The 57671-nt window shown below is 39.7% G+C and carries 53 protein-coding genes and 1 pseudogene (1 of these 54 running past the window's edge); 28 read left to right on the forward strand and 26 right to left on the reverse strand.

The window, feature by feature from the left end:
* The first annotated feature begins 360 nt into the window (after positions 1-360).
* Both BP549_RS15935 and BP549_RS05565 read left to right on the forward strand, forming a co-directional pair.
* Positions 361-855: a rolling circle replication-associated protein gene (locus BP549_RS15935; RefSeq protein WP_422655874.1), complete on the forward strand. Its 495-nt coding sequence runs from the start codon at positions 361-363 to the stop codon at positions 853-855.
* 196 nt (positions 856-1051) lie between these two features.
* Positions 1052-1999: a formylglycine-generating enzyme family protein gene (locus tag BP549_RS05565; protein ID WP_292378857.1), complete on the forward strand. Its 948-nt coding sequence runs from the start codon at positions 1052-1054 to the stop codon at positions 1997-1999.
* Between the two features lie 613 nt (positions 2000-2612).
* Here the strand turns inward: BP549_RS05565 and BP549_RS05570 are convergent.
* Entirely contained in the window at positions 2613-3572 is a 960-nt protein-coding gene (locus BP549_RS05570) for an MBL fold metallo-hydrolase (RefSeq protein WP_292378859.1), read from the reverse strand.
* Between the two features lie 386 nt (positions 3573-3958).
* Between BP549_RS05570 and BP549_RS05575 the strand changes: the two genes are divergently transcribed.
* Together BP549_RS05575 and mprF are read left to right on the forward strand one after the other, a co-directional pair.
* Positions 3959-5134, forward strand: a complete 1176-nt coding sequence (locus BP549_RS05575; RefSeq protein WP_292378861.1) for a tetratricopeptide repeat protein — start codon at positions 3959-3961, stop codon at positions 5132-5134.
* Between the two features lie 410 nt (positions 5135-5544).
* Positions 5545-8199 carry a bifunctional lysylphosphatidylglycerol flippase/synthetase MprF gene (gene mprF, locus BP549_RS05580; protein ID WP_292378863.1) on the forward strand — a complete coding sequence of 885 codons (2655 nt, stop codon included), beginning with the start codon at positions 5545-5547 and terminating at the stop codon, positions 8197-8199.
* Positions 8200-8239: 40 nt separating this feature from the next.
* On the opposite strand, the gene BP549_RS05585 is transcribed toward mprF, so the two are convergent.
* Positions 8240-8935: a type 1 glutamine amidotransferase gene (locus BP549_RS05585; RefSeq protein WP_292378866.1), complete on the reverse strand. Its 696-nt coding sequence runs from the start codon at positions 8933-8935 to the stop codon at positions 8240-8242.
* Positions 8936-9385: 450 nt separating this feature from the next.
* Between BP549_RS05585 and BP549_RS05590 the strand changes: the two genes are divergently transcribed.
* On the forward strand, positions 9386-9595 hold the full coding sequence (locus BP549_RS05590) for a hypothetical protein (RefSeq protein ID WP_292378869.1): 210 nt from the start codon (positions 9386-9388) through the stop codon (positions 9593-9595).
* 159 nt (positions 9596-9754) lie between these two features.
* Here the strand turns inward: BP549_RS05590 and BP549_RS05595 are convergent, their stop codons facing one another.
* From BP549_RS05595 to BP549_RS05610, 4 genes are all read right to left on the reverse strand, one after another.
* A complete protein-coding gene (locus tag BP549_RS05595) occupies positions 9755-10180 on the reverse strand; it encodes a hypothetical protein (RefSeq protein WP_292378870.1) in 426 nt (141 codons plus the stop codon).
* Positions 10167-10379 carry a helix-turn-helix transcriptional regulator gene (locus tag BP549_RS05600; RefSeq protein ID WP_048106925.1) on the reverse strand — a complete coding sequence of 71 codons (213 nt, stop codon included), beginning with the start codon at positions 10377-10379 and terminating at the stop codon, positions 10167-10169. Before BP549_RS05600 ends, BP549_RS05595 begins: the two co-directional genes overlap by 14 nt.
* 590 nt (positions 10380-10969) lie before the next feature.
* Positions 10970-12541, reverse strand: a complete 1572-nt coding sequence (gene metX / locus BP549_RS05605) for a homoserine O-acetyltransferase MetX (RefSeq protein WP_292378875.1) — start codon at positions 12539-12541, stop codon at positions 10970-10972.
* Positions 12542-12543: 2 nt separating this feature from the next.
* Positions 12544-13887, reverse strand: coding sequence for an O-acetylhomoserine aminocarboxypropyltransferase/cysteine synthase family protein (locus BP549_RS05610; protein WP_292378877.1), 1344 nt, complete (start codon positions 13885-13887; stop codon positions 12544-12546).
* 910 nt (positions 13888-14797) lie between these two features.
* Here BP549_RS05610 and BP549_RS05615 point away from each other — a divergent pair.
* Entirely contained in the window at positions 14798-15529 is a 732-nt protein-coding gene (locus tag BP549_RS05615; RefSeq protein WP_292378880.1) for a hypothetical protein, read from the forward strand.
* 442 nt (positions 15530-15971) lie between these two features.
* On the opposite strand, the gene nadA is transcribed toward BP549_RS05615, so the two are convergent.
* The 3 genes from nadA to nifS form a co-directional block, all read right to left on the reverse strand.
* A complete protein-coding gene (nadA, locus tag BP549_RS05620; RefSeq protein ID WP_292372534.1) occupies positions 15972-16292 on the reverse strand; it encodes a quinolinate synthase NadA in 321 nt (106 codons plus the stop codon).
* Positions 16273-16662, reverse strand: a complete 390-nt coding sequence (nifU, locus tag BP549_RS05625) for a Fe-S cluster assembly scaffold protein NifU (protein WP_292378883.1) — start codon at positions 16660-16662, stop codon at positions 16273-16275. The genes nadA and nifU overlap by 20 nt, the downstream gene beginning before the upstream one ends.
* Positions 16663-16798: 136 nt before the next feature.
* Positions 16799-17956, reverse strand: coding sequence for a cysteine desulfurase NifS (gene nifS / locus BP549_RS05630; protein WP_349682344.1), 1158 nt, complete (start codon positions 17954-17956; stop codon positions 16799-16801).
* A gap of 302 nt (positions 17957-18258) precedes the next feature.
* On the opposite strand from nifS, the gene BP549_RS05635 reads away from it, so the two are divergent.
* Positions 18259-18639, forward strand: coding sequence for a transcriptional regulator (locus BP549_RS05635; protein ID WP_292378886.1), 381 nt, complete (start codon positions 18259-18261; stop codon positions 18637-18639).
* A gap of 84 nt (positions 18640-18723) precedes the next feature.
* Here the strand turns inward: BP549_RS05635 and BP549_RS05640 are convergent, their stop codons facing one another.
* Positions 18724-19377, reverse strand: a complete 654-nt coding sequence (locus BP549_RS05640) for a PKD domain-containing protein (RefSeq protein ID WP_292378888.1) — start codon at positions 19375-19377, stop codon at positions 18724-18726.
* A 774-nt stretch (positions 19378-20151) separates the two neighbouring features.
* On the opposite strand from BP549_RS05640, the gene cysK reads away from it, so the two are divergent.
* The 3 genes and pseudogenes from cysK (at position 20152) to BP549_RS15855 (ending at position 22105) form a co-directional block, all read left to right on the forward strand.
* Positions 20152-21078, forward strand: a complete 927-nt coding sequence (gene cysK / locus BP549_RS05645) for a cysteine synthase A (protein ID WP_292372530.1) — start codon at positions 20152-20154, stop codon at positions 21076-21078.
* Between the two features lie 79 nt (positions 21079-21157).
* Positions 21158-21784 (forward strand): annotated as a pseudogene (gene cysE / locus BP549_RS05650) (serine O-acetyltransferase); the annotation flags it as partial.
* Positions 21785-21802: 18 nt separating this feature from the next.
* Positions 21803-22105, forward strand: a complete 303-nt coding sequence (locus BP549_RS15855) for a metal-sulfur cluster assembly factor (RefSeq protein ID WP_394339065.1) — start codon at positions 21803-21805, stop codon at positions 22103-22105.
* Positions 22106-22223: 118 nt separating this feature from the next.
* Here the strand turns inward: BP549_RS15855 and thiE are convergent, their stop codons facing one another.
* The 4 genes from thiE to BP549_RS05670 all read right to left on the reverse strand — a co-directional run bounded on the left by thiE (position 22224) and on the right by BP549_RS05670 (position 26084).
* A complete protein-coding gene (gene thiE, locus BP549_RS05655) occupies positions 22224-22895 on the reverse strand; it encodes a thiamine phosphate synthase (RefSeq protein ID WP_292378893.1) in 672 nt (223 codons plus the stop codon).
* 160 nt (positions 22896-23055) lie between these two features.
* On the reverse strand, positions 23056-23841 hold the full coding sequence (gene thiM, locus BP549_RS05660; protein WP_292378896.1) for a hydroxyethylthiazole kinase: 786 nt from the start codon (positions 23839-23841) through the stop codon (positions 23056-23058).
* A 238-nt stretch (positions 23842-24079) separates the two neighbouring features.
* Positions 24080-24886 (reverse strand): formate dehydrogenase accessory sulfurtransferase FdhD, encoded by an 807-nt coding sequence (gene fdhD / locus BP549_RS05665; RefSeq protein ID WP_292378898.1) that lies wholly within the window; start codon positions 24884-24886, stop codon positions 24080-24082.
* A gap of 16 nt (positions 24887-24902) precedes the next feature.
* Positions 24903-26084, reverse strand: coding sequence for an aminotransferase class V-fold PLP-dependent enzyme (locus BP549_RS05670; protein ID WP_292378900.1), 1182 nt, complete (start codon positions 26082-26084; stop codon positions 24903-24905).
* Positions 26085-26979: 895 nt separating this feature from the next.
* Here BP549_RS05670 and BP549_RS05675 point away from each other — a divergent pair.
* Positions 26980-27357 carry a response regulator gene (locus BP549_RS05675; protein WP_292378902.1) on the forward strand — a complete coding sequence of 126 codons (378 nt, stop codon included), beginning with the start codon at positions 26980-26982 and terminating at the stop codon, positions 27355-27357.
* 254 nt (positions 27358-27611) lie between these two features.
* Here BP549_RS05675 and BP549_RS05680 read toward each other — a convergent pair whose 3' ends face one another.
* On the reverse strand, positions 27612-27821 hold the full coding sequence (locus BP549_RS05680) for a hypothetical protein (protein ID WP_292372516.1): 210 nt from the start codon (positions 27819-27821) through the stop codon (positions 27612-27614).
* 180 nt (positions 27822-28001) lie between these two features.
* Here BP549_RS05680 and BP549_RS05685 point away from each other — a divergent pair, with 180 nt between their 5' ends.
* The 5 genes from BP549_RS05685 (at position 28002) to BP549_RS05705 (ending at position 33932) form a co-directional block, all read left to right on the forward strand.
* Positions 28002-28979 (forward strand): NADH:flavin oxidoreductase, encoded by a 978-nt coding sequence (locus BP549_RS05685; RefSeq protein ID WP_292378904.1) that lies wholly within the window; start codon positions 28002-28004, stop codon positions 28977-28979.
* Between the two features lie 266 nt (positions 28980-29245).
* Positions 29246-29644 (forward strand): NHLP leader peptide family RiPP precursor, encoded by a 399-nt coding sequence (locus BP549_RS05690; protein ID WP_292378906.1) that lies wholly within the window; start codon positions 29246-29248, stop codon positions 29642-29644.
* 35 nt (positions 29645-29679) lie between these two features.
* Complete coding sequence (locus BP549_RS05695; RefSeq protein WP_292378909.1) at positions 29680-31053, forward strand: radical SAM/SPASM domain-containing protein; 1374 nt, start codon at positions 29680-29682, stop codon at positions 31051-31053.
* A 509-nt stretch (positions 31054-31562) separates the two neighbouring features.
* The gene (locus BP549_RS05700; RefSeq protein WP_292379116.1) at positions 31563-31778 is read left to right on the forward strand and encodes a tautomerase family protein; all 216 of its coding nucleotides are present in this window, start codon (positions 31563-31565) and stop codon (positions 31776-31778) included.
* 795 nt (positions 31779-32573) lie between these two features.
* A complete protein-coding gene (locus tag BP549_RS05705; protein WP_292378912.1) occupies positions 32574-33932 on the forward strand; it encodes a DUF4236 domain-containing protein in 1359 nt (452 codons plus the stop codon).
* A gap of 698 nt (positions 33933-34630) precedes the next feature.
* On the opposite strand, the gene BP549_RS05710 is transcribed toward BP549_RS05705, so the two are convergent.
* Positions 34631-35614, reverse strand: a complete 984-nt coding sequence (locus BP549_RS05710; protein WP_292378914.1) for a hypothetical protein — start codon at positions 35612-35614, stop codon at positions 34631-34633.
* Positions 35615-35983: 369 nt separating this feature from the next.
* Here BP549_RS05710 and BP549_RS05715 point away from each other — a divergent pair, with 369 nt between their 5' ends.
* The 3 genes from BP549_RS05715 (at position 35984) to BP549_RS05725 (ending at position 39752) form a co-directional block, all read left to right on the forward strand.
* Positions 35984-38584, forward strand: a complete 2601-nt coding sequence (locus BP549_RS05715; RefSeq protein ID WP_292378917.1) for a PGF-pre-PGF domain-containing protein — start codon at positions 35984-35986, stop codon at positions 38582-38584.
* A 95-nt stretch (positions 38585-38679) separates the two neighbouring features.
* The gene (locus BP549_RS05720) at positions 38680-38811 is read left to right on the forward strand and encodes a hypothetical protein (RefSeq protein WP_292378919.1); all 132 of its coding nucleotides are present in this window, start codon (positions 38680-38682) and stop codon (positions 38809-38811) included.
* Between the two features lie 341 nt (positions 38812-39152).
* Positions 39153-39752, forward strand: coding sequence for a thiamine-phosphate synthase family protein (locus tag BP549_RS05725; protein ID WP_292378921.1), 600 nt, complete (start codon positions 39153-39155; stop codon positions 39750-39752).
* A 301-nt stretch (positions 39753-40053) separates the two neighbouring features.
* Here the strand turns inward: BP549_RS05725 and BP549_RS05730 are convergent, their stop codons facing one another.
* Positions 40054-40596 (reverse strand): hypothetical protein, encoded by a 543-nt coding sequence (locus tag BP549_RS05730; RefSeq protein WP_292378924.1) that lies wholly within the window; start codon positions 40594-40596, stop codon positions 40054-40056.
* Between the two features lie 377 nt (positions 40597-40973).
* On the opposite strand from BP549_RS05730, the gene BP549_RS05735 reads away from it, so the two are divergent.
* A complete protein-coding gene (locus BP549_RS05735; RefSeq protein ID WP_292378929.1) occupies positions 40974-41423 on the forward strand; it encodes a universal stress protein in 450 nt (149 codons plus the stop codon).
* Positions 41424-41534: 111 nt separating this feature from the next.
* Here BP549_RS05735 and pspAA read toward each other — a convergent pair whose 3' ends face one another.
* On the reverse strand, positions 41535-41813 hold the full coding sequence (pspAA, locus tag BP549_RS05740) for a PspA-associated protein PspAA (RefSeq protein ID WP_292372469.1): 279 nt from the start codon (positions 41811-41813) through the stop codon (positions 41535-41537).
* 3 nt (positions 41814-41816) lie between these two features.
* A complete protein-coding gene (locus BP549_RS05745) occupies positions 41817-42569 on the reverse strand; it encodes a PspA/IM30 family protein (RefSeq protein WP_292378932.1) in 753 nt (250 codons plus the stop codon).
* Between the two features lie 436 nt (positions 42570-43005).
* Here BP549_RS05745 and BP549_RS05750 point away from each other — a divergent pair, with 436 nt between their 5' ends.
* Positions 43006-43743, forward strand: a complete 738-nt coding sequence (locus tag BP549_RS05750; protein WP_292378935.1) for a V4R domain-containing protein — start codon at positions 43006-43008, stop codon at positions 43741-43743.
* Between the two features lie 152 nt (positions 43744-43895).
* On the opposite strand, the gene BP549_RS05755 is transcribed toward BP549_RS05750, so the two are convergent.
* The 7 genes from BP549_RS05755 to BP549_RS05785 form a co-directional block, all read right to left on the reverse strand.
* Positions 43896-44591, reverse strand: a complete 696-nt coding sequence (locus tag BP549_RS05755; RefSeq protein WP_292378937.1) for a DUF2110 family protein — start codon at positions 44589-44591, stop codon at positions 43896-43898.
* Positions 44592-44647: 56 nt separating this feature from the next.
* Positions 44648-45256: a MarR family winged helix-turn-helix transcriptional regulator gene (locus BP549_RS05760; RefSeq protein WP_292378939.1), complete on the reverse strand. Its 609-nt coding sequence runs from the start codon at positions 45254-45256 to the stop codon at positions 44648-44650.
* 134 nt (positions 45257-45390) lie between these two features.
* On the reverse strand, positions 45391-46557 hold the full coding sequence (locus BP549_RS05765) for a tRNA (guanine(10)-N(2))-dimethyltransferase (RefSeq protein WP_292378942.1): 1167 nt from the start codon (positions 46555-46557) through the stop codon (positions 45391-45393).
* A gap of 24 nt (positions 46558-46581) precedes the next feature.
* Positions 46582-47247, reverse strand: coding sequence for a cell surface lipoprotein (locus BP549_RS05770; protein ID WP_292372459.1), 666 nt, complete (start codon positions 47245-47247; stop codon positions 46582-46584).
* Positions 47248-47695: 448 nt separating this feature from the next.
* Entirely contained in the window at positions 47696-48256 is a 561-nt protein-coding gene (locus BP549_RS05775) for a hypothetical protein (RefSeq protein WP_292378945.1), read from the reverse strand.
* Between the two features lie 555 nt (positions 48257-48811).
* Positions 48812-50044: an MgtC/SapB family protein gene (locus tag BP549_RS05780; protein WP_292378947.1), complete on the reverse strand. Its 1233-nt coding sequence runs from the start codon at positions 50042-50044 to the stop codon at positions 48812-48814.
* Between the two features lie 525 nt (positions 50045-50569).
* Positions 50570-51229: a metallophosphoesterase gene (locus BP549_RS05785; RefSeq protein WP_292378951.1), complete on the reverse strand. Its 660-nt coding sequence runs from the start codon at positions 51227-51229 to the stop codon at positions 50570-50572.
* Between the two features lie 233 nt (positions 51230-51462).
* Between BP549_RS05785 and trmY the strand changes: the two genes are divergently transcribed.
* From trmY to BP549_RS05820, 7 genes are all read left to right on the forward strand, one after another.
* Entirely contained in the window at positions 51463-52083 is a 621-nt protein-coding gene (gene trmY, locus BP549_RS05790; RefSeq protein WP_292378953.1) for a tRNA (pseudouridine(54)-N(1))-methyltransferase TrmY, read from the forward strand.
* Between the two features lie 339 nt (positions 52084-52422).
* Positions 52423-53718: a tRNA pseudouridine(54/55) synthase Pus10 gene (locus tag BP549_RS05795; protein ID WP_292378955.1), complete on the forward strand. Its 1296-nt coding sequence runs from the start codon at positions 52423-52425 to the stop codon at positions 53716-53718.
* A 148-nt stretch (positions 53719-53866) separates the two neighbouring features.
* Positions 53867-54160, forward strand: coding sequence for a 50S ribosomal protein L21e (locus BP549_RS05800; protein WP_292372453.1), 294 nt, complete (start codon positions 53867-53869; stop codon positions 54158-54160).
* 520 nt (positions 54161-54680) lie between these two features.
* Positions 54681-55034: an RNA polymerase Rpb4 family protein gene (locus BP549_RS05805; RefSeq protein ID WP_292372451.1), complete on the forward strand. Its 354-nt coding sequence runs from the start codon at positions 54681-54683 to the stop codon at positions 55032-55034.
* Between the two features lie 349 nt (positions 55035-55383).
* Entirely contained in the window at positions 55384-56109 is a 726-nt protein-coding gene (locus BP549_RS05810) for a DUF655 domain-containing protein (protein WP_292372448.1), read from the forward strand.
* Positions 56110-56349: 240 nt separating this feature from the next.
* Positions 56350-57099, forward strand: a complete 750-nt coding sequence (gene rsmA / locus BP549_RS05815; RefSeq protein WP_349682341.1) for a 16S rRNA (adenine(1518)-N(6)/adenine(1519)-N(6))-dimethyltransferase RsmA — start codon at positions 56350-56352, stop codon at positions 57097-57099.
* 119 nt (positions 57100-57218) lie between these two features.
* Positions 57219-57671 carry the 5' portion of a HemK2/MTQ2 family protein methyltransferase gene (locus tag BP549_RS05820; RefSeq protein ID WP_292378958.1) on the forward strand. Its footprint extends 156 nt past the window's final position, so 453 of the gene's 609 nt are visible here — the first part of the coding sequence; the start codon lies at positions 57219-57221; its stop codon lies off the right edge, out of view.

Consider the following 57671-nt stretch of genomic DNA (forward strand, 5'->3'; position numbering starts at 1 on the left):
AAAAAGTGTAATTTGTTGAGTCAAGAACTATATTTCTTCGTTTCTCAAAAACGAAACGGTCAAAGAGTTCATCTTGAATAAGCAAAGCTCACCGAAGATCAAAAACGCAAGCAGTAAACACTACGAAAAACTTGACGGTCTAAAAAGATCCGGTCCCGAAAGACTTGAAGTCAGTCTAAAATTAAACAGAATAAATAAATCCGGATATTATAACAAAGAAACTAAAGAATTCCTATACTAACACCATCAAACAAGAAATAGACGAACTCTTCCAAAACTATTGTAACCGGGTCCGCAAAGAAAAAAATAGTTCTCTCCCGCGCTCCCGATAAAAACCCAGTCTTCGCTCGGGATATAGTAATCAACTATCAAACCCGCTTTACCTCTTCAGCCAGGCAGAAACAAAACCTAGACGGATTCAGAGCAGTCTATAAAAAAGCAAGCAGAAGGCACGTAAAAGGAGTCTTCTTAACTCTCACCTCAAACCCTAAAGGCGGTTCCCTCTGGCAAATAAACAAAAAAACCCAAACAGCTTGGGGAAAATTCTCGAAGTTTCTTGGCCGATGCCTGCCGAAGCGTGCCGAATGGATCAAAGTAGCAGAATTTCAAAAAAACGGAATGCTACACTATCACGTCTTAATTGTCGGTACAAACTGGCTCCTCCACAAATCCGTAATACAGTATGCTTGGGTCCACTACGGAGGCGGGCCGGTCCTGGACATACACACAGTAAAGAAAGAAGTCGCAAAAGATGATGTCCTTGATGCACTCGCGGCGGCAGTCACCGCAAAATGGGTCAAATGTATGGGTTTCAGTACGTACCCAGCGAATCCGAAAAAGACTCTGAAGGGCTGATTATCCAGATGGTTTTTATATTCCATAAGTGAATGCTATATAAATCTCACAAGCTTGAATTTCAGTGTAAAGCTTCCTTTGAGTATATCCGTCGTCTGTTATGATTAAACAATTTTGGGTTTCAAATTCAAGGAAGCAGTCAACAGCAAAGGAAAAGGATAAAATCTTAGAGAATATCTTTGTTTATCAAACCAAAGTGGTGAGAACACTGATTCCTGAAAAAACTATCTCTGCAAATTGTAAAGGTTCAGAAGAAATTAAACTTCCTATATCTGACGATTTAATTGATAGTTCAATCAGTAATTCAACCCACAGTTCTCTTGGTATTCCAGTGAATAGCTTAAAGGATTACGAATTCTGTAACTCAACAAATGACTTAATTAATACTTCAATGGAGAATTCAATCGAGAATTTATCCAGCAATTCACTAATTAATTCTATCGGAATGGAGTTTATCCTGATCCCTGCCGGAGAGTTTGATATGGGCTCTCCTATACGCGAAAAACGGAGAAAGCTTTGGGAAAGCCCTGTGCATAGAGTAAAAATCGAAAAACCATTCTACCTGGGTAGGTATCCTGTGACACAGGAACAATGGCGGAAAGTCATGGTAAATAACTCTTCATATTTTAAGGGCGAAAAGTGCCCGGTTGAAAACGTTTCTTGGACTGAGACTCAGGTCTTTTTCCGGAAACTCAATGCTCTGGAAGATGCCGAAGGAATTAACCAAGCTTACCGCCTTCCTACGGAGGCGGAATGGGAATATGCAGCCAGGGCAGGGACTGAAACCTCTTATTTTTTTGGAGATGACGAATCGAAACTTATAGAATACTCCTGGTTTCTGGAAAATTCCGGGCTTGAAACCCATATGGTAGGCCTGAAAAAACCAAATCCCTGGGGACTTTATGATATATATGGAAATGTAGGGGAATGGGTACAGGATGAGTACCATATCAGTTACAAAGGAGCCCCGGTAAATGGAAGGGCATGGGAAAATCCTTTCCCAAGCGTATCCACTCCAGTTAGAGTAAGGAGAGGCGGAGGATGGAACGGAAATGCAGGCTGCTGTAGGTCGGCTGAAAGACTTTTTGCTGCTCAGGATAAAAGGTTAAACAGTCTTGGGTTCAGAGCTGTCATGGAAGTATAAATTACGAAATGACAATGGAACTCGAATAGTATCAGGTTTCGGATAAATACCTGATATAAAACAAATAATACAGCATTTAACCCTATTTTTTGAGTTTAAACAATTATTCGAATTGACTAATTTAAGTGGCTAATTTTAACTGACTTATTTAGATTGACTCATTTGAAAAACTGGTTTTTTTCTTCTTGTTTATTTCTTCTTGCTCCGAAAAAGTCAGTTATAAATTATAATTCAAAACTTCATCTTCAGAACTCTTGCCCCTGTCTATTTTACTTTGCAGGCAGGGGCAAAGGAGTCTCAGACAATTTCGACAATCTAGGAGGCAACTTAGATTCCGTGTCTGTTTGGTAGAGACACTTACCTATACTACTAGCTGATATTTAACACTTTTGTATATTTTCTTATTACTTCATATTAAAAATAAGTAATAAATACATACACAATTTAAAGAATCTATTTTAAAGACATACTGATGATTGATTGACACTTTAATTACCTATGCTGTCTGAGCAATTGCTAGCCTAACAGTTACTGTAAAACAGTTATTGACTGTACAACGATCTGACATTTACTGTCGACGCTAAGGCTTTGATCTTATACACTCGACCTCAGGTTAAGGCTCCCCTTCAAGCACATAAGTTGTACCTACCGTATTGAGCAGGAATTTTTCTGGCATCACTTCTGCAAACCGGTTTATAGCTTTCCAGCCCGTGCAGTGCATGGGTATAATATAATCAGGATTTATCCTTCTCATTTCGTCAATTGTGGGCTGAATTAGCGGGTCAAAAATCCCACCTGTCAGATGGAAACCTCCGAGTACTGCATGGATCTTATCCATTCCTGTAAGTTTCTTGGCATACTGAACTGTATTGATAATTCCAGCATGGGCACAGCCGGTAATTACCACTAGTCCCTTGCCTTTCAATTTAATTACAAGTCCCTGATCATCCCGAAATGGGTCAGCAACCCAATTTCCATCAATTTTTGCTTCAGCCCATGGGAATCCTTTTTCAAACGCTGTTGTGCGTTCCACTTCTCCTGTTGTATAAATCAGGCCATCCGCAACAGGAACAGGTTTTTTGGACTTTATAGGAATGGCTCCTGAAGCTTTCAGGACAGCTTCTTCGAGTGCAGGCATTGTGGAAGGAACTCCAACTGCTGGAATATTAATACGCCTTTCAAGAAAAGCCTCGGGATGAAGAAAAAGCGGGATTTCTTTTCCTTCCTTTTCATGTATAAACTTCAAGAGATCAACAAGTCCGAGAAAATGATCTGGATGCCCATGACTAAGGATAATGGCTTCAAGCTTGCTCAGGTCAACCTTCAAAAGCTTTGCATTATTAAAGAAGCAGGCTGGAGTTACTGCTGCATCCATCAGTATTGTATGTTCCTCAACCCCGGAAAAGACTTTGATTAAGCACGAAAGCCCATGTTCGGCAAGAAATACATGAGGGAGAGATAAATGTGGCCTTTTGCAGATGTCATTACTCTCTGTTACCAGCATGTCCGTGTAATTATCCACCAGGACTGTTACCTCCAGCCGATCGGCTTCCCGAATGTTCAGTTTACTCATATAAGCCACCATATATTTTCATAATATGAATTAATGACCTTAATGTATTTTCAATATTTTCAGCTAATTCATATGACCTTCAGGATGGGAAACTTTAGATCTTTTTTCAAAAGAGGGCTATGAAATATCTGAAAACTTCTATGAAGCCTGAAAAATCTATGACATAGGACACTTTTAATTATAATATAAACTGTCATTCGGCAGTACTTTCCATAAATCTCATGCTTATCCGGTTATTTAAAATAGGTTAGCAGGATCAGTTTAAAATAAGAGAAGGGAGTCTGAAATAAGATTTCTCCTGGAATTTGCCTCCCAGAGGGGAAAGGGTGGAGGGCAATCAACTTTGAAAAACGCATCACCCCTACAAATGATACCGGATAGATAATATGGAAAAAAATCCCAAAAGAAAGACAGACAGCACAGTAAAGGCAGGCAAGCCAGAAAAAGCAGATAAGGAAGGTAGGAAAGGCAGAACACCCGGGAAAGCTGCAGTTAAAACTCGTGATACTGCATATGACCGCCTGAATAAGACCCTTGCATCCCACGAAAAAGCCCTTAAGAAAAACCCAGAGGATGCAGCAGCCTGGGCAGGCAAGGCGGCAGTGTTTCTAAAACACAGGATGTACAAGGACTCCCTTAAATCTATTAAGAAAGCTCTTGAAATCGAGCCTGGAAACCCTCGTTACCTTTACGAAGAAGGTTTTGTACTTCTGCAGCTCGACAGGGAAGGAGATGCGCTACAGATTTTTGACAGATTGCTCGAAATAAAACCTGATAGTGACAAAGCCTGGAATCTCAAGACTTCAGTACTTTGCAGGCTCAAACAGCACAAAAAAGCCCTTGCAGCCTCTGAAAAAGCCCTTTCTGACAATCCGAAGCTTACAGGTGCCTGGCACGCAAAAGGTTCAGTGCTTGCGGATCTGGACCGATATGAAGAAGCTATAGAAGCCTATGATGCCGCGCTTAAGCTTAACCCGAACCTTGCAAGAGCCCTTGTGGGCAAAGGATTTGCTCTCTACAGCTTGAACAGGCCCGTAGAAGCCATGATAGCTTATGACGCTGCCCTCAAAATAAATCCTGACAATGCAAAGACCTGGATAGGAAAAGGTCTTGTCCACCTCAAACTCGGCAAATCCAAAAGAGCCCTTGCAGCCTGCAACAAAGCAATTTCAATAAAACCTGATTCTGCTGACGCCTGGTATTGCAAAGGCATGGCCCTTTCCGGCCTAAATAAAAATGAAGAAGCTCTTGGAGCCCTTGAAAGAGCCCTCAGGCTCAATCCAGATCATGTCGATGCTAGAAAAGCCAGAGCCTCCGTAAATTCCAAACTGGGAATCTATCTGGATGAAGACGAAGAGGAAAGAATGGAAGACGAGAAGGCAAAAATGAAACGGAGTGTGTGGACAATAAAAAAGCCAACAAGCGAGATAATAAAGAAAATTCGGGATCAGGAACGAGAGAACAGAGGGAAAGGAAGCGAGAAGAGCGTAAGAGCAGGAAAAGAGCACAAGACAGGTGAACTTAAGAAAATTTCGGCCAGAGGAAGAGAGAATAAGAAATGATTCTCCTTCTCCCTCTTGAGTATTTTAGGGGTTGTTAGTCAGGATGTTGGTATCATTATAAGGGACAGTACTCTTATTTTCCTGTTCTTAACTTTCCCGTGCGATTAGTGACTTACCTCTTCATTTGTCTTTTCTTCGACCTCTTCTTTTACCACTATTTATCTCTTCTGCATCAGGCGACTTAGAAATCATATAACTCAAAAATTTGCTTTTAAAATTTTCCTGGAATAGAGCCAACATGTATATATCATAAGGGAATAACTTTGACTGTTGGAATTGAACTTAAAAAAATTGAAAGAGATGTCCAACAAAGTTAGGTGAGAAATTAAAAGAATTAGATGAAAAAATGAAAAGAATTGAATGAAAAAATAAAATATTAACTGAAGAAATAGAATTTAAATGAAAAAGCTTTGATCTCGATAACAGACAGAGGAAGTATGCGGGAAAAAACCCTTAAAATAGAGAGGCTTGCAGGCTACCTTCTGCCAGTGGTTATATTTTCCCTGGCTTTGTGGACCCTGGATAAACAAATACATCATTTACACTCGATGTATATCGTCAAAGGTATTACCAGCATTCCACTGAGCCATATAGAGCTTGCATTCTTTTTAACTTTCTTGAGCTATCTTACTTTAACAGGTTACGATTACCTGGCAATTCGTCATATTAACCACCCTATGCCTTATAAGCAGACTGCCAGAGCCTCTTTTATCAGTACATCCATAAGTTATAGTGTTGGTTTTAATGTTCTGACAGGAAGTTCCCTGAGATACAGGCTGTATTCAAGAAACGGGCTGAATTTACGTCAGATATGGGATATTATAATTTTTTGTATTCTTACCTTCTGGATTGGCTTTTGCTTTGTAGGAGGATTGCTCTTCACATTTTATCCTGTGAAACTATCGGATTACGCACCTGAAATTCCTGTCCCGTTAAATCTTGTTGGAATTCTATTACTGCTAGTTGTTGCAGTTTATTTCTTTTTCTCATTCAGAAAGTTGAATTTCAAGGCAAAAGGGTACCAGATCAGCGTTCCTGAACCGAAAATAGCTTTCTTGCAGCTTGGCTTATCTTCAGTAGATTACCTGCTTTCGGGAAGCATTGTCTATTTTCTTTTACCTTCAAACCCACAGCTTACCCTGCTTCACGTCCTTGTGTTCTTTGCACTGGCGCAAATTATAGGGCTGATAAGTACTGTACCTGGCGGGCTTGGTGTTTTTGAGACCCTGATGCTGTTTATGCTGGAACCGTATTTCGGTACGATCGATATAATCAGACCTCTTCTCCTCTTCAGGACAATTTACTATTTCGTGCCTTTCCTGTTTGGGCTGCTGGCCCTCATATACTATGAATATAAAGAAAGAGACGAATTTCTAAGGAAAATTGAGAAAGCTACATGTTCAAGCTTATCCGAGTTAGCTCCTCAGATTTTTTCGATTCTTGTTTTCCTTGGAGGCGCCTCCCTCCTTTTTTCCGGAGCTCTGCCTTCAAACCCCAAATACCTTTATGACCTGACTTACATTGTTCCTCTGCCATTAATCGAAGTTTCCAGGCTTTTTGGAAGCATTATGGGGGTATTACTCCTGCTTCTGGCAAACGGGCTCTGGAAAAGAATCGATGGAGCTTATGTTCTCTCGCTTGCCGTACTTTTGATGGGAGGGGTTTTTGCCCTACTGAAAGATTTTGATTATCATGAAGCTGCAGTGCTTTTTACCTTATTTTTCTTTTTGCTTCCCTGCAGGAAATATTTTTACAGAAAATCCTCGCTTATGCATCAGTCTTTTAGTAGCAGGAATATGATTGCAATAACTCTGGTACTTGTTAGCTTCGTCTGGCTTGGCCTCTTTTCATATCAGAATGTAGAGTATTCAAACGAGCTCTGGTGGCAGTTTGGGATTAACTCCCAGGCCTCCAGTTTTTTAAGGGCTACAGTCGGAGCTTTCGTCCTGCTTCTTGTTTTTGGGGTAGCAAAAATGCTGAGCCCTTTTTCCAGGGACATTCACATGCCAGGAACAGAAGAAATAGAGCTTGCAAAAACAATCATTAACCAGAGTCAGGAAACGGCTGGAAACCTGATGTTTACCGGGGACAAGTATCTGCTTTTCGATGACGAAAAAAAGGCATTTTTGATGTATGGAGTTTCCGGAAAGACCTGGGTCACAATGGGAGATATTGTTGGAACTAGCAATCAGGCAAAAGAGCTGATCTGGGACTTTTATGAAATGAGTAAATTTCATCAAGGAAGGGCTTCTTTTTATGAGGTGAGCGAAAAACATATTCCTATTTATCTTGACCTCGGCCTTACCCTGATAAAAATCGGGGAGGAAGCAAAAGTCTCTCTTGAGAATTTTACCCTGGAAGGAAGTGCAAGCAAAGACTTCCGCTATACCGTAAGGAATGTGGAGAAAAAAGGCTACTGGTTTGAAATTGTCTCTAAGGAAGCGGTTCCAGGCCTTATGCCTGAACTCAGAAAGATCTCGGATGCCTGGCTGCAAATGAAGGCAGGAAAGGAAAAGCGATTTTCAATTGGCTTTTTTGACGAGAAATACCTGAGCAACTTCCCGCTTGCCCTTGTGAGGAACGAATCAGAGATCGTTGCTTTTGCAAACATATGGTCAGGTGCGAGTAATGAAGAAATCAGTGTTGACCTTATGCGCCATAGTCCCGATGCTCCCGACAGGACAATGGAATACCTTTTTGTCAAACTAATGCTCTGGGGAAAAGAAAAAGGATACAGGCGTTTTTCTCTTGGAATGGCTCCCCTTTCAGGGCTTGAAACGAGGCAATTTGCGCCCGTCTGGCATAAAGTCGGGTCTTTAATTTTTACACATGGAGAACATTTTTATAATTATAAAGGACTGCGAGATTTTAAAGAAAAATTCAATCCTGTCTGGAGCCCGAAATATATCGCTCTCCCAAAAGGGCTCAAACAGGGCCTGGTCTTGAAAGATATTGCGGCCCTGATCTCAGGGGGAGTGAAAGGAATTTTCTCAAAAGAGAATAAACGAACAGCAAGCCGTATAGGGCGTCATGCGCCGGAAAAGCTGTCAGAAGAACTCATTTAAAATCGTCACTCAGTTAAATGGCTGAATAGCTGGATATTCTTTAAATCATCTTCTCAAACTTATCCAGCACTAAAAACATAAATTCCTTTGTGCCGGCAAGATATTCTCTCTGCCCGAGCATTTTCTCTTTTTTCTGGACAAACGGCCCATTTTCCATTCCATTCCCAAACCGCTTGATCAAATTCTTAATTCTGTCTTCATTCACTTCAGGGTGAAATTGAAGCGCTACAACCCTGCCCCTATAAACGAATCCCTGATTCTTGCAGCCCTCGCTTTCAAAAAGCTGAACAGCTCCTGAAGGTAGGTCAAAAGTCCTAGAATGCCAGTGAAAAACCGAGATTTCGTCCGGCAGCCCTTTGAGAAATTCCGGCTTATTCTCGCTCCTGGATGCCCTTACGGGAAACCATCCCATTTCCATGTGCAGGTTTTCATAAACGCGAGCCTCGAGGATGTCGGCAAGCAATTGAGCGCCAAGGCAAATTCCAAGTATCGGTTTTCCTGCTTCGATTGCCTGCTTGATAAACGCTTTTTCGTCTTTCAGCCAGGGATTTTCTTCATAGTCATAAACTCCAATAGGGCCGCCCATGATAATAAGAAGGTCAAATGAATCAAGTTTGGGAGGGTTTTTCTTTTTGTAAAAATGAGTTGACTCAAGCATGTGATTTTTGATTTTTGCGTATTCTTCAATGGTGCCGAGAGTATTTATTGAAGAGTGCTGAATAACTTGGATTTTCATGAGAGATCAGTTATAACTTAGGACTTAAGTATTTGTATTTGATTTAACAATGATTTACTCAAAATAATGTGTAAATCTCAAAATAATGTGTTAAATACTGCTATATGAAGAAACTTTGCCCGAGTCTCCTTTTTAATGTTTTCAATATTTCTATGGCCATCTTCTCTTTCAAAGTTGATGAAGGAATAAAATAGTTGGCTATAAAGGAATGATTTCTGCTACTAGACCGTTACAAAGTCTTATTTTTACTAGTTTTTTAATAGAAAACGATCGGTTCCAGCCTCGCCGGATGCAAGATCAAAATAAGTTTAATTTCTGCAGTTCGTGGAAAGTTTCACTCTTCTTAAATAAACCCATAGAATACTCGACTGAAAATAAACTTATTTATATTCCAGAGTGCAGTTATAAAGCTGATCAAGAATGAAGTTTGACACTATAATACGTAGTTTTTTGATAGCCATTTTAGTATCACTTATAGCATTAATTATAGAAGGAGCTTACTACGGACTACTTCTTGGGAATACTTATGCTCTCACTGCTGGTTTTGTCAATAACTATTCAGATTTAAGCAGCCCTGCAAATATGATATTCCTTGCTATAATATTCGTCGCAACGCTTATAATAGCCTTAAGTAAAATCTCTAAAAGAGAAAGAATATAAAAAGATAGGAGAAATCCGACAATGGATGAAATGGATTAATACAGAAAATCTGACAATTATATTTTTACAGGGCGTTGGATATTTTCTTTTTTATTTTGTTTAAGGTAACCGGTTACAACCTCGCATTTGCACTGGGCTGGAATGATAAATTTGCAGATATCAATATCGGTTATTATAATAATTATATAATGATATGGATAAAATACCCTGTGCCATAATTAAAAAACCGAAAAGACAAAGAACCCAAAATTCTGCGCCCATGAAACCTAAAATAAATATGATAACAGTATTTAGGTATAGCATATATTCATTCGTTTTGAAACCGGCTTTTTCCCTGATGAGAGTATTTCTTTCGTCTTTCATTTCAATTTCGAGTTGTTTCTTCTCCTCTGTGGATTCCTTAATTACAAAAAGCTTCAAAATATTGTCAACTGAATGTCCGAATATCAGTAATGCTATTACAAGTGGAATAATAACCCGAATATCCCTGCCATATAATTTTATAGTAAATAAACACCCTATAATAATTCCTGCACTTATCCCAACTAATATATAATTTTTAATTTGACTATTAATTTTTATCATTTTTTTCCTCCTCATAAATGAAGATTTCTTCAATTGTAGTGTTAAAATATCTGGCAAGTTTAAAGGCTAAAATGATAGACGGGTTATATCGTCCGTTTTCTAGAGAACCTATTGTTTGCCTGGAAACTTCCAGCGCTTCAGCGAGTTCTTCCTGCTTGATTCCTTTTTGTTTTCGTAATATTTCCAGCCTATTTTTCAAACTGGGATCTCCCCTAATGGAAAGTAAGCTTTCCATTTGTGGAAAGTAAGCTTTCCATATACTTAATCTTATCGCTCTCAAACAATTTATGCATACTTTCCACAATCCGGTAAAAATAAAAAAAGTTTCAAATTTCAATGATTGTTCAGCCAACCATAAATTTTGATTACTCACAAAAATTAAACTTGAAATTGAGGCTTTGTAGAAAACCTATCTAAATCAGTTTCAAGAGGCTAAAACTAAATAAGCAAAAATACACTCAGCTAATTTAGTTCAAATTGATTGAGATCTTTTATTTCAGAGGATTTCTACAGAGCCGAAATTGAGGACTTTATCTTCTGCCCCCAAAGTTACTTGGTAAAACTAATTTACGAAGACTAATATACAAAACATCAACCTGCAAAAAATAATATATAAAATTAGCTTGCAAAGTATAATTTACAAAAACGAACTTACAAAGCTAACTCACAAAAACTAATTTACTAGAGCTGGAAACATAATTTTTTCCTTTCAAAATTTGCGTTGTGCTGGGAAAAAGAATTCGGATTTTAAATCCTCCGATTATTCAAAATTAATTGAACTTTCCTGAGTTAACTGAACCTTCCGATAAGCGCACTTATGCTTTCACTCGTAACCATACCTATAATTCGGTTTTCGGAATCAATTACAGGAAGCGCGGAAATCGAATAATCTTCCATTATTGAAGAGGCGGTCTCGATTTTTTCACCTGAAAATACGTATTTCACATCGCGAGTAATTATTTCATCCAGTTCGGTGATTTTGCAGGCGACGGCTTTTGTAATATCCCAGGAGGTAACGATGCCTTCAAGCTTTCCGTCTTCGGACACGACAGGCAGGTGGTTCACTTTCTTTTTTACCATAAGGACTGAGGCGTTTTCTATCGTTTCATCTCTAGAAACCGAATAGAAATTCTGGTTCATGATGTCACTTACAAGAATCCGAGAGAGAAAGCCCCGTATAAGATAGTTAAGCTGTCCTTCCTCAAGCAGGAAAGCATCATGCCCGTACTGAGACCTGATTTCCTCGTATTTGGCATCAACCCCGTTTGCGGTAAGTGCAGATACTATCTCCTGGGATTGATAAGGAGGGTAGAGCCAGTCTGAGGTTATGGAAATCACAAGGAATTTTGCAGTAACTTCAGAAAAACCTTCTATAAGGGACCCGCTCTTTGAAAGGTCAAAAAAATCTACGGCTTTTGTAATATAAAGATAGGAATTGGCATCAAAACGTTTCGTAAAGGTATCTCCCTGGTGATTCAGGTAACTTTCGACCTGAAAATACGAAGAACGGTCCGGGAAGGTTTCTGAAGAAGTTTCTGATGATGTTCGCGAAATATTCGGGCCTGCCTCAGTCTGCTGAGCTCTCCCAAACTTCTTTTGCATCGAAGCATCGCTTAAATAAGTAATATGACCTATCATGCGGGCAAGTGCCAGACCCTGTGCAGGTATCTTCTTTCCGTAGTAGTTTCCCCCGTTCCATTTCGGATCATCGGTTATAGCTTTCCTTCCGATAGCCCCAAATGCAATTTGCTGCGGGGTCGTGGACGCAGTTGTTGCGATTGCAATTGCCTTTTTTACCATTTCAGGATAGCTGACCGTCCATTGAAGTACCTGCATACCACCCATCGAACCGCCTGCAACAGCAAAAAGCTGTTTTACTCCCAGGTGCTCAATAAGTTTTTTCTGAGCATTTATCATATCCGCAATAGTAATTACAGGAAATGAGATGCCGTAGGGCTTTCCGGTTTCAGGGTCAATAGAAGAAGGGCCTGTAGAACCTTTACAGCCCCCCAGTATGTTTGAACAGATAACACAGTATTTTTCCGTATCAAAGGCCTTATTCGGGCCAATTACGATGTTCCACCAGCCTGGCTTTTTGTCTCCTGCATGAAACCCGGCAGCATGGGCATCGCCTGTAAGAGCATGACAGATCAGGATAACATTACTCTTATCGGCGTTCATTTTCCCATACATCTCGTACTCTATCCTGACATTTGAGAGGGTCTTTCCGCTCTCAAGCCTGAAAATTCCAGGAATTTCATAGTTTATAGAACGTACAATTCCCAGATTCTGGCCCTTTTTTGTCGAAAGAATGTTTTTATAAGAAGAAATCTGGGAAGGAAGCTGGTTTGAGACTTCCATAATCAGACCTCGGAGAGTGCCTGATCGATATCGAAAATCAGGTCTTTTGCATCCTCAATTCCTATGGAAAGCCGGATAAAGTCCTCAGTTACGCCGCAGGCAAGCTGTTCTTCCTTTGAAAGCTGTTCGTGGGTGGTTGAAGCCGGATGGATTACAAGGCTTTTTGCGTCCCCAATATTTGCGAGGTGAGAAAAGATTTCAAGCCCCTCGATAAACTTTTTGCATTCTCTGGCTCCGCCTTTGATCCCAAAGCCTATTAATGCACCGTAACCTGATTTAAGATATTTCTTTGCAAGCTCATGGCTGCCATGGGATTCAAGTCCAGGATATGAAACCCAGGAAACCTTAGGATGCTTTTCCAGGTATTTTGCAATCTCTAGAGCATTGTCACAGTGTTTTTTCATCCTGAGAGGCAGGGTTTCAAGTCCTAGGCTTAACAGAAATGAGTTAAAGGGAGAAATACACGCTCCGGTGTCCCTAATGAACTGCACTCTAGCTTTTACAATAAAGGCTGCCTTTCCAAAGGCTTCTTTATATTTCAAGCCATGATACCCGGGATCAGGCTCGCAGATTTCAGGGAACTTTTCAGGGCTCCAGTCAAAATTTCCGGAATCAACAATTACTCCTCCTATGGAAGTCCCGTGGCCGCCTATGAATTTTGTCGCTGAAAGTACGACTATATCTGCCCCGTGCTCAATTGGCCTTAAGATCAGGGGAGAAACCGTATTGTCCACGACAAGCGGAATTCCTGCAGCATGGGCGATTTCTGCGAGTTTCTCAAAATCAGGAATATCAAGCCCGGGATTTCCTATTGATTCTACGTAAAAGGCTTTTGTTTTTTCGGAGATTGCATTTTCGAATTCTTCAGGTTTACCGGCATCTACGAATTTTACGGTTCTCCCGAGCTTGGGGAAAGTATAATTGAAAAGCTCGTAGGTTCCTCCGTAAAGCTTGTCTCCTGAAACAATCTCGTCTCCGGGCTTTGTAAATGTGAGAAGTGTGGTTGTAATTGCAGCCATTCCTGAGGAGGTTGCAAGAGCGCCTATACCTCCTTCAAGGGCAGCGACTCTTTTTTCAAAGACATCGGTTGTAGGGTTCATCAGGCGGGTATAAATATTGCCTTCTTTCCTAAGCCCAAAAAGGTCGGCTGCATGATCAGTATCGTTAAAAACATATGCTGCGGTCTGATAAATCGGAATTGATCTTGCTCCTGTAGCCGGGTCGGGTTTTGCGCCTGCATGTACAGCAAGGGTAGAAACTCCCAAGCCGTTGGACTTCTTTTTTGTCCGACTTTCCTTACTTCCCTTGCTTTCTTCTTCATTCGGGTTTCTATTCTTGTCAGTCATTTTGTCTTATCTCCAGGCTAATTCTCTATCCTGCCAGGCTGTTTATCAATATATTTCAATTCTAATTACTTATTTTAAAAGTCAGGAGTGAGAATCGAACTCACATAATTCCGGGTTGCAGCCGGAAGCATAGCCACTCTGCCATCCTGACACTCATCCTCTTCTCATACATTCACAATTGTGAACAATCATCACAATTGTGATCTCGGTATATATAGTTATCCATATATAATTAAATGCCAAGTGGTTAATTACTTCTAATAATAAGTATTTGTATAAATAATTATCCATGGTAATGGCCAAGGCGCGAATTTAAGAATTCCAGGAATCTCTCGTGAAAAACTCGAGGAAAGGGTCAGAAACCCTTTCCTGTGCTTCAATTTTATAGCAATAGCTGGTGAGAAACGCAAAAAGCTCCATTTGAGATGCTAATAATGTTGCTTCGGCTCAACAAATCTCAATTTCCTGAAGGATACTGCTGATAGAAGAAACTTATGGAAGCAGTTGTCGGGGATTTGTTAGAAGGTGCCGCCGCCGAAATATAGAAAAGAAGTCATAAAACACCCCGAGAACCATATTCGCTATATTGAACCTGTCTTTTCACCGAGCGCTAGCTCGGGCCAGTCCGAAAAAGCACAAAAGAAGACAGGTTTTTAGCACATAGAATCCCATACTTACTTTTTTATCTATGCTGAATTCGGGGTTTGTTTGATATAATTGTTCTCTAGCAACCAGAAAATACATATTTGCTCTACTTTTGATGCTTACTCCTATGAATATATATCAGCATTTAGCTATATAGATTTCAAGTTAATAAATATTTTTCAACAAAAAGATTATCTTGTTTTGAGATATATCTAGATATAATCTGGGAAAAAAGCTAAATGATTGAAAATTGGTCATTGATACTTTGAGCATCCATAAATATGTAGAATTTCCAGTAGGTGTAAACAAAAGATGCCTTGATAATTACTGCTATGAGCTGGATAGGAGTACTGACACGTTAACAATCACATCAGAAGGAGATTTTTATCATTTTCCAAAAGAACGGGCTCCTTACCTCGTTAATAGTTTAGGTCTGGAAAGAATTAATACCGTAAAAAAGATATCAGTCCTATTGTCATTGTCTTCACTTCTTATATTACCCTTTCTTCAATTTTTTAGACAAATATTGGGAGAGGCTTACTGGCCTTTATCCATTATATTGTTTCTTGGAGGCATAATGTTTTTCTTTATTTCTTCAGATCTACTTGAAATCGAAGATTATTACAAAATATCAAAATGTAAAAAATGCAATCGAGATTTTGCCTACGAAGAAATTAAAAAGCCTCTTGTCAAAAAGGTAAGCACTTACGACGATTATGAAGAAACAGAGACAAGGTACTTTAAATGTAAGTACTGCAATGATGAGGATCTCAAGATAAAAAGCATAATTAAAAATTCTAAATCCAGAAAAAGAAGGGATCCTAAAAAAGGAAAAGCCTGTAAAGGATGCGGAAGACGATTTTCGTTAATAGAATACAGATACCCTGATACGCATTTGGAATCTATGAATACCTCAAGAACAATCAGACACTATAAATGCAGATATTGTAGATATATGGAAATCAGCATAAAAGATGAAGTCGTCTCCACAGACTAAGTAAAAATAATGCAGTAAAAGCTTCAAAAAAACATTTACCGTCAATTTACCTATTTTTTACCGAGCGCTAGCTTGGGCCAGTCCTAAAAATCATGAAAATTAAATAAAAGGTTTTAGAGGCACAATTCAGTGAATTTTCCTTTTTTATAAAAAGAGGACAAGAAACTATCCTTTTTCTTTATTTTATATTATGGTAAAGCCGCACTGCGTGCGGGACAATCTCCGTTTAAGATGCTAATAATGTTGTTTTGGCTCAATATAGCTCACTAATCTAGGCGGACTGCTGCCGAAAAATAGAAATTTATTTCTGAATCTCCGCCAAAAATTAGTCCTCTTGAGCGAAGCGCAGCGGAGCGAAAAGGACAGCACACTGTAGAGCCGCAACTCTGCTGAAACGGACGCCGTGCTCCCGAAGCGAAACTCGGGGCGTAATTCGGGTGCTTCACTTTCGGCTAATCTCAAGCATCCTGTCCAGGGCTTTTCTGGCTTTTACCCTTATATGCTCCGGGACATGAATCTCATATTCCAGATTCTGCAAGCTGTTCAGAATAGCCTCCAGAGTGATTTTTTTCATATTGTAGCAAAAAGCCTTCTCTGAGACAGGATAAAATTTCTTATCCGGGTATTTCGCTTTCAGGTTTCGAACAATTTCTCTCTCAGTTCCAATTATAAATTCCGTGGAATCTGAACTTCCCGCTTCTTTCACAATTCCTGAGGTACTGAGAATCCTGTCTGCATTATTCTTATTCTGTCCACGGCTCAAGCCCTTTTTTCTTTAGATAATTATTAATTGCCTCGTGGATTGCTTCTTCTGCAAGCATTGAACAGTGCATTTTTATTGGAGGAAGCCCATCAAGGGCCTCTGCAACGGCTTTGTTTGAAAGTTTCCATGCCTCTTCCAGGGTTTTTCCTTTAATCATTTCAGTTGCCATGCTGCTTGATGCGATTGCAGCTCCACATCCAAAGGTCTGGAATTTTACATCCGCAATCCGATTATCCTCAACCTTGAGGTAAATTTTCATTATATCTCCGCATTTTGCGTTTCCAACCTCTCCTACACCGTCACTGTCCTCAATACTTCCCATATTTCTCGGGTTTGAAAAATGATCCATTACTTTAAGGCTGTAATCCATGAACTGTCCTCCAGTGTTACCTTTTGATTATATTTTTTCAGTTTTCGAGTTATTCAAAAAATATTTAAAATTTTTAAAAATCTTTGAAAGACCTTTAAATGACTTTAGTTCTTTCAATATCATGAACGGTTACCCCTCAAATAGTCCTGTATTCTTTAGGGGTCAGTGGGGACATATTTCTGAGCTTTTGCACGATTTCAGGCAAAACCTCAAGTACCCTGTCCACATCTTTTTTGGAGTTTATCCTTCCGAGGCTAAGTCTGAGTGAACCGTGAACGATTTCGTGCGGGACTCCACAGGCTGTGAGCACGTGTGAGGGTTCGAGAGAAGATGAATTACATGCGCTTCCGGTAGATGCGAATATCCTCTTCGCATTCAATAGCAGTAGAAGCGATTCGCCCTCTATGTATTCAAACGTGACATTTACATTATTTGCAAGCCTCTGTGTTGGATGTCCGTTGAGGTGAGTTTTCGGGATTATCAGAAGATTTTTGATAAGGCGCTCTCTCAGCTCCAGCAGAGTTTTGTTTGATTCTTCAATTTCGGCTGTTGCAAGCTCTATAGCTTTTCCAAGACCCACAATGGCAGGGACATTCTCAGTTCCGGCCCTGCGTTTTCTTTCCTGGGCTCCGCCGTGCAGAAGAGGGTCGATTTTTGTCCCTTTTCGGATGTAGAGCGCTCCGCAGCTCTTGGGACCCTCAAACTTGTGCCCTGAAAGGGAGAGAAGGTCAATATTCATTTTTTTGACATCAATTGGGACATGGCCTATTGCCTGCACGGCATCCGTATGGAAGTATATCCGGTTCTCTTTCGCGATTTTCCCGATTTCGTCTACAGGCTGGATTGTCCCTATTTCATTGTTCGCAAGCATTATGGAAATAAGGATAGTATCGTCTCGAATTGCCTTCTTCAACTCCTCAGAGGATACCATTCCATATTTGTCCACAGGCAGGTATGTTACCTCAAAGCCCTGCCCTTCCAGCCAGGCGCAGGTATGCAGGACTGCGTGGTGTTCAATAGAAGAGGTGATTATGTGTTTTCCTTTACTCCGGTTTGCAAAGGCTATCCCCTTAATTGCCCAGTTATCGGATTCTGTTCCTCCTGATGTGAAATAGATCTCGCTTTCTTCAGCCCCGAGAACATTAGCGACCTTTTTTCTTACTTTGTCTATTGCATGTTTTGATATTTTTCCAATCTCATAGATAGAAGAAGGGTTTCCGAAATTCTCAGTTATGTAGGGAAGCATCTCTTCGACAACTTCTTTCCGTATAGGAGTTGTAGCCGAGTTGTCCATGTAAATAGCCTTGTTTTCAATGGTCACACTTACACCTTCACAATCGTGAATTAAAATAACAATTGTGACTATATAAGTTTTATTGTAAGATACTCAGGGAAAAATTACAGACATACACGAGAAACTCCAGAATTTTTTCGGAAAATTTTGAAAGTTGTTAAAAATCGAGCCGTTCTCTTGAAAGTTTTACTTCTTTGGAAGTCGGCAGGGAATCTTATTATTATTTTTGTTACTGAAAATAATATATATGTACATAAGATATATTCGTTCTCAATTGTAAAATCAAAGAAGTGATGATAATTATGGAAACTCCGTGTCAGAAGATTGTGTGGGATCTGGTCCCCGCAATAAGGGCCAGTCTTGCAATCGAACTTGTAAAAAAAGGACAGTCACAGGCAGCGTCTGCAAAGTTGCTAGGGATTGCCCCGTCGGCAGTTTCCCAGTATATTTCGGGAAAAAGAGGATACAGGATCGAGTTTCAGGGCGAGACGAAAGAATTGATCGAAAAACTTGCTCAGGATTTGATCGACAACACGGTCGCTGACTTTGTAGTAAGAATCTGTGAGATCTGCGTAAGTGCCAGAGGAATTGAAAAGAAGTGTAATAGCGGTTGTGGCCCGGAAAAACAAGCTGAAAATAAAACAGAAGATAAAGCAGAAGATCAAGAAAAAACTGAAGCATAAAGCCGGAGTTTATCGGTTTATCTACTGTTTTTCTGTATCCTGTTAAAATAGCTACTTAAAAATGGAAAGGGACCTTTCCCTTTATTATTTAACAACTACTTTATTACTGACACTCTTGTAAGAATTATCAATACTGTATACAGTCAGATAAACTTTATAAATTCCTGCTTTTTTATAAGTGTGGGTTGGATTCTGTACAGTTGATCGGGAACCATCACCGAAATTCCAGTTCCATTTCATGGGTTTAGCCCCTGAAGTTGTATCTTTAAAGGTAACTTTCTTTCCAGAGATTACGGATTTGAAACCTGGAACAAATTTTTTAGACTTTTCTCCAGATGATATTGTAATGGCTGCCTTTTTAACCATATTCACACAACAACTTCCTGAACCGTATGCAGTCACTTTTACATCATAGGTTCCGGATTCTTTTATAATGCACGAACAGGTACATATCCCTTTTTTCGTGCACTTTGAGCAGTAGGAACTGCAGGAACCGGCTACCTTTCCGGTTTTGGAATCCGTTACTGTATACTGGACAAGTTTAACAGGGCCTGATATATAACTTGTAAACCCGACTTTCGATGGTGCGGTTTTGCTTGTAGGATTTATTGTAACCTTGGTAATCTTCAAGTTACTACATGTACCTCCTTTGCAAGATACCTGTGGAGCGCTTGCCATTGCAGTAAATGGCATCAAAACCAATAGAACTATTACAAAGAGAATTGCTTTTCGTTTCATCGTTTTCTATTATTTAACAAACTTAACCATATAATCTTGGAAGTGGGCTAAATAAATTTTTAAAGTTGTGTAAATTTATTTAGTATTTAATTTGAAAATAAAATGACATTTAGATAGTATAAGCGGGAAAAGTCAAAATTTTTACCAATTAAATATTTAAATTATTTTAATTTTTTAATTAGTGTCGGTTTATTTTTAATTTTATAGTAAGGAATATCAAATCGAATGATCGGTTTTCTTCCTTATCATTTATCATTTCACCAAGTAGCTATCAAAATCGTCAAGCACTGTTAATATTAAATTGACAGGAGTGTATAAAAAAGAACTTAGAGCTTGTAACACTCATCCAAAAGCCTAAAAGCCTATTAGAAAAGACGATAATGACGCTGTAAAGTTACTACAATATATCTATAGTATCCAGGGTATCCAGGGTATCCAGCATGTCCAACAGCTCTGATTCTGATACTGCCAATTTTAAGGATACAGAAAATCATAACATTTTTTGGATATGCTCTTAATTAATCGGATTCTTTTTAGTTCTAAAGTATTATGGTTTTTCAATTAAGAAATTTCTCGATAACTATATTTAACATAAGATTAATTCACAATTGTGAATTTCTGTAAATTGCCTATATGCTGCAGCAGTATTAGCTACTCAAAACAATGATTGGTAGTTTATAATATAAGATGATTAATATAATTAATAATATATTAGGATCAAGTTAAAAATACATGGAGCCTTGAATAGATAGGCTACGGAAGACGGTAGATAACATGGGGCGAATATATTCCGATATAACCTGGACAATTGGGAATACTCCGCTTGTCAGGTTAAACCGCATAACAGAAGGTCTGCATGCGGATGTGTTGGCTAAAGTAGAGTCCTTTAATCCGATGGGAAGTGTAAAGGACAGAATAGGGCTATCAATGATTGAAGAAGCCGAACGCGAAGGGAAAATAAAAGAAGGAACCACAATCGTTGAACCCACTAGCGGTAACACTGGTATTGGACTTGCATGCATCTGTGCCGCCCGTGGCTATAAGCTCATACTGGTTATGCCTGAAACAATGACAGTAGAACGAAGAAAATTACTAAAAGCGCTGGGAGCAGAACTTGTCCTGACTCCGGGAACTGAAGGAATGAAAGGGGCAGTCAATAAAGCCGAGCAGATGGCTGCTGACGATCCTTCGCTTTACTTCATACCCCAACAATTCCAGAACCCTGCAAATCCTGAAATTCACAGACGGACAACAGCCGAAGAAATCTGGAAAGATACTGACGGCAAAGCAGATGTTATTGTAGCAGGCGTGGGGACAGGTGGAACTATCACAGGTGTTGCAAGCGTCATCAAAAAAAGAAAACCCGCTTTTAAGGCGATTGCAGTAGAACCTGCCGAATCTCCCGTGCTTAGCGGCGGAAGCCCTGGCCCACACAAGATCCAGGGTATAGGTGCAGGTTTTGTTCCGGACGTACTTCAGCTTGAACTGATCGATGAGATAATCCGGGTTACAGGAGATGATGCCGCTGCCACAGCCAGGCGCCTGGCAAAGGAAGAAGGTATCCTTGCAGGGATATCCTCAGGCGCTGCCACTTATGCTGCAATTGAGGTCGCATCCAGGGAAGAAATGAGTGGGAAGACCATTGTTGTGATCTTGCCGGATACGGGAGAGCGTTATCTAAGCACTGACCTGTTTGACTGATTTATCAGTGACTATTTGATTGATCCATCTAACAGCTGGCTGATTAATCAATATGACAATTAACACCGGAAGATTTCAAATGGGAATCAGGGAAGATATCAGAACCGTTTTCAAAAAAGATCCCGCAGCAAGGTCTACGCTTGAGGTAATCTGCTGCTATCCGGGCCTGCATGCAGTCTGGGTACATCGGATATCTCACTGGCTATGGAATAGACACTTTTATTTTCTTGCCCGTCTGCTATCTCACATCTCAAGAATGTTAACAGGTATTGAAATCCATCCTGGGGCAAAGCTTGGACGGCGAGTTTTCATAGATCACGGGTCAGGAGTGGTAATCGGAGAAACTGCTGAGGTAGGTGATGACGTTTTGATATATATGGGAGTTGTATTAGGCGGAACAGCTCTGGAAAAGGTAAAGCGTCATCCTACAATTGAAAACGACGTAGTTATTGGTTCAGGAGCATCCATACTTGGGCCAATTACGGTTGGAAGAGGAGCTAAAATAGGCGCCGGCTCGGTTGTGATTAGGCCAGTTCCACCCGGAGCTACTGTCGTGGGAGTGCCTGGAAGGATTGCAGAGCCGCAGCCCTCAGTTTCTGCAGGACAGCTTGATCATGACAAGCTACCTGATCCTGCCCTTGTTATTATAAGCCAAATGCTTGACCGACTGAGTCGGCTGGAAGAGCAATTCAAGGAGCATGAAAATTTAATTTCCGGACACGAGATGGCTCCGCAGAGTACCGAAATAAGAAAAGAGGATCAAATCTATTCTCGACTAAAAGAAGTCATTGACCCTGAAGTTGGAATGGATATTATCAAAATGGGCTTTGTCAAGGAAGTAAATGTAAACGGAACCAGTGTAGATGTAAACCTTGTATTGACAACAAGTGCCTGTCCAATGATTGAGTACTTTAAGGACGAGGTCAAGCGAAAAGTCCTGAGTATTGGCGGGATAGAAGACGTTAGCGTCAATATCCTTGATGAGCCCTGGAGCTGGGACCGGCTCAAAAAACAAGTAGTCCACTAAAATGACTATTTTTAGAAATTCTAAGCCTTTTGTGGAGAAGAAACGGAGAATAAATATTTTGTATGTTTTTTATCCCAATTCTTTTATTCCTTTTGTTTCAATTTCTTATATATTTGTTTTATTTCTTCTTGTGCTTTTTTGATCTCTGGATCAGGTCAATAAAATATTTAGTCTCTGTTTTTACATCGTCACTGCATACGACTGCAGAAATTGCGACCAGGCTGTCAGCTCCACTTTGAAGGATAATATCAGAATTTTTCTTATTTATTCCGCCAATAGCGACTACGGGAATCTTTATTACCTTTTTAACTTCTCTTATTTCATGTAAACCGATTCCGTCTCCTGCGTCTTTTTTTGTAGCAGTATTAAATATGGGGCCAAGACCCACATAGTCAGCCCCAGCTCTTTCTGCCCGAATTGCTTCCTCCCTATCACATACGCTAAGACCGATTATCTTGCCTTCGCCAAGAAGCTTTCTCGCCATTTCAATAGGCATGTCGTCCTGGCCTATATGAACCCCATCCGCATCAATCGCTAAAGCAACATCAATTCTGTCGTTTACAAGAAATATTGCCCTGCCACTGCATATACTCTTGATTTCCGAGGCTTCGTCGACCATCTCTTTAGTACTTTTATCCTTTTCTCGGTATTGAACAATTCTGCAGCCTGCCTCTACTGCCTCTCTGACATCGGATAAAGTCCCTTTCTTCGAAAGTCCGGAATCTGTTACGAGGTAGAAGTCAATTTCTTTTAAAAGGGAACTTTTCCGGTTGAAGCCTTTCTGGTTCATAATGCTTAGTCCATCCAGTAAGCACGTTTTTTAAAACGCTTTTTGTACTCCATATTCTTCGAGCTTAAGGTTCTTTTTACCGAATATATCATTTTCCTCTTCTGAGCTCACGATTCTTCTCTTTTTCCTCGGAACTTACTGCTTTCCTTTTATTCTGAACTCACATTTCCTCAAAGTTCATCATGCTTTTTACTTTCTCATCTGAAAGGTTAAACACTTCATCATAAAGGTTAACCTTGAAACTTCCAGGCCCACTTGATCTCCCGGCTGCAAGTTCACCTGCAATTCCAAAGTAGCATAACGCTTCTTTAGAAGCTTCGCAGTAATCCGGATTAACGGCAGCAAACGAACCTATTACCGATGCAGCCATGCAGCCTGTCCCGACAATCGACCCCATCAACTCATGCCCGTTCTTGACAATAAAAACCCTCTCTCCATCGCTTATAATATCTTCTTTTCCTGTCATCACAACAATGGAGGAGCTTGACTTTGCAAACGCTTTCGCGATTTTCGCAGGATCCGCATTAATTGAAGTTGCTTCAACCCCTTTTGTCTCAGCGCTTTCGCCTGCCAGTTTTGCAATTTCTGAGTAATTTCCTTTTACAATATCGACACGGACAGAACCAAGGATTTTTGCAGCCATTTCATCCCTGAATTTCGTAGCTCCAACCCCAACTGCGTCAAGCACGACCGGAATTTTCTTTTTATTTGCAGCGGCAGCAGAGAGAAGCATGGAATCAATAATTCCGGATGTAAGAGTTCCTATATTAAGCACAAGAGCCGATGAAATCCCTGTCATTTCTGCACATTCTTCAGGAGCATGCGCCATTACAGGCAGCGCGCCAAAAGCTCTTGTCATGTTCGCGCAGTCGTATATAGTTACCCAGTTTGTTATATGATGTATGAGGGGTTTTGTTTCTCTTATTGTTTTTAATGGGTTATTCATAAGATTCCTCAAGAGGCGTTTTGAATTCGATATGGTTTGAAATGATGTTGCTTTGAAATGACGAGTGATTAAAATCAATCATGATATATTGGTTAGCAATATTTATTTGGCAAATAGTTAGAACTCATAAATAAACATTAAGGATCTGGAATTAAACATTAAGGATCTGGAATTAAGCATTAAAAACCCGGAGTTAAGTATAAGAGTCCGGAATTAAACACTAAAACTCCGAATAAGTTTACTCCGGATTTCTTATCCTTTCTGCACCTGTGTAAATGTTCATTTTCTGGCTCCGGACAAAACCAATAATAGTTAGGCCAGCTTGCTTTCCCATACTTATAGCAAGCGTGGTGGTTGCACCTCTGGATGCAATAATAGGAATATTAGCCATAAGACATTTCCTTACCATCTCCGAAGAAAGCCTTCCAGAACAGGTTACGATTGTCCTTGAGAAGTCCACACTATGTTTCAGTCCATAACCTATTGCCCTATCAAGGGCGTTATGCCTGCCTATATCCTCGATTATGCAGATCTTTCCTTCAGGCCCGAAAAGCCCGACAATATGTATGCCGCCTGTCCTGGTATGGAGGTCTGAGACGAGCGTTTCTTTCATTATACTCTTTATTGTTGAGACATCAGTGACCAGATCCGATTGGATTTTCGGAAGACGATCCGCATCCACATATGAAGTGTCGCCTCCACACCCTGAAAGGACAGTTTTCCCTGAAAGCATGATTGAAAATGGATCTTTTGTCAGGACACTGGCACTGAGAGGGCTGACACCATCTACTTTTTCTTTCTTATCTCTGTTTTCTTCTTTACTTTTTTCTATGTGCAGCGATTCGATATCCTCGAGCTTGCGGATAATCCTTTCTGTATATAAAAATCCTATTATAAACTCCTCAAGCATTGTCGGGCTTACCATAGCGGTTAGAGCATGGCGGCCGTTGACAAAGACTGCAAGAGGCAATTCCATTACGACTTCGTGAGATGATGGGACCATTAAACCGTTATCATATTTTATACAGGGAACCGTGATGTACATCCGTATATCATACTCCTTACAGCATACGAGAGATTTCTTCAATTGTTTCGATAAGCAGGTTAACCTCTTCCAAGGTATTATAGAGGTAAAGACTTGCCCTCACAGTGCCGTTTTGGAGTCCCAGGTGTTTCATTAACGGGATACAGCAGTGATCTCCAGAACGGACAAGCACTGCCGCTCTTTCGTCAAGCAAATAGGCTATCTCGTGGGGGTGAATCCTGTCTATGGTAAAAGAGACAACCCCTATTCTGTTTTTAGAGTTCCGTGGCCCATGAACGACTACATTTTCGATTCCGGTAAGCCCTGTGAGAAGATGTTCAGTCAGCTTCTGTTCGTGCCTGAATATGGAATCCATTCCCAGGCTTTCAAGATATTTTACTGCCTGCGCAAGCCCGATTGCACCTGAGATATTCGGGGTGCCTCCTTCAAAGCGCTGGTAACCGCCAGTCAAAGTATATCCTTCAGTTGTGACGTCCTCAACTGTACCTCCACCCAGTATGAGGGGAGAAATTACCTCATCTCGCATCCACAGCACGCCAGTGCCAGTAGGCCCGAGCATTTTATGACCGGAAAAACATAAAAAATCGCATCCCAAAGCCCTGGAATCCACTGAAAAATGGGGAACGGATTGAGCCCCGTCAACCAGAAAATAGGCTCCCTGCGCTTTGCAGATTTTAGCAATCTCCTTGACAGGCTGCAAGGTGCCAAGAACATTTGAGGCATGGCTTACTGCAACCAACTTTGTATCAGCGGTAATTGCTTCTTCAAATATCTTTATATCAAAAATTCCATTTTCACCAGGCTGAATAATGACTACTTCAGCGCCTTTCTCACGTAGTCGAAGCCAGGGAAGCAGGTTAGAGTGATGCTCTACAATTGTTGTAACGATTCGATCTCCGGGCTGCCAATCAAGGCCGGCTGCAACCATGTTGATAGATTCGGTCGTATTTTTAGTAAAGACTGTCGTGCCCTCTTTCCCACCAATGAAGCTGCTGATTAGCTCATGTGCGTCCTGATACCTCTGGGTTGCAACCCTTGTAAGCCTGTGCATCCCCCGACCAACATTGGCACGGTACTGTCGGTCATATTCGTTCATTGCAGCGATTACAGGTTCAGGAACAAGGCTGGTTGCCTCACTGTCCATATAATGGAGATATCTGGGTATTTGAAAGTCAGCCATGCAATCTTCAATTTTCATAGCACTTCATCCATACTTCTGTATCCTTTAAGATAGGAGGGTAATGTATGAAAAACTACAATCCTGCAATACCTCTAATATTCAACCTCGCATGTTTACTGCCTTCTCGAATTCTTCAGGTATCAACTCGATTCTTGCAATTTTACCATGTAATCTTAAACGCAGATTTGAAAAACCCAGATCGTGCAGCAAATTCTCTGCGTTTTCTATATTTTGCAGCTTTTCAACTGTGATTTCTTCCCCATATGGAATTCGCGATGCAAGACATGAAGCTGACGGTTTGCTTCAGAAATCAAAACCGCAGTCCTGAGCTGGCTGCCGTATCTGTTTCTTTTGAATTTCAAGTGAGATGAAGGGATTAATGTTATGCTTTTTCAGCCTTTCCGGAGTTTGGAAATGTAGCATTTGTCTTTAAAGTAAGGCTGCAGCTTCTTAGGGATACAGGCACAACTATTTCTCCTTTTTAATTCATTCCTGCTACTTCAGGAACTTGAAAACCTGCTTAGGATACAGAAACACTCAGAAAATTCCCAAGGCAGCAGAATACCTCTTAAAACGTCCACAGGTCTTATGGGTCAATTATCCCGTTTACCAAAGCACCCGAGTCACAAACTTGCATATAGGTATCTCAAGGCGATTACAGAAGAAGCCATGCAGGATGCAGCTGACAATTATTACTAATTTACTTGTAATTAATATAATACTGGAATGTGTAGCTATTTTTAATGTATTCATACTGGAAGTGACCGAAAAAATTAATACAGTTGAGTTCTGTATATTTATGAGAAAGTTCTTATTTTCAGGCAAGCTGCGAATTATTCGACTAAAAAGTATGAGTTAAAAGTATTGAGTAGTAGAGATATCTAAATAAAAATAAAAAGAAGGAAAAAAATAAATGGCACGAGTTATGATCGTAGAAGATGCCGAACTTATGCGAATGGCAATTCGGGATACTCTGTTTAAGCACGGGCACGAAGTGGTTGCCGAAGTGGCTGATGAGGAAGAAGCCGTTGAGATATATCTGGAGGTAAAGCCGGATCTCGTATTAATGAATATAATGTTGCCGGATAACGTGCCAGAGAATATGAATTGGAAAAGCTTGCTGAGTAAGTTTCTTATACTAGACCACGAAGCAAAAATGGCAATGTTTTCATCTCTTGGTCAGCAGATTCTGATAACAGAATCTCTGAAAATAGGATCTATGGGCTTTATAGTAAACCCCTTTGAACCCGGAATGCTGAACGTAATTAGAAAAATTGCCGAACCGAATTAACCTTCTTGAGTCATATGGGTCTTAACAAGACCTCATCAACAGAAACAGGACCTCAACGAGATCTCAATACATTTGAAGTTTCCAGATCCTTTAATTCTCGAACTTCTCTTCCAGCTTCTGTACAGTTTTATATCCAATCCAGGAAGAAAGGGCAATATTATATTCAGCAGCAGGGATTTTTTCAGATTTTCAAGTGCGTCAACCTCTCTTATAATCAGATTCGGCTTTAAATATTTTTTATTGAGTTTCTTAATCTAATTTGCCTCGCCCTTCCAGACTATATGATGAGAAGGAACTATTCCGGATACGTTTACAAGTCCTTTTTCATATGGGGCCTTTTCGCTTTCACCTCTCCATTCGTCACTGATGGATATATAAATCTGGAATTCAGCAAAATTGTAAGCCTTTTCATAATCCGAATTTTCGCGGCAAAAACCAATATAGAAGAATTTCAAGAGAATCATTAACCTACGAGAACTAAACCTATAAGAAAGAAGTTAGCGAGGATACATATAAAAAAATTAGAGATGAAATTAGAGATGAAATTGGAGAAGAGATTAGAGAATAAATAGAGAAGAAATTGGCAAGTAAATAAGAGAAGAAATTAGCGGGGAAATAAAATGACTAAGATAACCGACGAATTTGTGATACGTGGGAATCACATTAAAAACCGAATTGTAATGCCCCCTATGGTTACTTTTTCCTTTCATGGGGAGAATGGATCTTATTATGGCAAGCAGCACATTGAACACTATACGAAGCGTGCAAAAGGCGGTGCAGGTCTTATTATTGTGCAGGCCACGAGCGTGTTTGGGGCTGTAGATTCTACAGGTAGTTGGTCAGCAGGTGATATTGCAGCTTTGAAGCAAATTGCAACCAACTGCCATGAGTATGGTGCGACGATAATGATGCAACTCTCTTGCGGCAATATGGATATCAACGAGTTGTCAGCCGAAGAAATTCATTCTATGCAGATGAACATGAAACGGGCAGCCATTCGTGCCTGTGAAATGGATTTTGACGGCGTTGAATATCATTTCGCCCATGGATTTACCTTATGCAAGTTTCTTGATGCTTCATATAATCGCCGAGCAGACCAGTACGGCGGCGATGCTCTAAACAGGGCAAGAGTTTTAACACAAATTCTACCGGAGATTCGGAACAATACCCGTAGAAATTTTATTGTCAGCGTGCGCATGGGCGAGTGTTTACCAGAAAGCAAGGACGGCATTGAAGCAGCCAAAACCTTTGAAAAAGCCGGTATTGATTTACTGCACATCTCGTTTGGCATGCAGCCTCCAACAAATCCGGTTCCGGAAGGTTTCATATGCAGTCCTATAACCTATAGCGGCTGTAAGATCAAAAAAGAAGTAAAGATTCCCGTTATCGCAGTCAACGAAATCCGTACGGAAGAGCAGGTACGGTTCTTAATAGAAAATGATTATGTGGATTTTGCTGCTGTTGGGAGGGGCATGTTAGCTGATCCTGAGTTTGCCAATCATGTGATAAACAGCGAGCCTGTGAACATGTGCTTGGGATGTGAGAGATGTTTCTGGTTTAGTGATCATACATTGTGCCCGGCAAGAAATCGGTGTACAGAAAGCTCAGTAAATCCTGATTGACCCTATATCCTTCTTACTAATTCACCCGGCAGGTGATTATGAAAAACCATGTAGTCATAAAGGATCAAGTGGTCAGAAGGAAGTGGTCAGAAAGATCAACAAGCTTATTTTTTTAGTGTTATTTCTTTATAAATCTAATAGAGTTCAAGTATTATTTTTAATGTGTTATAATGAATGTTTATATTCGTCGCTAAATGTTTATACTATTAATCAGTACCAATTATTGAGAAAAGTTTTAATGCTTACTTAATGTAGGGGGTAAAATAATGAAAAAAATTAAGAAGGAAGTCAAAATGGCAGACACGCTGCCCCGTGAGGAGTTCAAGCAGCATGTTATCTCTAAAGCAGAGTTGAACCCGGAATTCAAGCAAAAATTATTGGATGATCCGCAGAAAGCGATCGGACAACAGGGCCTGAAGACTCAGGCAGATGTGAAACATAAAGTCGTCGAGGAATCTGCTGATGTTATTTACCTGGTACTGCCCCAAAAACTGAAGGCAATCAATGGTGGGTGTGTTGGATGCGATGGTGTAGGAGGCTGTGGATTCTGCGAATGTAACAGCAATATAGGAGATCAGCTACAAATAAGGCAATCAGCTACAGATAAAGCATCAGCTACAAATAAAAGACAATCAGCTGCAAACAAGGCAATCGGCTACAAATAAAGCATCAGCTATAAAACTAGGCAATCATTACGAACATGAAACCATCAATTTATAATTTTGTCTGGTCAACCGATGACCCAGAAAAGGTAATGATTTTTAACAGCCTTACTACGGCACTGGCTGAAGTGAGAAGGAGCCGCATAGATTTATTGAGCGTGTCTCAGTTTGACTACGCTCTCCTGCCAGAAAACAAAAGGAAGTTTGTTGATGAGCTACGAAAGGGAGGATTCGTTGTTGATGATTCAGCTGACGAACTGAGAATGGTCAAATTTACCTACAATAGTGATAAGTATGATAGCTCTATGGCCAGATTGGTTATCGCTCCCACTCTGGCTTGCAATTTTGCCTGTTCCTATTGCTTTGAACAGTTAGACAAAAACCAGAGCAGGAATGAGGGTCAAAATGTTTTCATGCCAGATGATGTAAAGCAGGATTTACTAAACTACATCGAAAAAATATTAAAGACAGGAAAAGATATATTCGTAACCTGGTATGGTGGAGAGCCACTCCTGGCAAAAGAGACTATTTTTGATTTATCGCAAAAAATAATTGACATTGCGGACAAAAATAAAGTTGAATATTCGGCTGGCATGGTCACTAACGGCTACCTGCTTTCAGAGAATTCTGGCATAGTTCAGAACCTTAAGAAAAACAGAATTAAGTTTATCCACGTTACCCTAGACGGACCTCGCGAAGTGCATGATAGTCGCAGAATGCTTAAAGGGAGCAACGGCCCGACATTCGACCGGATTCTTGAAGGAATTAAACTCTTGAAAGCAAACGGTATTGAGATATACGTCCGCGTAAATATTGACCGATCCAACATAGATAACATAAGCATGCTCCTGGATGTATTAAAGGAAAATAACCTGAGTGAGATATTCATTTACCTGGGCCATGTTATACCTTATACAGCAGGATGTAAGTCGTATGAGAGTTCCTGTATATTGACGGAAGAATTCTCGAGAATAAACCAGGCTTTTTACAAAAACCTGAATCTAATGGGCTTCGAGGCAGGAAGAACGTCCTTTTACCCAAGATTTGCCCGGGCGTGTGATGCCAATCGGACAAATGCTTTTGTACTTGATCCCGATGGGGATATGTACAAGTGCTGGACAGAAATCGGTAACAAGACCGCAAGCATCGGAAAAATTGGCGACCTGATACGACAAGACAACGAGAAGGGAAAACACGAAATTCAATGGTTGTCCTGGGAGCCCTTCGAGTATTCGGAATGTGTAGAGTGTAAGATGCTACCTATCTGTATGGGAGGTTGCGCCCATCAGACCATGTCCATCAATAAGGGCCGACCCGAATGCAAGGAGTGGAAATATGGTCTGGAACATTACGTTCGGATTATGTTCTCCGATTTGAAGGCTCAGAGAGCAGACACCAATAAGTCTTGCTGATATGGCCGAAAAACGATTATAGTCAAAAACCGCCTGAGACATGTAAGAACCAAAAATCCCAGATAGCTGATATATTAGTCCTGTAATATATTTTTGTATTCCGTATTTAAAAGTAAGGCTAGATTTACTAGTTGTTATAAGATCAAAAAAGAAGTAAATTTAATCCAAATTATTTTTAAAACTATTTTATTTGTATTGTACGTTATCAGTTTAATTTCTATTTCTGTTATCTGATTATAGAATTTTCTTGCCCTCAGTACTTCTCCAAACTTCTTTTTAGGGTTGCACTTATTTGCTGACTCCGTTTTAGATTCAAACTTTGCTTATTGCAAAAGTATCAAACATATATTTAATATTTTTTAAGACTTGATAACCCTTGAAAAACACTTTTTGATTCTACTTCTAAATAGCGTATTTATAGAAAGGAATATTATATAACTTATCAAATAAAAACGTGGACTAAAAGTCTAAACTGTACATATGGGGGTAGAGAAATTCCACTTGTTGATATCAAACTCATTGAAGATGTATTCTCCGAGGAAGAAATCAAGAAGCTTATCAAAGACGTAACAGACGTTGTAGTTTCGTTCATGGGAGAAGATCTCCGTAGCTATACATTGGTAGTAGTCCAGGAAGTAAAAAGCGGAAGCTGGGGGGTAGGTGGACAGGCAATTGGATTGGAGGAAGTAAGAGCCATACAAGCAGGTACTTCAGAGAAGCCCTAAGCCATACTAAGGAAAAAACGGAGATTAGCTGGCAGGATTTGATGTCTGCCAGCGATTTAATCGTTCCTATGCACGATTACTGTCAATATCCTCAGAGAATAAAACGCTTTAGAAAGCGGAGTGAAAGTATTGTCTAATATTGTTATGAGCAATTAACTGGTTAAACTGAATAGCCTGGTATATTTTTGTTTGAGCTTATCCCAAAACTCAAAATTTGCTTCTTTAGTCTCATATTTTAAGCAACCAAGAGCTTCTGATTATGGAAGCAATCCTGAATAATTCTGAGAATTGAGATTAAAACTGGTTTTGGGATAAACTCTTTATTTATTTTAGCCTCTTGAAGCTGATTTAGATAAGTTTTCTACAAAGCTGATCTACCTAATTTATTTTACCATTCTTTAGATTGGCTTTTTACAGACTAACCAGGAGTCTATTTTACCTTTAAAAACTGGGAAGTTAGCCATTATCTGACAGAAGGAGCTGAAAAACTTGATTTTGTTAATCCTAAATTTGGGGTTTTTCGGGTTGATTCTCAAGAAATAAGGCAAAAAATCCTGAGTATTTCTTATGCTGATTGGAAAAAGTTAGGGTTTTCTAAGGGGACTTTGCATTATATGAAACAAAATGCAAAAAGTGATAAGCTTTTCATCTTAATAGACTCTGTTCTTACTTTTCGTAAACCTTAAACTTCCCTTTTCTATCCTAAGACTGTCCTTTACTTCTCAATCATTAACGTTTCATTTCAAATCCTAATAAGAAGAACGCTTCATTTTAATATTCAAATTATGGAAAAATATGACAAAATACAAAATAAGTAATATACTTTCATGCAATAATCTTTTTATGCGTTTTAGAAAGAGGATAAAAATAGCAAAAGGTATTAGTTTAAATTTTTCCAAATCAGGTCTAAGTACAACATTTGGTATGAAGGGGTTGTCATTTAATGTAGGAACAAAAGGGGCTTATGTAAACTATGGAATTCCTGGAACTGGACTTTATGATAGAAAGAAACTTTCTTCTGGTTCTCCAGTTTTAACAAAATCTTCTAATTCCCTCACTAAATCAGCAGGTAAAGAAAGTAAATCTCAATCAGATGTTTCTCAAGATCTTCAATTGAGGATGAATGAGTTGGGAGATGTTCAAGTCTTTGATTCAGAAAGCAGATTGATAGAAGATAAAGAATTCTTACGTAAACTAATGAAAACACCACAGTATAGTGAAAAAATAAAATTTTTAAAACAAGAAATAATTGCCAAAATCCATAAACTAAATGATCAGTTCATAAATATTTATCAATTAACTCCAAAATTGGAGACAGAGGAAGAGTGGATAAATGAATATAAGAATTTATCACCAGCAGTTTACATGAAAAAAGAGTTTAGTGTGCCTGAACTCCCTTCTATTGAAGAAAGCATTTCCCAAATAGAAGAGCGTGCTAAAAAAGAAGTCAAAGGCATTCTTTTCTGGAAAAATGAATCTAAAAGGCAAGAATTTGTCAATGCAAATTTAGAATTGTTACGTCAAGAGAGAGCAAAATGGGAAGCTGAAAAAATACTTTTTCAGGAAGAAGAGTCTAAACGGAAGAATAAAATTGATGAAGAAAATAAGGCCATAGAGAAGAGAAAATGGGAAATTGAAAATTGTATTTTGACAGGAAAAAGTGACTATGTTAATTCACAAATGGAAAAAATCCTTTCAACTTTAGAACTACCAGTAGATTTTTCTGTTGATTTCAACTTCAAGGAACCTGACATAATAGAAGTAGATTTGGATCTTCCAGAAATTGAAGATTTACCTAATAAGAAAGCAAATTTACTTAGTAGTGGAAAACTTTCTGTCAAAGAAAAAACAAAAAAACAGATCCTTCAAGATTATGCTACATGCGTTCATGGACTTGCTTTCTTTTTAGCAGGATTATTCTTCAATATTAGTCCAAAAGTATCTCAAATAAATATAGCTGGATACACTCAAAGACTGGATCCAAAAACAGGTAATACAAAAGATACTTACATCTATTATATTGAGTTTGAAAGAGAAATTTTTAGTAAGTTAAGCATTTCTCAGATTAATCCTATAGATGCCTTTGAGAATTTTAGTTATAAGAGAAATATTCTCAAATCATTAGAGATGAAAGAAGTTGAAATTACCTCATGAATTGATGTCATGAGAAATTTTCAATTTTTATTAAAAGAACTTTACATAAATCTAATTTTGTTTTAGTTAAGAGTATTTGTAAAAAAACAATACTTTTTGTTATTTTGCAGCAACACATAAAAAATTAAGCCTTTTATTAAAAAAATCATTATAAAAGTAAAATTAATTTAGGCCAAAGCAATTCTCTAAAATGTGTACTGTTAAAATCATACATTTGCATACAAAAAAATTAACTTTTATCTAAATAAATTTATAAAATATATATTTAATCAAGGCAACTTCCATATCACTTCGGCAGGCAACTTACCCTTTTTCGGGGAAACGTCGCATGTATAGAATTCATTATCGGAATTGGGGTTCACTGTTATAAGATAGGAACAACACATTTAAAACACCTTTAATATATTACTATATGAATTATCAGTATATACATAAAACAATATCTCTGCCGGAGCTTTAGCATTTAATGTACCGAATATTTACGTTTTCATAATTTAGAGCAAATGTACTCCGGTGAACTCATCGAGTTAAGGAACAAAAACCACTAGAAAGTACTAAATTCATTTTGCAGATAAATCAACCGGATGTTATGAAACAACCAGAGGAAAAAAATGAGAAATGTTGCAACTGCAATTTATCCAGGACCCTCTAGTTTTATACTTCTTCCTATAAAGAAAAGAGGCTTTCGCCTCAGAATTTCAAGCTGAAAGATTATACAAGTATATATAATCATCTTCCTGGTCTTCGGTATCATTGCCTGAGCGGATGTATACTATTTTATCGTCATAAATCGCAGAATAACTTGCAGACATAATATAAGCTGTCTCATTAGTTGAGATATTGTACATATAAATGCCATTCGACAAGTTATTTCCTACCCAGTATTGTTTTTCCCAAATTATTCTATCACCATATATATCCGGACTGGTCGAATTGCCATCAAAAGTGACTTGGCGTGTTTCATGTTTGGCAATATCTCGCATGTAGATATCCCATGATTCATTTTTTTGTTCTACCCACACGACAATGTTTCCGTAAATTTTACCTCCCGCTGCTGTACCAGTTCGGCTGATGTCACTTACTCTTTTTGTGGGTATGTCGTATATGGAAATGTTTGTACTCCATTCGCTTGAATTTACCTGATTTGCCCGTCCCCATACAATCTTATTCCCGTAAATAGAAGGACCAAATTGAGCATGCTCATACGGAGTTAGCTGAGTTTCTTCATTGGTGCTGAGATTGTATAAATACAAACTGTTATACATATCATTTTGATAATAGGTAGGCTGACCGTCAACGGATTTTGATCTTACATATACAAGATTATCACCATAGATCGCTGGTGCGCTTGCGTTAACGATTTCAATTTTTTTGCCAGTGGAAATGTTATACACAGTTATGTTTCCATTGTCCAGCCATGTAATTTTATCTCCCTGAATGGATGGGCTATCATCCGCATGTCCTATCCATGTTATGTTTCCGGTAGTCAGGTTATACATGAAAACTCCGTTACCAAGAGTATCAGACCATGTAATAATGTTGCCGTAGATCGATGGGCTCAATGTTAGTCTCCAACCTACGATCATAGTCTCTTTGCCAGCGCTTGCTATTGATGTAAAGCTTATGAGAAAAATCAAAGCAAGTGATAGATGTATTATTTTGTTCCCCACATTAATCCCCATAAAGGATGTAACACTGGAAAACTACATCAATATTGCTGCTCATTAGCAATATGGGGGAAAGGGAACTAAAAACGGATATGAGAAACTGCTTACTTTTTAGCATCTCATTATTGCTCTCCGGATAGGCTCTATATTAGGCAGGCATTATTTGTAATTATTTCATTTCAACTATCAGTTACTGATTGTTTTTTTCATTTTTAGTTGAATTATAGTTGTGTTTTTGACAACTCTAAATTATTGTTATACTGCAAATATCCAACCTTCGAGTATCCAGCTAATTACAGGTTAAATTCAAAGAGAATATTTAAAAAATATTAGGGTGTACCAAGTATTAATATTTTTTAAATGTATGGTGGTGAAGGAAAATAAATGAAAAATTGGGTAAAGTTGAATTCGATAACTTTAGCTTCAATAGCCTTAGTTTTTATGTTTTTAACTTTAATTTCATCCGTGGCGTCAGCATCACAGGTAGCGACACAGGTGATGAGAATTGGTAATGGATCTGATCCTGCTATTTATGGTGACACAGTTGTATGGACAGACAGTGGCGTTATTCATGTTTATGATTTGACCTCGAAAACAGACACTACAGTTAGCTCTTCTGCAGCATCTCATCCAGCTATTTACGGCAACAAATTAGTGTGGCATGATGAAAGCAGTGGAGTGCCAAGACTTACAGTTTATGACATACCTTCGGGTGCTCGGTCTTATATTACAAAAGATGTGGACAACTACAGTATTCCTGCTATTTACGGCAATAGAATCGTTTGGAGTGCAAATTACAATGAATCAAGTTATAATTATAATGTATATATGCGGGATATATCGACTTCTACACAGACTAAAATTACGGAGGGTAATAGTCCTGATATATACGATACCAAGATTACATACGGTTATGAGGGTGAAGATGGAAGAATCATAGCTGTTTACGATATTAATACTAAAGAAACTATAGATATACACTCTTCTAGTCAGGTATTTAGTCCCTATATATACGGTAATAAAGTGATATGGTCAGACTTCTATTCCAGGGATGGATACATCCAAATGTATGACCTTGTTACTAAAAAAACTATTGATGTTACCAGTGATAATACAGGCAATACTTTGTCCATCGTCAACGAGTATGGGTATGATGTCGTTGATGCTGGAGATGACACCGGTACTCATATTAATATAAATGGGGACAAAATTGTATATTCAAAATCTGGTGACGACCAATTTGGTTATGCGGGTGTATACGTTTATGACATTCCTTCAGTAAAAAGCACTCCAGTCTATATTTATCCAAGAGGGACTTACACAACACCTGATATCTACAATGATACTCTCGTATGGGGAATAGGCAGTAGTTATGGTGGGGTTAATGATACTGGCATCTATATCTGTGATCTTTCTGTCACAAACACCTTGCCACCTGTAGCTGCATTTACTGCAAATACAACTTATGGAACTGTGCCTTTAGTTGTGCGATTCACTGATCTTAGCACTGGTGGAGTACCAAATTCCTGGTATTGGGATTTCGGTGATGATGCCAATTCAAAACACGCCACGAATGCAACCCACACTTTTACGAATCCAGGGGTGTATAACGTTACTTTAATAGTGGCAAATGAGGCAGGCAATAGTACGGTGAGGAAACCGAATTATATTACTGTAACTCCCCCACAGCCACCAGTGGCAGATTTTTCTACTAATGTAACCTCTGGAACAGCACCTCTAACGGTGTTATTCGCTGCTACAAGTAAAGGCGGAGCTACAAGTAAAGTCGAAGAACCTACATCCTGGTATTGGGATTTCGGCGATGGTACCAATTCAAAAGATTCGGCTACTATTCACACATTTACGAAACCAGGAAATTATACAATCAGTCTGACTGTGGGAAACATTATAGGGAACAATACGACGACAAAGCCGGATTACATAGTTGTTACTGATCCAAATGCTCCGGTTGCAAACTTCAGTAGCAATGTTACCCAGGGTTATAGCCCCCTTTCTATTCAGTTTACTGACCTTTCTCAAAATGCAGAATCTAGAAGCTGGGACTTTGGAGACGCAAATACTTCAACCGAGCAGAATCCAATGCATATCTATTCCTCTGCAGAAAACTATTCCGTAAATCTTACAGTGAGTAACGAAAACGGGACTACCTCAAAAACTACTATGATATATGTGCTTGAAAAAAGCCGTTCAAGTGATGAAAGCAATGGAAATAAAGGTGGAAGTAGTAGTGGCAGAAGCAGTGGCGGTGGTGGGGCTGGTGGTTCCCCTGAGCCTGCAAGAAATGTTGAAGTCAAGGAACTTTCACAGGCACAGGTTTCAAACGGAAAGCCTGTCAAGTTTGATTTCACTAAGAACGCAACCTGTGTTGTATATGTCAGCTTTGATGCAAAGAGGACCGCAGGTAAGACCACGGCTATTGCCGAACAGCTCAAAGGGAAATCAACTCTGGTTTCAGAATTTGACTCAGGCGAGGTATATAAGTACTTCAACCTCTGGGTTGGAAGCAATGGTTTTGCAACTCCAAGCAATATCGAAAATCCTTTAGTATGCTTTAAGGTTGAGAAAGCTTGGATACAGGATAAAAAGATCGATAAGTCTTCAATCGTTCTGAGCAGGTTCAGTGACAAAAAATGGAATCAGCTTTCAACTAACCAGTCAGGAGAAGATGATAAATACCTGTATTTCACAGCAAAAACCCCAGAATTCTCTCCTTTTGTAATAACAGGTAAGACTAAAGCAAATGTGACTAAAGCACAGCCTTTGACTGAGAACAAAACACATTCAGATGTTGATAGTACTCAGAATAAAACTACCACTGGAAGTAAGATCACAACCGTTGAACAAACACCTGAGCAAAAACAAAGCTCAAGCACATCTGGAATAGAAAACACAAAGACATCTGGTTTTGAAATAACTTCCTGTATCTTCTGTCTACTTAGCTTATTCTTATACAAAAGAAGATAAAAAGAAGTTAATTGCGTAGGTAATTTAAGGTCCCTGATCAAATCTGGCAGAAGGGCAGATGACAAAGATATAATTCGTGAAACAATATTTCCTTCATGCACAGTAAGATATGCGATAAACAGGCTGAAAGAAGAAAAGATTCTGATGGAACGCTTTTATTCCTTGATTCACGCCAGAGCCTTTATGACATAAAAAGACCTGCAAATCAGGTTCTATCATTTGAGTAAGAAAGACTCTTCTGAGCAGAAAATATTCTTCAGAGCAAAAAAGTTTTTTGTATAATCATGTTTGTAGAAAATATGATTTTCTGAACAATTTGATTAATTACAGCCTAAATTAAGGTTTTTGGGGTTTTCACCCCGAGATTTTTTCAAGTAAGTTGTGCTTTTTAAAAACAGTTGTACTTCTCTCAATTAAGCTATAGATAATTATATTTAATTAAATATAAATTTATGAATACTAATTTCCTGTAATTTGCTTTATATACTATTGTCCGACTGGTTGCAGTCCAAATGTACAAGTGCGGAAGAGATATCATAAGACAAACTGGATGGGGAGCCGTGATATTATGGATCTCAACGAAAAGATAGACATGATAGGGCGTTTATATCTGGGGCTTGAACAAATAGAAGATTGTGCGGAATTCTCAGCTTTGATTCCCGAAGTTCGAACGAATTTTGTTTATGCATCAAAAGAGGCAACCACTCCTGAAGATGTTCTTGCAGTCGATGGGAGGATTTCCGTAGCTGATGGGTTTCCGAAAGCTATCGGAAGAATAAAATTTGGGGCTTCTGGCTATATGGCACACCTTCTGCTAGAAATTCGGAAAAAAGACCCTGAAATAAGATCTATTATAGATTTTTCAAATAACCCAGAAATTGCCGAGTTTCTGATGGCTTACTGTAAAGAAAGAGGATGGAATTTTTCAGTTGTAGATCGGAGCTTTGAGCCTGAGAATCTGAAGGATACGGAAGGAGAAGCGATTTCTTGGACTGTCGAGGAAGCTATTCGGGGCGCTGGGGGAAAGATGCCCAGAATCTTCTATGAAACAAGTGCGGTTGGAAAAGAGCCTGTGAGTATTCTTGTAGGGAAAGACCCTCTAGAGGTTGCGGAACAAATTTGTGAGCTTGCCAGAACTTACCATTCGTCAGGACAAAAAACGAGATAAAAGCGAAAAGTCCATCAGATAAAAAAATGGAACTGATATATGTAGTAAGGAGGAGCGGGGAAAGGATTGTAAAACCCCTCTCCTCCCGTGGAGTGAAGGAAACCGATTTTTCGGCTCTTCAATATAAACCGGCATCCTGGAGGTGATGATGCCGGCTTTGAAATCCGTTTTGAAATGTAAGGTTTGTTCGCTTTTACACGATATTAGATAGAATTTTAGAGTATTTATAATGTACTGTGTTAGCATACCACATGTTGACGTAACGCGCACCAATATGACAATCCTGAAAAAATATTTGTTTTCAGACCTCTCCCAAGTTTCCAAACTCAAGAGTCCTTCCCGCTCCATCAACTATTGTCTTTTTTCCATTCACATCGATAAATCTCACAGAGAGATTTCCACCCTTGCTGTATTTTGCAAGAGTCCTTCCTGCTCCATCAACTATTGTCTTTTTTCCATTCACATCGATAAATTTCACAGAGAGGTTTCCATCCTTGCTGTATTTTGTCCAGATCGTAGTATTCTTATCTTCAGACCACATGTACTCAAATCTGGAGGTATTTCCTTCAGTGCCGGTTTCTATATAGGCTTTACAGAGAGTTTCGTTTTCAAATTTTTCGGTTCCAGTAATTGTCAAATTCAGGATTTTTCCGGTAGCCGGGTCTTTGACCTGAATCTGAGAACCTACAGGGCACCAGCTCCCTTCACCTGATTCCGGAAGACTAACAGTTATTTCAGTCTCATTATTTGAAACCGAGAAATTCGTTCCCTCTTTATCGGTGCAACCAAGGCTAAGAAATGCCGCTATAATAAGTAGAATAATTAAAATTCGTTTTTTTAACAAAACCTACCACCTTAATTTCAGGATTTAAATTCTATATGTTCAAGATAGTTATCCACTTTTAAAAACTCTCATTTAAATTTCAAGGTTATACTTTAGAATATACTTATCAAATAATATTAACTATTAGATAAAGTCTCTGATTTAAATTTTAGGTATATACCTTAGAGTATATTTAATAAGTCTAGTTAACAGCCATTTTTATACAGAACTTGTGAGATTCTAGGTACAATAAAGTATTTTGCATCAAGTGCTCCCTTTTGATATTGCAGGTTTGAATATAGGTTTTAATATTATAGTCATGTTTTTAATTAAAAGAATAAAGGTAATATGTGTAAAAATGGAAATAAGGACATGCCTTTATCGTATTATAAAAGGGGGTGGATAGAACGGAAGAAAGTATTTTCAAAGGAATTTTGATTGCAACCGACGGCTCGAAGAATGCAGAAAGAGCGGCTTCTTATGGAATGGATCTCGCAAAGGTAGCAGGTGCTGAAGTGCAGGCCCTTTATGTAATTTCAACTCAGCATGCAGTAACTACACGGACGGTTAAGGGCTGGAGCGAAGGATTTGAAGAGTGTCTTACAAATAAGGGGAGATATGCAATTGACAATGTAGAAAAACTGGGAAAAGAAGCCGGGGTTAAAGTTAAACCGGTATTCCTGAAGGGCATTCCTGCCGATAAGATCCTTGAATATGCAGAGGAAAGCAATATTGACCTTATAGTAATGGGTACACAGGGTCTGACAGGCATCAAAAAATTCCTGATAGGCAGCGTGGCAGAAAAAGTCGTCAGGCATTCCAGAATTCCAGTAATGGTTATTCGATGAAAGCAGGCCCTGAAGGCCTGCTAATTCTTAGTTACAATGCTGAGAAATTATTCTAAGGTTTATCCTTAGATTTATTCTAGATTTATTTCCTAGTTGTTATCGATTACAGCCTCAATCCTCAAAGATCCCTGAGCCTTTAAACACGTCTTTTGCTTCCTCAAGGCTCAGATCTTCAGGGGGTACTATAATGTCGGATTCCAGAAGTTCTTCTGCTTCAATAGGCTCTCCTTTTTCCTTTATTTCGAAGATTAATCTCGCAAGTTCACTGCTGAATTCCTCGGCTTTTCCTTCCTCGACCAGATCCACAATTCGGTTATCAATCTGGTTCAGCTCGTCACAGAGAGCTTCAGGTACCCTGTACTGGCCTTCACCCATAATCCTGATTATCAATCTTCAGACCCCCTTTCGTTCTTCAGTACCTTCTTCCCCGGTTTTAGCTTTTTCAGACTCTTTTCCTGCTTCAGCCTTAAGCCTGGCAAGTTCGGATTCTACACTGCTCTGGGTACTGATTTTTGCAAGTTCCCTATCGATTTCGTCCTTGCCGCCTGTAAAGTCTTCGAGTGTGCCAGCTTCCATAAGCTCATCAATTGCCTCAGCCCGTGCTTTCATCTCTTCGGTTTTATTTTCGGCTCTTTCGAGCGCAAGGCCTACATCTGCCATCTCTTCGCTTATGCCGGAAACGGATTCATTAATTTTTACCTGGGCCTCAGCAGCTGAGTACTGGGCTTTAATCGACTCTTTCTTGGTCCTGAAGATCTCCACTTTCGTTGAAAGGCGCTTTTCCGAAGCTACCAATTTTTCTTGCTGCTTCTCAAGTTCTGCAATTTCTCTGTCAATCCCTTCTACCTGCTGCACAAGGGCGGCTTTTCTCTCAAGGGCAAGTCTTGCAAGATCTTCCCTGCCAGCGGCAACCGCATCCTTTGCCTGACTTTCAAGCTTGTCCGTACTCTGAACCAGTTTTGCACGCTGGAGCTGGAGGCGCTTTTTTGAGCTTGTAACTTCCGCAACTCCTCTCTTCACGTTCTGGAGCAGTTCGAGCTGCCTCTCATAGGAATAATCCAGTGTTTCCCTTGGGTCTTCCATCCTGTTAAGCACTTTATTCATCTTTGATTTAAATACTGTCTCCATCCTATTGAATAATCCCATGTATTTTCCCCTTTGTTTTTTTAAAGTTCTCAAGCCGAATAAAATCTGAAGATCATGCTTTCGTTATTATTCCTTATAAATTCTTCCGGTACCTCATATAGTATTTCTGGTATCCTTGCTGTCTATTTGCCTTTGCTAAAATTATATTATTAGCTTATCTACATTTCCTATAATCACCTTTCTTTTACCTACCTATAATCTCCTTTCTTAATCAAATATTTCCTTCTTGAATCAAATATATATCTGCTATATATCTACTCAAACCAAAATTTTATATTCTAAATCAAAATTTTCATTTTCCGTATCAGGTTTCTATCTTTCAGAGTTTACTTGTTAAATAAAATAATATATATGTTTATAATTATATATAATAAGAAATTATTCGTTGCTGTGCGAACGACTTATATATTCTGAATGCAACTTATCTAAAGATATTATGGCAAAACCTGAGAGTAAAACAGAATTTTTTTATAATGAAAAAGGGCTGATAGCAATAGGCAGTCCTGTTAAACTCCAGATCCTTAACTTGCTCAGGGAAGAACCCAAATCATTTGATGAAATCGTAAAATTTACAGCAAAAGCCAAATCAACTATTTCCGTACATCTCAACAACCTCAGGTCATGTGAACTTGTGGAAGAAAGTTTTGACCCAAGAGACCGCCGCCGAAAGATTTATTCTTTTACTTCACGTTACATGGGCTGCTCTCAGGAACCTTTCATTGAGCATTATAGGAGTTTGCTTGAAAAGGCTCCAGCATGTAGAAATGATAGGTTCTGCTTTGCAGAAATCCTTCTCCATGCTCTTTACTTTGGTTTTGAAGCATACGGAATTGACAATGCCCCGGTTGTAAAAACGATAGGAAACGATCTTGGAAGATCTATTTCCCCTATTTTTGAATCCGAGACCTTTGAGGAACTCTTGAAGGAAATCGGGGATTTCCTGGAATTCCAGGGGAAATGTTGTGTTAACTTGCTCGTAGATCTCCCTGGTCTTCAGATTGAAGACGATTTCAAAGCCAGTTCAATGCCTGTCACAGGACAACCCTTCTGTACCTTAAGAGAAGGTATTATTGAGGGAATTCTTAGAGAAAAGCTCAAGAAGGAGTACAGAGTTACAGAGACCGAGTGTTACGGGTCAGGGCACGAACATTGCCTTTTTAAGATAACAATATGAATTCCTTTTTTATACTGATGGTATTACATACGAATATTATTAATAAATCTGGCTTTAAGCTGCGCCCTGTTCTCAAACCAACTGGCTTATAAAATTATATAAAGGTCAGCTCTTTTTCAGGTTTCAGTTTATTTTTACATGAAGCACATCTGTCAGCGAGCATCTCCAATTATGACTCCCATTTCGGATTTAAGGCGAGGTCCTATTGCTGCAACTATTCCAGGGCCATCGGTTTTTTCCTGACACACGATTGCATGTTCCAGCAGTCCAAGTCGTTCGATTTCGTAAATGTCCCTTCCATGGCCTGTTTTTTTAATAGCGCTTTTGATTTCCGAGCGGGTTGCTCCGTTAACAGTTACCCTATCAGTAGCTGCCTTTTTCCAATTCCACCAGATATCAAGCTGTTTTTTGGTGAAACGAGCCTTTACATTCTTATTAGCTTGAATGATCTCTACTTCAACCGGCAAATGTGGTATAAGACCGAATCTCGAAGCAAGCTGCTTTGGCTTTCCGCTGCCCAGAGCTTTCAGCTCCTCGGCTTCAACCCTTACAGGCACCCCGATATTGACAAGAAAAGCGTCCTCTCCGAAAGCCTGGAGAAAACCAATGTACACCTTTCCAGGTTCAGCTTTTTTTGCAGGCGTCCCATATCTGGAGGTCAGCAAATTTGCAGACACTTCCTCATCCTCGCCTTCAAGAGTATATTCGGCCCAGTTTTCAGGAGTAATCGAGATCTCAACTTTTACTTCAAGGTCTTTGAATTCATTCTCAACCAGGGTTTTCAAAAGCCCAGCCATCCTTTCCCGGTTCTTTCCGTAAATATGCTGGAGGGTTATAACTTTTATCATATTCTTCCTACCAATTCTCTCTTCTGCTTTGTTTTTACCGGGAATTGAATAATTCCTCAACTCCTGAGGTAAGCTTCCAGAAGCTCTTCACTTTCTTCCAGGGCTGAGGTAACAGTCTCACTAACTGGGCTTTCTGCCCTTTCGATCTGGTTCTGGAGTCTTTTAATGTCCCTACTGTAGGGACCAAGTTTCCGGGAAATCGTATCTCTGCTATCTCCCTGCTCTATTGCGCCCTTATGGATATTTTCGATTTTACTTCTGAGCTTTTTGATCTTCTCAAGAATTTCGGCACTCAGGGGGTCAAGCTCTTCTGCCTGTTCAGGTTCTATATCTTCCTCATCTCTAGCTTCTGGACCTTTCTCTTGAGACTCATCTTTCTGGGCAATAGGAGGCTCCTCTGAGATTATATCCATGAACTCTTTAAGGGCAGCTTCGACCTCTTTTCCGTACTCCGTAAGTTCAACAAATTTTATCCGCCCCTCAAATGTGAATTTTATAAGTCCGCACTGTTCCATTTTCGCGAGGATCCTTGTTGTATGGGCAAAGGTGGAGTCTATCTCTTTAGAAATAATAGATGCATAGGTCTTTTCCATCGAGCCTATAAACAGTAGTGCACGAGTGGGTTTTTCCTGCAAAAATAACTTTTCTGCATTTTCATCGGACATATTATCACATTGGATTTTTTTAGCGGATTACTTCTGGATCTGAATGAAAGCGCTTTAAGTATTCTTTAATGGTTTATATAATAATACTGCGAGTTTCTAACCTGTAGTTTTATCTCTATTTGTACCAGAGGAATTCATCCTGAAAGCACCCTGATTATCTCTTTTATTTTTGTGATAGGCGCATCGGTTCGGAATGAGGTCCCGCTGAAATGAGTTCTCGACGCTTCAAATCCATGGGCTCTAAGGGCTTCTATTAGGATTTCTATTCCGGTTGCAGAAGCTCCGAGTTCTTTACAGATTACGTGCTGATCATAGAACATCGGGATATCGAGTTCGTCCCTGCAGAAAGTAATTAACTTTTTTGCTTTATCTTTTGTGTTTAAAGGATGCACTTCAAGTTCGGAAAGAACTTCGTCACAGAACGCCTTTTCTCTGAATGGCCCAAGCCACAAAGGGCCTGCAATATGTGTAAAAGCCCCGCAAGCAGGGCATTCTTTATCGATATGTACTGCAAGTCCATATACAGAGCTTCGAAACCCACATTTCGGACAGTAAATGCTGAAGCCCATTGACTTCAGAGTTCTGTCAGTCTGCTTTGTTCCATGAAGAACTTCGAGATAAGTGCGAACATAGTGGCGCGTCACATGGGAAAGTAGGGGTACCATTCCTTTTTCATGCTTTGCAAGCTCTCTGGCACAAGCTCCCAGGAGAACTCGAAGCCCCATTTCACTGTGATATTCCGTGTTAAGAGGTACGGCCGCATATTTCCGTATCCCGGCTTTCAGGTGGGCCCCGCATAAGGGAGCTGTATCCGTTGCCGTAACCGACAGCAGATTCCGAACTGAAGCAGATGCTGCATCTAGGAAGGGCGAAGGAGTGCCAAAAGGGTCAATGTCCACGATATGGAATTTTTGCTCGTGAAGCAGAACATTTGCACTCTTGCGGGTAGCCAGGGTTTGTTCCTCAAGCCCGTTAATTTTGATATTTTCCTTTATAAGTTCAAACGCTTCAGGACTCCAGTCATTCATGGTCGCATGGATCCCGACCTCGCCTGCAATCCGAAGCCCCCTTATCCCTGACGCCGAAAAAGCATCCACATAATGGACTTCTTCCCTGAGAAGCTCTTTTCTCGAAAGAAGCCTTTCCACAAATGCAGCCGTAGCTGCAACATTAATATCGCGGTTAAGCTCCATCTCCGGATTGTAAAAAACCGGAGCTGCCGAGGGAGGGAAGGTTGCGTCCGGAGGCGGTACCGGAACTGAAACCTTGGTTGTGCCTTCGACTATAGTTTGAGATGTCATTTGAAACTGCTATACTTTGGGATCTTATTTTACAGTGATGGTCGTCTGCATTTTCTGATATCCTTTTACACTGAAATTGTAACTTCCGGGCTTATTGAACATGTACTCCATGGTATTTCCATATGCAAGCCTTTGATCCTCGAAAAGGTGCTCCCTGCTGGTCAGGGCAAGAACACTGGATTCCTGATAGTTCCTCCATATAACTGTATCTCCAACATTAATTTCCAGGCTTGAAGGAGTCATAAGATAGTTTTTAAGCCTTACAAGCTGTGACGTCGGTGCGGTACCGTTAGATGGGACGGTTCCAGTCCGTTCCACTTCTCTAGTCCAGGCTTCTGTTTGCTTCATCTCAGGCTCATCTGAAATTCTTATTTCTTTCGGCGTATTCAATTCTACCTGTGTTTCCGTTTCTGCCGGTGTTTCAAGCTCTTCCTGTGGTATCGTTTCTCTTTGTAATTCCGTTTTTTCCGGTGTCCACTTTTCTCCTTCAGTATCGGTCTCTTCTGATGTCGATATTTCCCTCTGCATTCCTAAGGGTGTTTTCACTTCTCTTTGTCTTTGTGAACCTCCTGAACTCCCGCCTGCCCCCCGGTCTGCTTCCTTCTTTTCCTCCTTGTCTTCCGAACTCAGGCAACCTGACATTAATACTGACAGGACTATAAGGAGTGAAATTATTTTGGCTGTTGCCAATCCCCTCCCCTTATTGTTAATCTACATTTTATCCTTCCATTTTAATATAAGTCATTTATAAATAATAATGTTTTCTTAGAACAGTCTTTAAAGTCGGAGTTATTTTTGAAGCACTGGTATGGATTTTGGGTAATAAGTATTGATATGATGATATAACACAGGATTAATTTTAGTGTTACTTCATACACTGTATAGAAAAGAAATTGTAGTTCTTAAGGCATAGAAAATCCTATGCATATTTCCGAAGATGCAAAATAGAGGTATTCTTATCTAGGGAAATCCTTATTTTAAAAATGTGAAAAAATAGATTTGCCAGGAAATTCATCGACTTTTCCTGAAAAATCCATATTTCTTGTATTTAAACCATCTGAGATGATTAAATTAATTAGAGTATCTGAGTAAGCCCGTTCTCTGAATTTTTGACTTCTCAGTTCTCAGAAGTTATTTTTCAGGGTTCAGCCACATTAACTGTGACATTCATTCTGGGCTGGCCGACCACATTGAAGTGATAGTCTCCAGTCTCGTTGAAAGTATATGCGAAAGCGCGCCTGTACATCAGGGTTGTATCTTCAAAGAGATTCTCTTCGCTTGCAAGGGAAAAGTTTCTCTTCGGGTTGTCCTGCATATTTATCCAGGCAACAGACTCTCCTTTCTTTATTTCAAGGCTTGAAGGATTTGCTCTATTATTGATCAATCTTACAGTGTATGGAGCCTCTTTTAGATCAGGACTCGATATTTTCCCTACTGTTTCCTCGGTTTTGTTTTCTTCCGAAGTTATATTTTCTTCAGGTGCTCCGATGTCTCCAGTGGTCACATTTTCTTTCGAGGTTTCTGTTTCTACGCCAGTTAAATTTTCTCCAGGTGTTTCTATAACAGTTGTGTTTTCCACAGGAGTTACGGTTTCCTCAGGGGTTGCATTTTCTTCTGTTGAGGGCTGTTCATCCCCTGTGCATCCTGAGAGTAAAACGGCGCCAAATATAAGAAGCAACACAATTATCTTTGTTTTCATTTTATTCCCCGCATCTTGCGATTGTGAAATTTAAGAAATCAATACATCAAAGTCTCATACAATTTTGAAGCTAATATTCAATTTGAAGCTTAATCTTTTTGATTTTATAGACCTTTATTTACCTTTATTGATTTTGATATAATCTTTATTGACCTTTAGAGGGCCCAGTAACTCTTAATACTGCAGTCTTTCTTTAAGGAAATTTCGAATCTTAGTATTCTTTTTTAAAATGATCCTCATGTATAAGTATGTTTTTCACTTTTTAAGATACTTTCTACCCTATTAGTAAAGCTTTAATAAACTTTTTGATCTTCTTATGTGTTTTTACTTATTATAATTATTTAAAAAATAATTACTCTTTTAAAAATCCCTTAATTTGCTTCCATACTCCTCATCAGTTCAAGCTCAACTTATAAATAATATATACGGGCATACATTTAAATATTAATTACGCTGTTATCGCCTCAATAATAAAATTATGAATATAGTTAAAAGATCTAAATATCAAGCATAAGATATCATACAGTGAAAATAAAAGTCCGTGTCAGACCCTGCTCATATAACATTCCATAAAAGCAGAGAGAGAACCCCAAGAATTGTAACTACTCCGAAAGTGCTCTTTGTAAGAGAGAAAAGGCTGGAAGAGCCGGAGATTTTCGAAAGCAGGATTTTGTTAATCGTGCTGATCAGGCTTGCAAGCACTGCAGTATTCGCTGCGGTTGCATAAGAAATATTTCCACTTACTGCAAGTAAAGTTACCGATACAATTACTCCAGAGCTGCTAACAAAGGCGCCAAGGGCAGTGATGTAAATTCCGGCAGTTCCTGCAACTTTATAGGCAAAGCTTCCGATTATGAGAATAATGGTAAAAGCAAAACCGAATTTAAATGCCTGTCCAAGCGAAAAAGGAGATTGAATTTTGAGTTCTCCTCCACCTATCGGGCAGAATTTTTTATCATTCCTGAGAGCTATTGCTATGGAAGCAAGGATAATCACTGTTTGGGGAGGAAGCATACGCAGAGTTGTCTGGCCAGTTGGGTCAACGATCAGGGCTAATACAAGATTCCTGATGAGCATGGAAATATTACATAACAAGATTCCTGTAAGCACAGGATCGGCCATTTCCTCTGCTCGTTTTGAGAGACCTGCAAGTGCGGCCGTTGTAGCTTCACTGTTCACAAAGCCTCCTACAAACCCCGAATAGCAGATCCCGCGCCTTGTACCGAACATCCTCAGGAGCACATAACTTAAAAAACTGATAAGTGAAACAAGAATTACGATAAGAATTGCAGACCTGAAGTTTATAACTCCGAAAAACTCTCTATCCGGCATCACCGGATAAAGTATAAAAGCCACGGCAAGGAACTGTACGGCATTGTAAAGTTCCTCTTTTGTCAGGTTTCCTGCAAACTGGTGAAGTGGCTGTTTCTGGATCAGAAGAAAAGCTACAACTATTGAAGAGATAATAGCAAACATGCCGTAGTCATAGCCTACAAGGACTCCCATAACAAAAATGAAAAAGAGACTGATAGGGCTGGTAACCCCAATCCGTTTGAAGAGAAATATTTTGGCATAGGTGATTATGCAACAGATTGCTCCGAAAAAGAGCGCGGCCACATAGACAAAACCCTGCCCTGTTGCCGTACTTACAAATGCAGTTAACATACCTGTAATACAGGTTATGCTGTAGGTTCTTACACCGGCGAAAATTTCGTGCTCGATACCTCTATGCTCCCTTTCTATACCTACCATGATCCCTATAAGAAAGGCTGTGGCCAACTTTTTCATGAAATCCAGAAAAACCGGATCGAAACCGAATTCTTCAATGGTGCCCGTAGCTCAACCTCTATAATTTTTCAGTATATAAAGTGCAGAGTCAAGTTATAAGAAATCTCTATTTAAAGTTTCTATTAAACTTATTTAAGTATTATATCTATATCTGTTCATTTGCTTTGGCATCTCCATTTTATCATATGACTTGTGTTCCTCAAACATTTTTCACAACACATGGGCTTTGTTTTTACACCAGTAAAAAGGTGAACAATTGTAAGTAATGTTATTCACTTTCGTAAGGTGAAATAAACGGGGAGACTTAAAATAGAATTAGATATCGAAAAACAAAATTTAATATTAAAGATGTTCCGGGTAATGAATTTAGCCCCTAAAAAGAGAAAAAGGCCAAGATTGTGTTAAGGGCCTGTGTAATATTCTTTCAGACAACTGCTGCACCTAAGAACATTTACTAAACCTAATTGAAGAATAATTAGAAATTTGGTTTTAGCCGTATTGACTCTGTATTTTATACCTTTGATTTTATATCTCTATAAATTCAACCTCAATGGGTTTGTTTTTATTCTTTTCCTCGATAGTTATCAGAGTGCAAGAACCTTTACAGGCTTCGCCTGGATTTACTACTACAGTCTTTCCTACCTGCTCCAGGCCTTTTGCTTCATGGATGTGACCGCAGACAATCAGGTCAACCCTGTCAAGGAATTTCTGGATAGCCTTGCTGCCCACGTGCCCGAAAGGAAGTTCATCCCTTGCACCGTAAGGGGGGGCATGAGTCAGAAGCACTATGGTATCGCAACCATCATTATTTTCGGCAGAGCAAACCATTCCTTCGAGAGCTGTTTCAATTTCTTCTTCGGATAGCTCAAAAGGAGAATTGAAAGGAGTGGGATTTGAGCCGCCCAGTCCTATAAACCTGATATTTCCTATCTGTTCGGCTTTTCCGTGCAGGTTTGTAGCCTTTGAAGCATCAAGAGCTTTTAAGATGCTCCTGTAGTCGCAATTACCCGGGATTGCAAGTACAGGTCTATCAAACATTTCCATCAGTTCTTCGACCTTCTCATCGGGCCCGAAATTGGTAATATCCCCGACAATAACTACAAGGTCAAAATCGCCTGCCTTTTCAATCATTTCCTTTATCTTCGAATAATCCCCATGGGGGTCAGAAATAGCCAGTATTTTCATCCTTATCCTGTCCTGTTATTCATAACTATCAGTAAGGGTTCTATTATTCACGTTTATCTGTAGAAGTATTATTCATAATTATTCGAAAAGTTGCTGTCATATCGAGTTATTTGATAAACCTTTTTAGAAAAAAGGCTTTTTGATAAAACGTTTTTCTAAAAAAGTCTTTGATAAACCTTCTTCTAAAAAGGTTTGCGTACATCTTTTATATTCCTTGCGTAAATATAGTGCCCATGCGCGATATTGTAGTTATAGGGCACAAAGCAAACACGAGCGGCGACTTTACCTTAAATGACCTTCCAGGTTCTGCAGGAAGAATGGATATCCTTTGCCGCTGCGTGAGTTCTGCCCTTTTTCTCTCTTTCGGAATGCGCAGGGATGTAAACGTACACCTGCTTCTTCTGGGAGAACCTGATCCCGGAAAAATCCTCAGATTTGAAGGACTCCACCTGAGATATCTCAACCCGGACGAGCGAAGCAGCGGCTCACTTATCCAGAAAGCACTCCAAAAGGATGCAAGCGAACAAGATATCCGTTCCACTCCAGGCGTCTGGGTTCGCAGGGGAGACCTTGACTCCCTGCTCTCGAAATTTGAGGGACGCACCCTACTCTACCTGAGAGAGGATGGAGAGGATATCAGGGAAATTGCAAGTGACATTAGAGACCCGGTCTTCATCCTGGGAGACCATGTAGGAGTTACCGAAGAAGAGGAAGAACAGATCCTAAAGGCAGGGACGAAAATCATCTCAGTAGGCCCTCTTTCCCTTCACTCAAATCACTGCATAACCCTTATCCACAATGAACTGGATAGGGCTGAAGCGAAAAGAGGGGAAGTGCCAGGAGAAGCTGACTGAGAACGAATTTAAATTAAAACTGATATAATTAATTTAAAGCTGAGTTGCAAAAGGATTGGAATTCAACTCCTGACCTTGTTTCAACACAAAAAGTTATATTCCATTTCTCTGTATGAGGATAGAAACTTATCCGAGTATCTTCCCGGATATTTTTCTTCCATAAATTTATCTCTTCCGCATATTTGCATTTTCGAATTATTGCAGTAAAGCATCTGGATTCAAATACATTGGATTCCAGGTTATTCACTCTTATTCCTTCATTTACTATTATTACTATTATTTGATTACTCATTCCCAGGTATATTTCCCGAACAAAGAGCTTAAAGAAAGTGAAAGAAAATGGATGTACTCGAAATTTCAAAAAATATTTTGCATGAAGGCCCGATATGTGACAACTGTCTGGGCCGTCAGTTTGCAAAATTATCCACAGGCCTGAGCAACAGAGAACGTGGGCAGGCCTTGAAACTCGCCCTTGTCCTGGAAGGGGATCGAATCTACAAAACTGAAAAAGATGATTCCCTTCTTAAAGAGCTTGCTCCTTGCAGTGTGTTTGCAAGGAAGGCTCTCGGAACAGAGGGTGAAGACGAGCAGTGCTGGGTTTGCCTTGACCAGTTTAAAAAACTAGATGAATGGGCCGATGAAGCAGTAAAAGCCCTCGAGGGCCTTGAATATTCTAACTTCCTTGTGGGCACAAAAGTCAGCGGGCTACTAAGTGAAAACGAAGAGATGCTCTGGGCTGAGGCTGGAACTGCATACGCAGAACAGCTCAAGACCGAGCTTAATAGGGAAGTAGGCAAGCGGATAGCCGAAAAAGTCCAGAAAGATGTGGATTTTGAAAACCCTGACATTACAATTACCCTTGACCTTACAAAAAACAAGCTTGAGCTTCAGCTCCGTTCGGTGTATATTCTCGGACGCTATCGCAAATTGATCAGGGGAATTCCTCAGACCCGTTGGCCGTGCAGGAAGTGCAAGGGCAAAGGGTGTGAACGCTGCAATTTCACAGGGAAACAGTACCAGGAATCCGTAGATGAGCTTATAAAAGGGCCCGTAATAGAGGCATTCCAGGCAGTTGACACGGCTTTTCACGGCTCGGGCAGGGAAGATATCGATGCCCTGATGCTAGGAAGCGGCAGGCCTTTTGTGGTGGAAGCTAAATCCCCTGTAAGGCGCAGCACAGACCTTGAAGAGCTTATGCGAAAGATTAATGAGAAAGCTGCCGGAAAAGTCGAGGTAAGAGAGCTTTCTTTCACTGAAAAAGGTATGATTGAGATCCTGAAAAGCTCAAAGGCGGATAAAACTTATAAGCTTAAAGTTACATTTAAAGAGCCTGTTTCGGAGGAAAAGCTTAAATCCAGCCTTGAGGCTTTGAGTGACATAGAGATTTCCCAACAGACTCCAAGGCGTGTAGTTCACAGGCGGGCTGATCTTGTCAGGAAAAGGCATGTGTACAGCATTAAGCTTGACGAACTGACAGACGAAGGTTACGCTTACATAACAGTAAACTGCGAAGGCGGGCTGTATGTAAAAGAACTTATTTCCGGAGATGAGGGCAGGACAAACCCAAGTCTAAGTGGACTTTTAGGTATTCCTGCACTTGTGGAAGATCTTGATGTGGTCAACGTCGATATTTAAACTCAATCTGAATCAGGTCTATTTAATAAGCAAAGTCAGAAAAAAATTACCTGACTGAACGTCTTATTTAAATAATATCCATCTTATCTAGAGGAAAACTGTATATACTATAGAAAAATTAATCGAGCATTCTAAGGAGGAACATGCGATGACAAACTCCCACGGTGAAAAACGCTGCACAAGGTACAAATTACAGAAGACAGTTCGTGAAAGAGGAATTTCCCCTGTAAGCAAGGCAATTCAGGAATTCGAAGAAGGGCAAATGGTCCACATTGACATTGACCCGAGCGTCCAGAAAGGTATGCCCAATCCGAAATTCCAGGGTTCAACCGGAAAGATACTCGGACAGCGCGGTCGCTCATACATTCTTGAAGTCCGCAGCGGAAATGCGATGAAGGAAGTTATTTCCCTCCCTCAGCACCTTAAACCGCAGAAATACTAATTCCTTTCCAGGCAGTTAGGTTTTACAACCTAACCCCCATTTTATCGGAGTTCACAGTATGCAGGCTTTTACCGTAGGCTCAGGCTCCTGCCAGGGGTCTTAGAGGTAACTTGTAAAATAGAGGCCTGTAATTAAGTGAAAGAAACTCAATGCCCCCTGGAAGGATAGAGGGGGATTTAAAGAAACTGCTTTTAAAAATCTGGCATCTTACCCGGTATGGGGATATCTATAATTATATATCGTTTGTCAGACATATACCTGAGCCAGATCAGGAAAATTATTCGGAACAATTTCAGATTATAGAAATAAGATCGAATTTCGTGCGTAACGGCAATCTGGAGAAAGCCTATCTGTGAAAAGGGTGCACAGGTACTGAGGCCATATCAGATTTCCGAATACTGACAGGCAGAAACTTGCTTGTAGCCAGGAACTCCTGGAGAATTGAAGAGTGATCCGAAAAGATTACTCAGCAGGGAATGGCAAATAGTTACAGCTTTTAAGTCAAAAAGAGTGTATTCCAATGATAGTTAAGGAAGTCCTCAGTGAAGAATTATTGACCTTGGCCGAAGTCAGAGAACTACTTACAAAGATCGCTGAAGAGCGCAGAGAAAAGGGGCTTGAAGTCGGATACGGATTCAGAAAAGCGCTGCACCATGCTGAACAGTTCTCAAAGATCAGCGGAGAAAAATCAAGAGAACTGGTTAACAGACTGTTAGAACTCGAAAAGATGAGGCCTGCAATCGCGGTCAGGATCGCAGATATTCTGCCTCAGTCCAGGGACGAAATCCGATCAATCTATGCTAAAGAAAAATATACCCTGAGCAATGAAGAGCTAGATCAAATTCTTGATTACGTGCTGGAAGCTATTGAATAAAACTGAGATGCAAAGGGAATAAGCTAAATAGCAGTTTTCATCTTGTTATTTATAAGGGAAGTATCCGAAACTTAGAGTACTTTAAAGTATCAGGGAGTACCCTGATCTAATTCAAACAGAGGACTCTTTGGTTAGGGAAAATAGTGAGTCCGGGGATGCCGGTTCTAGGGTATTATAGAATTTTACAGAATATAGAATAACAGAAAGAATACCAGGAATTTGTGAATAGTCGACATTCCGATTAACGGGATAGGTTCCGAACCGGATATAAGTACATCGGCATATCAGGATATGTATTCTGAATACAGATTTCCATGGGATTTCAGATTAATTAATAGGATGGGTGTTGATGAGAGTAGAGAAGTCGCAATCAGGTAGACCGTATGCTGGCAGATCAACTGCCGAAAAACCTTCTTATGGTAGCGGCAAGCGGCCGACAGGCAAACCGCAATTCGATAGGCAATCAGAAAGAGCCCCGCGCCCACCCGGAAAGTCCATGGAAAGCTCACAGGAAAGAGAGGAGTATGCATGGGTTCTCGACTACCTTCCCTATGGGAAATCAGTTGGTAACACTGCCGCATACCAGAAGAAACCTCTTGTCCAGGCTGTAGGGGATAAAAAATTTACTCTTATGGAGCTAGTCCCCAAAAGTGGTGTAGTTCCTCAGATCCAGTCAAGAGTTTATATAGGGTCTGGAGACCGGGATGAAATTGATCATGTAAAACAAAGAATAGGTTACTCTGACCTTACGACAGGAGCTAATCTCGAGCTGCCTTTTATCCTCGAAGCCTGTGTCAGGTATCAGGAAGCACGCTTTGTAAAGTTTTTCAACGAAGCTCATTCTATCACTACCCGCCTGCATATGCTTGACCTCCTGCCCGGAATAGGCAAAAAACTCATGTGGTCTATAATAGATGAGCGCAAAAAAGGAGAATTCAAGAGTTTTCAGGATATCAAGGATAGAATACCAAGTCTTCATGATCCAGCCAAAGTTCTTGCCCACAGGATTGAAGACGAACTCAAAGATGATTTTATCAAGTACAGGCTGTTTACAACACCACCGCGCCGACAGTAAGCCGAGTGAGATTAACTCTCTCGGTTCTATTTTTTCCAAAAAGGCTTTCAAGATTAAGTTTTTCAGCTTTTGGTAATCATTTTAGTTCACATTAATTTCGTTTCAGCTCAAAATACTCTATTTACTCAGCAATGTACTCAATTTACTCAGGAGGTTTCAGCTCTGGTTCGTTCTCTTCTTAAAAAATATAATATAAAAGGAGGCACTTTTGATCAGCATTTCCTTATCGATGCAGACTATTTGAACAGAATAGTGACTTCTGCTGATCTCGGGCCCGAGGATGTCGTGCTTGAAATCGGTGCAGGGGTCGGAAACTTGACTGAAAAACTTGCACGGAAGGCAAAAAAAGTAATTGCAATTGAACTTGATCCTAATCTAGTCAGAGTCCTGCATGACCGTTTCGATAAGGTTGAAAATATTGAGATCATTGCTGGCGATGCCCTAAAAGTCGAGTTTCCGGAGTTTGATAAGGTTGTCTCAAACCTTCCTTATTCTATCTCTTCGGAGATAACTTTCAAGCTCCTTCGCCATAAGTTCAAACTTGGCATTCTGATGTACCAATACGAGTTTGCAGCCCGGATGGTTTCCCTGCCTAACTGTAAAGATTACTCACGTCTTACAGTCGATACCTGTTATTTTGCTGACGCCTCTATTTTGATGAAAGTACCAAAAAGTGCTTTCCAGCCGGTACCCGAGGTTGATTCTGCAGTTATCAAACTTGTTCCCCGCCCTTCACCTTTTGAAGTCAAAGACCAGACTTTCTTTATGGATTTTGTGGCCGCCGTCTTCAGTCAGCGACGGAAAAAACTGAGAAATGCAATTCTGAACACAAATTATATGCTCAAAATTCCTAACATTAAAGAAGTAATTTCCCAGCTCCCTGAGGATCTGGTTAACAAACGCGCTGAAAACCTTACTCCCGAAGAGCTTGCAAAGGTTGCAAATCAGCTAATTGATTTAAAGAAGTCAATTATTGAAAACGAATTTTAAAAGAACAATAAAGAAATGAATAGTAAAAATAAGAATAGTAAAATTAAGAATTATAAAAAACTAAGAATTATAATAACTAAGGACAATAAAAAACTAAGAACACCAAAGAACTCGAAATTATGGTTGAAATAGAATACAGAAAAGCTCGGATAAAGCTAGGGAATATAGATCTAGTCTATGAGCCTGCAGAAGATTCTTTTCTACTTGCCGATGCTGCCCTTAAAGAAGCAAAGGCAGGCATGCGCATCCTTGAAATCGGAACCGGATCTGGTTTTGTATCGACTGTACTCCTTGAAAACCTGAAAGATATTCGTTTGGTAGCTACGGAAATTAACCCCAATGCCGCTACCTGTGCGAAAACAAATGGTGTTGAGGTTATCCGTACCGACCTTTTTAAAGGACTCAAATCCAGAGATCCTGAAACTCATTTTGATCTTATTCTCTTTAATCCACCCTATCTTCCCACATCAGAGGAAGAAAAAGTTCCTGGATGGCTGAATTACGCTTTTGACGGTGGAATCAGTGGGAGAGAGACCCTGGATCGGTTTCTTGACGAAGTAAAGGATTATCTC

The organism is Methanosarcina sp. UBA289 (assembly GCA_002496565.1).
In the GTDB taxonomy this organism is placed as follows: domain Archaea; phylum Halobacteriota; class Methanosarcinia; order Methanosarcinales; family Methanosarcinaceae; genus Methanosarcina.

Bases quoted from the DNA above. Each gene is read 5' to 3' on its own strand.
- BP549_RS05570 (WP_292378859.1), bottom strand. From the start codon at position 3,572: ATGAGTAAACTGAACATTCGGGAAGCCGATCGGCTGGAGGTAACAGTC.
- BP549_RS05715 (WP_292378917.1), top strand. From the start codon at position 35,984: ATGAAAAATTGGGTAAAGTTGAATTCGATAACTTTAGCTTCAATAGCC.
- BP549_RS05670 (WP_292378900.1), bottom strand. From the start codon at position 26,084: ATGAAAATTGAAGATTGCATGGCTGACTTTCAAATACCCAGATATCTC.
- BP549_RS05585 (WP_292378866.1), bottom strand. From the start codon at position 8,935: ATGAAAATCCAAGTTATTCAGCACTCTTCAATAAATACTCTCGGCACC.
- thiM (WP_292378896.1), bottom strand. From the start codon at position 23,841: ATGAATAACCCATTAAAAACAATAAGAGAAACAAAACCCCTCATACAT.
- trmY (WP_292378953.1), top strand. From the start codon at position 51,463: ATGCGCGATATTGTAGTTATAGGGCACAAAGCAAACACGAGCGGCGAC.
- BP549_RS05695 (WP_292378909.1), top strand. From the start codon at position 29,680: ATGAAACCATCAATTTATAATTTTGTCTGGTCAACCGATGACCCAGAA.
- fdhD (WP_292378898.1), bottom strand. From the start codon at position 24,886: ATGTACATCACGGTTCCCTGTATAAAATATGATAACGGTTTAATGGTC.
- nifU (WP_292378883.1), bottom strand. From the start codon at position 16,662: ATGGATTACAGCCTTAAAGTAATGGATCATTTTTCAAACCCGAGAAAT.
- BP549_RS05610 (WP_292378877.1), bottom strand. From the start codon at position 13,887: ATGACTGACAAGAATAGAAACCCGAATGAAGAAGAAAGCAAGGGAAGT.
- BP549_RS05755 (WP_292378937.1), bottom strand. From the start codon at position 44,591: ATGATAAAAGTTATAACCCTCCAGCATATTTACGGAAAGAACCGGGAA.
- BP549_RS05710 (WP_292378914.1), bottom strand. From the start codon at position 35,614: ATGGGGATTAATGTGGGGAACAAAATAATACATCTATCACTTGCTTTG.
- BP549_RS05725 (WP_292378921.1), top strand. From the start codon at position 39,153: ATGGATCTCAACGAAAAGATAGACATGATAGGGCGTTTATATCTGGGG.
- BP549_RS05810 (WP_292372448.1), top strand. From the start codon at position 55,384: ATGAGAGTAGAGAAGTCGCAATCAGGTAGACCGTATGCTGGCAGATCA.
- BP549_RS05635 (WP_292378886.1), top strand. From the start codon at position 18,259: ATGGAAACTCCGTGTCAGAAGATTGTGTGGGATCTGGTCCCCGCAATA.
- BP549_RS05805 (WP_292372451.1), top strand. From the start codon at position 54,681: ATGATAGTTAAGGAAGTCCTCAGTGAAGAATTATTGACCTTGGCCGAA.
- BP549_RS05795 (WP_292378955.1), top strand. From the start codon at position 52,423: ATGGATGTACTCGAAATTTCAAAAAATATTTTGCATGAAGGCCCGATA.
- nifS (WP_349682344.1), bottom strand. From the start codon at position 17,956: ATGGACAACTCGGCTACAACTCCTATACGGAAAGAAGTTGTCGAAGAG.
- BP549_RS05760 (WP_292378939.1), bottom strand. From the start codon at position 45,256: ATGTCCGATGAAAATGCAGAAAAGTTATTTTTGCAGGAAAAACCCACT.
- thiE (WP_292378893.1), bottom strand. From the start codon at position 22,895: ATGAACCAGAAAGGCTTCAACCGGAAAAGTTCCCTTTTAAAAGAAATT.
- metX (WP_292378875.1), bottom strand. From the start codon at position 12,541: ATGGAAGTCTCAAACCAGCTTCCTTCCCAGATTTCTTCTTATAAAAAC.
- cysK (WP_292372530.1), top strand. From the start codon at position 20,152: ATGGGGCGAATATATTCCGATATAACCTGGACAATTGGGAATACTCCG.
- BP549_RS05750 (WP_292378935.1), top strand. From the start codon at position 43,006: ATGGCAAAACCTGAGAGTAAAACAGAATTTTTTTATAATGAAAAAGGG.
- BP549_RS05745 (WP_292378932.1), bottom strand. From the start codon at position 42,569: ATGGGATTATTCAATAGGATGGAGACAGTATTTAAATCAAAGATGAAT.
- BP549_RS05675 (WP_292378902.1), top strand. From the start codon at position 26,980: ATGGCACGAGTTATGATCGTAGAAGATGCCGAACTTATGCGAATGGCA.
- BP549_RS05780 (WP_292378947.1), bottom strand. From the start codon at position 50,044: ATGAAAAAGTTGGCCACAGCCTTTCTTATAGGGATCATGGTAGGTATA.
- BP549_RS05680 (WP_292372516.1), bottom strand. From the start codon at position 27,821: ATGATTCTCTTGAAATTCTTCTATATTGGTTTTTGCCGCGAAAATTCG.
- BP549_RS05720 (WP_292378919.1), top strand. From the start codon at position 38,680: ATGCACAGTAAGATATGCGATAAACAGGCTGAAAGAAGAAAAGATTCT.
- BP549_RS15855 (WP_394339065.1), top strand. From the start codon at position 21,803: ATGGCTCCGCAGAGTACCGAAATAAGAAAAGAGGATCAAATCTATTCT.
- BP549_RS05705 (WP_292378912.1), top strand. From the start codon at position 32,574: ATGACAAAATACAAAATAAGTAATATACTTTCATGCAATAATCTTTTT.
- BP549_RS05575 (WP_292378861.1), top strand. From the start codon at position 3,959: ATGGAAAAAAATCCCAAAAGAAAGACAGACAGCACAGTAAAGGCAGGC.
- BP549_RS05595 (WP_292378870.1), bottom strand. From the start codon at position 10,180: ATGATAAAAATTAATAGTCAAATTAAAAATTATATATTAGTTGGGATA.
- BP549_RS05765 (WP_292378942.1), bottom strand. From the start codon at position 46,557: ATGACATCTCAAACTATAGTCGAAGGCACAACCAAGGTTTCAGTTCCG.
- BP549_RS05640 (WP_292378888.1), bottom strand. From the start codon at position 19,377: ATGAAACGAAAAGCAATTCTCTTTGTAATAGTTCTATTGGTTTTGATG.
- BP549_RS05775 (WP_292378945.1), bottom strand. From the start codon at position 48,256: ATGAAAACAAAGATAATTGTGTTGCTTCTTATATTTGGCGCCGTTTTA.
- BP549_RS05800 (WP_292372453.1), top strand. From the start codon at position 53,867: ATGACAAACTCCCACGGTGAAAAACGCTGCACAAGGTACAAATTACAG.
- BP549_RS05690 (WP_292378906.1), top strand. From the start codon at position 29,246: ATGAAAAAAATTAAGAAGGAAGTCAAAATGGCAGACACGCTGCCCCGT.
- BP549_RS05785 (WP_292378951.1), bottom strand. From the start codon at position 51,229: ATGAAAATACTGGCTATTTCTGACCCCCATGGGGATTATTCGAAGATA.